At 55.0% G+C, this 42,552-nt stretch carries 38 protein-coding genes (1 of these 38 cut by a window edge); 25 read left to right on the top strand and 13 right to left on the bottom strand.

The genetic code is table 11. The annotated features are described in order from the left end of the window. Positions 1–127 precede the first annotated feature (127 nt). Positions 128–1,561 (bottom strand): capsule assembly Wzi family protein, encoded by a 1,434-nt coding sequence (locus ABIE29_RS21505; protein ID WP_429621140.1) that lies wholly within the window; start codon positions 1,559–1,561, stop codon positions 128–130. Between the two features lie 224 nt (positions 1,562–1,785). Here ABIE29_RS21505 and psiE point away from each other — a divergent pair, with 224 nt between their 5' ends. Continuing rightward, on the top strand, positions 1,786–2,193 hold the full coding sequence (gene psiE, locus ABIE29_RS21500) for a phosphate-starvation-inducible protein PsiE (RefSeq protein ID WP_429621137.1): 408 nt from the start codon (positions 1,786–1,788) through the stop codon (positions 2,191–2,193). A gap of 153 nt (positions 2,194–2,346) precedes the next feature. Here the strand turns inward: psiE and malG are convergent, their stop codons facing one another. From malG to malE, 3 genes are all read right to left on the bottom strand, one after another. Beyond that, positions 2,347–3,237 (bottom strand): maltose ABC transporter permease MalG, encoded by an 891-nt coding sequence (gene malG, locus ABIE29_RS21495; RefSeq protein ID WP_429621135.1) that lies wholly within the window; start codon positions 3,235–3,237, stop codon positions 2,347–2,349. A gap of 12 nt (positions 3,238–3,249) precedes the next feature. After that, on the bottom strand, positions 3,250–4,827 hold the full coding sequence (malF, locus tag ABIE29_RS21490) for a maltose ABC transporter permease MalF (RefSeq protein WP_429621133.1): 1,578 nt from the start codon (positions 4,825–4,827) through the stop codon (positions 3,250–3,252). Between the two features lie 92 nt (positions 4,828–4,919). Then, a complete protein-coding gene (gene malE / locus ABIE29_RS21485) occupies positions 4,920–6,116 on the bottom strand; it encodes a maltose/maltodextrin ABC transporter substrate-binding protein MalE (protein WP_429621131.1) in 1,197 nt (398 codons plus the stop codon). A 354-nt stretch (positions 6,117–6,470) separates the two neighbouring features. On the opposite strand from malE, the gene ABIE29_RS21480 reads away from it, so the two are divergent. The 6 genes from ABIE29_RS21480 to ubiA all read left to right on the top strand — a co-directional run bounded on the left by ABIE29_RS21480 (position 6,471) and on the right by ubiA (position 12,630). Beyond that, positions 6,471–7,445, top strand: coding sequence for an alpha-amylase family glycosyl hydrolase (locus ABIE29_RS21480; protein WP_429621129.1), 975 nt, complete (start codon positions 6,471–6,473; stop codon positions 7,443–7,445). Next, a complete protein-coding gene (malK, locus tag ABIE29_RS21475; protein WP_429621127.1) occupies positions 7,438–8,553 on the top strand; it encodes a maltose/maltodextrin ABC transporter ATP-binding protein MalK in 1,116 nt (371 codons plus the stop codon). The genes ABIE29_RS21480 and malK overlap by 8 nt, the downstream gene beginning before the upstream one ends. A gap of 29 nt (positions 8,554–8,582) precedes the next feature. Continuing rightward, positions 8,583–9,878, top strand: coding sequence for a maltoporin (locus ABIE29_RS21470; RefSeq protein ID WP_429621125.1), 1,296 nt, complete (start codon positions 8,583–8,585; stop codon positions 9,876–9,878). Positions 9,879–9,991: 113 nt separating this feature from the next. Next, positions 9,992–10,894 (top strand): maltose operon protein MalM, encoded by a 903-nt coding sequence (malM, locus tag ABIE29_RS21465; protein WP_429621123.1) that lies wholly within the window; start codon positions 9,992–9,994, stop codon positions 10,892–10,894. Positions 10,895–11,224: 330 nt separating this feature from the next. Beyond that, the gene (ubiC, locus tag ABIE29_RS21460) at positions 11,225–11,746 is read left to right on the top strand and encodes a chorismate lyase (RefSeq protein WP_429621121.1); all 522 of its coding nucleotides are present in this window, start codon (positions 11,225–11,227) and stop codon (positions 11,744–11,746) included. 17 nt (positions 11,747–11,763) lie between these two features. Further along, positions 11,764–12,630, top strand: coding sequence for a 4-hydroxybenzoate octaprenyltransferase (gene ubiA, locus ABIE29_RS21455; protein WP_429621119.1), 867 nt, complete (start codon positions 11,764–11,766; stop codon positions 12,628–12,630). 68 nt (positions 12,631–12,698) lie between these two features. On the opposite strand, the gene plsB is transcribed toward ubiA, so the two are convergent. Beyond that, entirely contained in the window at positions 12,699–15,164 is a 2,466-nt protein-coding gene (gene plsB / locus ABIE29_RS21450) for a glycerol-3-phosphate 1-O-acyltransferase PlsB (protein WP_429621117.1), read from the bottom strand. A gap of 325 nt (positions 15,165–15,489) precedes the next feature. Between plsB and ABIE29_RS21445 the strand changes: the two genes are divergently transcribed. The 4 genes from ABIE29_RS21445 to ABIE29_RS21430 all read left to right on the top strand — a co-directional run bounded on the left by ABIE29_RS21445 (position 15,490) and on the right by ABIE29_RS21430 (position 18,570). Continuing rightward, positions 15,490–15,858: a diacylglycerol kinase gene (locus ABIE29_RS21445; RefSeq protein WP_025119592.1), complete on the top strand. Its 369-nt coding sequence runs from the start codon at positions 15,490–15,492 to the stop codon at positions 15,856–15,858. 123 nt (positions 15,859–15,981) lie between these two features. Next, entirely contained in the window at positions 15,982–16,590 is a 609-nt protein-coding gene (lexA, locus tag ABIE29_RS21440; protein ID WP_021180815.1) for a transcriptional repressor LexA, read from the top strand. A gap of 111 nt (positions 16,591–16,701) precedes the next feature. Then, entirely contained in the window at positions 16,702–18,051 is a 1,350-nt protein-coding gene (gene dinF / locus ABIE29_RS21435; protein WP_429621114.1) for an MATE family efflux transporter DinF, read from the top strand. A gap of 309 nt (positions 18,052–18,360) precedes the next feature. After that, positions 18,361–18,570 (top strand): CsbD family protein, encoded by a 210-nt coding sequence (locus ABIE29_RS21430; RefSeq protein WP_024483982.1) that lies wholly within the window; start codon positions 18,361–18,363, stop codon positions 18,568–18,570. A 115-nt stretch (positions 18,571–18,685) separates the two neighbouring features. Here the strand turns inward: ABIE29_RS21430 and zur are convergent, their stop codons facing one another. Further along, complete coding sequence (zur, locus tag ABIE29_RS21425; protein ID WP_429621111.1) at positions 18,686–19,195, bottom strand: zinc uptake transcriptional repressor Zur; 510 nt, start codon at positions 19,193–19,195, stop codon at positions 18,686–18,688. A gap of 241 nt (positions 19,196–19,436) precedes the next feature. On the opposite strand from zur, the gene dusA reads away from it, so the two are divergent. Beyond that, entirely contained in the window at positions 19,437–20,447 is a 1,011-nt protein-coding gene (gene dusA / locus ABIE29_RS21420; protein ID WP_024528008.1) for a tRNA dihydrouridine(20/20a) synthase DusA, read from the top strand. A 158-nt stretch (positions 20,448–20,605) separates the two neighbouring features. Then, complete coding sequence (pspG, locus tag ABIE29_RS21415; protein ID WP_429621109.1) at positions 20,606–20,824, top strand: envelope stress response protein PspG; 219 nt, start codon at positions 20,606–20,608, stop codon at positions 20,822–20,824. Positions 20,825–21,120: 296 nt separating this feature from the next. On the opposite strand, the gene ABIE29_RS21410 is transcribed toward pspG, so the two are convergent. Continuing rightward, positions 21,121–22,110, bottom strand: coding sequence for a quinone oxidoreductase (locus ABIE29_RS21410; RefSeq protein ID WP_429621107.1), 990 nt, complete (start codon positions 22,108–22,110; stop codon positions 21,121–21,123). 167 nt (positions 22,111–22,277) lie between these two features. On the opposite strand from ABIE29_RS21410, the gene dnaB reads away from it, so the two are divergent. Together dnaB and alr are read left to right on the top strand one after the other, a co-directional pair. Further along, complete coding sequence (gene dnaB, locus ABIE29_RS21405) at positions 22,278–23,690, top strand: replicative DNA helicase (protein WP_024483977.1); 1,413 nt, start codon at positions 22,278–22,280, stop codon at positions 23,688–23,690. A 17-nt stretch (positions 23,691–23,707) separates the two neighbouring features. Beyond that, a complete protein-coding gene (gene alr / locus ABIE29_RS21400; protein WP_429621105.1) occupies positions 23,708–24,787 on the top strand; it encodes an alanine racemase in 1,080 nt (359 codons plus the stop codon). A 315-nt stretch (positions 24,788–25,102) separates the two neighbouring features. Here alr and ABIE29_RS21395 read toward each other — a convergent pair whose 3' ends face one another. After that, on the bottom strand, positions 25,103–25,870 hold the full coding sequence (locus ABIE29_RS21395; protein ID WP_065684851.1) for a transporter substrate-binding domain-containing protein: 768 nt from the start codon (positions 25,868–25,870) through the stop codon (positions 25,103–25,105). Between the two features lie 224 nt (positions 25,871–26,094). Between ABIE29_RS21395 and ABIE29_RS21390 the strand changes: the two genes are divergently transcribed. The 4 genes from ABIE29_RS21390 (at position 26,095) to ABIE29_RS21375 (ending at position 29,284) form a co-directional block, all read left to right on the top strand. Further along, the gene (locus ABIE29_RS21390; protein WP_429621103.1) at positions 26,095–26,562 is read left to right on the top strand and encodes an Lrp/AsnC family transcriptional regulator; all 468 of its coding nucleotides are present in this window, start codon (positions 26,095–26,097) and stop codon (positions 26,560–26,562) included. A gap of 132 nt (positions 26,563–26,694) precedes the next feature. Continuing rightward, positions 26,695–27,888, top strand: a complete 1,194-nt coding sequence (locus ABIE29_RS21385) for an amino acid aminotransferase (protein ID WP_429621101.1) — start codon at positions 26,695–26,697, stop codon at positions 27,886–27,888. 246 nt (positions 27,889–28,134) lie between these two features. After that, on the top strand, positions 28,135–28,488 hold the full coding sequence (locus tag ABIE29_RS21380) for an MmcQ/YjbR family DNA-binding protein (RefSeq protein ID WP_429621099.1): 354 nt from the start codon (positions 28,135–28,137) through the stop codon (positions 28,486–28,488). Positions 28,489–28,864: 376 nt separating this feature from the next. Beyond that, complete coding sequence (locus ABIE29_RS21375; RefSeq protein ID WP_429621097.1) at positions 28,865–29,284, top strand: DUF1090 domain-containing protein; 420 nt, start codon at positions 28,865–28,867, stop codon at positions 29,282–29,284. Between the two features lie 178 nt (positions 29,285–29,462). On the opposite strand, the gene uvrA is transcribed toward ABIE29_RS21375, so the two are convergent. Beyond that, complete coding sequence (gene uvrA, locus ABIE29_RS21370; protein WP_429621095.1) at positions 29,463–32,291, bottom strand: excinuclease ABC subunit UvrA; 2,829 nt, start codon at positions 32,289–32,291, stop codon at positions 29,463–29,465. Positions 32,292–32,578: 287 nt separating this feature from the next. On the opposite strand from uvrA, the gene ssb1 reads away from it, so the two are divergent. After that, the gene (gene ssb1 / locus ABIE29_RS21365) at positions 32,579–33,121 is read left to right on the top strand and encodes a single-stranded DNA-binding protein SSB1 (protein WP_024483970.1); all 543 of its coding nucleotides are present in this window, start codon (positions 32,579–32,581) and stop codon (positions 33,119–33,121) included. Between the two features lie 57 nt (positions 33,122–33,178). Here ssb1 and ABIE29_RS21360 read toward each other — a convergent pair whose 3' ends face one another. Both ABIE29_RS21360 and bhsA read right to left on the bottom strand, forming a co-directional pair. Then, positions 33,179–33,928, bottom strand: coding sequence for a 3-oxoacyl-ACP reductase family protein (locus ABIE29_RS21360; protein WP_429621092.1), 750 nt, complete (start codon positions 33,926–33,928; stop codon positions 33,179–33,181). A 196-nt stretch (positions 33,929–34,124) separates the two neighbouring features. Continuing rightward, on the bottom strand, positions 34,125–34,385 hold the full coding sequence (gene bhsA, locus ABIE29_RS21355) for a multiple stress resistance protein BhsA (RefSeq protein ID WP_429621090.1): 261 nt from the start codon (positions 34,383–34,385) through the stop codon (positions 34,125–34,127). 193 nt (positions 34,386–34,578) lie between these two features. Here bhsA and ABIE29_RS21350 point away from each other — a divergent pair, with 193 nt between their 5' ends. The 5 genes from ABIE29_RS21350 (at position 34,579) to ABIE29_RS21330 (ending at position 39,735) form a co-directional block, all read left to right on the top strand. After that, a complete protein-coding gene (locus ABIE29_RS21350) occupies positions 34,579–35,034 on the top strand; it encodes a lipocalin-like domain-containing protein (protein WP_429621088.1) in 456 nt (151 codons plus the stop codon). Beyond that, a complete protein-coding gene (locus ABIE29_RS21345; RefSeq protein ID WP_429621086.1) occupies positions 35,031–35,699 on the top strand; it encodes a glutathione S-transferase family protein in 669 nt (222 codons plus the stop codon). Before ABIE29_RS21350 ends, ABIE29_RS21345 begins: the two co-directional genes overlap by 4 nt. A gap of 46 nt (positions 35,700–35,745) precedes the next feature. After that, positions 35,746–36,153: a VOC family protein gene (locus ABIE29_RS21340; RefSeq protein WP_429621084.1), complete on the top strand. Its 408-nt coding sequence runs from the start codon at positions 35,746–35,748 to the stop codon at positions 36,151–36,153. Positions 36,154–36,541: 388 nt separating this feature from the next. After that, complete coding sequence (locus ABIE29_RS21335; protein WP_024527991.1) at positions 36,542–37,903, top strand: NCS2 family permease; 1,362 nt, start codon at positions 36,542–36,544, stop codon at positions 37,901–37,903. 182 nt (positions 37,904–38,085) lie between these two features. After that, the gene (locus tag ABIE29_RS21330; protein WP_429621081.1) at positions 38,086–39,735 is read left to right on the top strand and encodes a Na+/H+ antiporter; all 1,650 of its coding nucleotides are present in this window, start codon (positions 38,086–38,088) and stop codon (positions 39,733–39,735) included. A gap of 36 nt (positions 39,736–39,771) precedes the next feature. Here ABIE29_RS21330 and ABIE29_RS21325 read toward each other — a convergent pair whose 3' ends face one another. Both ABIE29_RS21325 and lpxP read right to left on the bottom strand, forming a co-directional pair. Further along, a complete protein-coding gene (locus tag ABIE29_RS21325; RefSeq protein WP_429621079.1) occupies positions 39,772–41,499 on the bottom strand; it encodes a SulP family inorganic anion transporter in 1,728 nt (575 codons plus the stop codon). 178 nt (positions 41,500–41,677) lie between these two features. After that, positions 41,678–42,552 carry the 3' portion of a kdo(2)-lipid IV(A) palmitoleoyltransferase gene (gene lpxP, locus ABIE29_RS21320; RefSeq protein ID WP_024483954.1) on the bottom strand. The gene runs 46 nt beyond the window's last position, so the window shows 875 of its 921 coding nt (coding positions 47–921); the start codon falls outside the window, past its right edge — the gene reads right to left on this strand; it ends in the stop codon at positions 41,678–41,680.

Here is a 42,552-nt window from a genome sequence, read left to right as displayed (position 1 = left end):
GTGAGAGTTCCATTTAAAAAGGGTCCATGATGAACATGAACCCTTTTTACACCAGCCACCGGATCGGTCAACCGATCCTTAAACGATCGGCATTACGCCGCGGCGGGTTTTTTGACATCAACAGGGATCACAGATTGATCGGTACTGCCATGCTGACACCGGCACCCACGTCATCGGCGGTGCTGTTGTTATTATCGGTGTACCACAGGCTGGTATCGAACTTCACTTGTGAAGCGAAGTTATAGCCCCAACCCAACTGAATGCCTTTCAGCGTGTCGGATTTTGGGAATGCCTGGTTGATGCTCTGGTTATTTGGGTTCACCTTGGCATATACCAGACGAGTGCTCCAGCGCTGGCCATCGTCCAGCACCAGCTCTACACGGCCGGACAGCATCTGACCGTCACCGCCCATCGCGTGGCCCAGAGGGTAGCCTTGCTGATAGTAACCGCCTCTGTAAACGTAATGGTTATACATAACGTTATTAGACTTACCATTAGCACGGGTATCTGCCCCTTCGATATGCCAGTTGATGGTAGTCGGGCCCCACTCAGGATGACCTTCTAATCCAACTAAATATGCGTTGTGAGACGGTAGCATCCCGGCCTCATCTTCACCAGTGATTTGGCCATACAGGCTGACAGGCATGCCAATTAGAGGTTGCAGTTTAAGTTTGAAATCGAAACCGCCTAATTGGTTACCTGGGTCATTATATTTGTCGCCAGTATTATCATTGCCTGATAAAGCGTCCCAGAATGAGCTCCAGGATTGTGGGCGGCCATCTCCCCCCCACATCATTACACGTGATGCACCTAATTCCAGGAAATTGGTTGGCATCATGGTAAAACGCCCACCAAACAGTTTGGTATCAGGAACTGCAGTATATTGTGACAACTGACCTGCGGTGATCTGATATTGCCAACGGCCAATCCAGGACAGCCAAGGTGTTTCGAACGGGGATTGGTCGGCACGTTGCAGCATAAAACCCGCCACTGGGCGCGCTGCGTCGGAACGGATCAGGCTGCCGTCATAGCCGGGACCCCACCATTGAGAGACTTCACCGAATGACAGCCACTGGTTCCACACTTTGATGGCACCGTATGAGCCGTTCAGGTTGAATTTGGAACCATCGGAGACGCGCTGATCGCCTTCCACGGCACCTTGCAGGCGCACGTCCCAGAACTCACCGTTGGCACCGGCGCCGATGGTCAGACTGCTGTCGGCATACTGATTTTGAGCGAAGCCCTGCGGCGTGCCAGGTTTGTCGGTAGAGGTATAACCGGTGACGGTAATATTGGCTTTTAAGTCACCCACCCGGCGCTGTACGCGGTCAATGACGGTTTTTTCTGTGTTGGTCACCGGCTTGGCTTGCGCCAGCACCGAGTTGATCTCTTCCTGGCTTAGCGGCCAGGTAGACAGGCTGACGTTAATCACACCGCGATCGGATAACCAGGCGAGGTCATTGCGCAGATCGTTATCAGGAGTCACCAGTCCGCCGGCGTAGCTGGCAAACGAACAGGTGAAAAGGCCTGCCGCGACCAGTGCGTGGAGTTTAGCTCGCATGAAAGTTCCTTTCTTAATTACGGGAATTTATAGGCATAATGCCTAAGGATGCGCCCATAATAGAGGACATTTCAATTTGCTACAAATATATACAGGCGCAATTAATTCATGCAACTAATTGAAACTAGGCTGATTCGCCTGAAGATAAACCATCAGGGCAACTTTAGGAAAAAGCCCATAAGGCAATTTCTGCACTCATAACTGACCGAACGACGGGAGAAGTCATGGCAAAAACATCACGCTCATTAATGATCGCCAAAGGGCTACAGCGGGTACTGAACGTGGGGTTGCTGCTATTGGCGGCGATTTTGGTGGTTTTTTTGGTCAAAGAAACCTTTCATTTAGCGAAAGTATTATTCGTCGGCAACGAAGAGTCTTCTTCGTATCAGCTGATTGAGGGGATCGTGATTTATTTCCTCTATTTCGAGTTTATCGCCTTGATTGTTAAATACTTTGAGTCGGGTTATCACTTCCCGCTACGCTACTTTATCTATATTGGTATTACCGCGATTATTCGTTTGATCATCGTTGATCATGAGAACCCTTTCGACACGTTGGTCTATTCCGGGGCCATATTATTACTGGTGGTGACCTTGTATCTGGCCAACACCGATCGGCTGAAGCGGGAGTAAGCATAAAAATGGCGGCCCAGCGAAGGCCGCCAAAGACACAGTTCATAATTACCCGTCGTCTTTCAAGCTACAGCTTGGTGCCTAGCTGTAACTTGAAATCCATAGGGTAATAGTTAGGGACAAAGTACATCAAACGTATTGCAGTGGCATAAATTAACCTTTCACCCCTCCCGCCGTCAGGCCACCGACCAACCAGCGCTGCGCCAGCAGGAATACGGTGGTGATCGGAATGGCGGACAGCACCGCCGCGGCGGCAAAGTCACCCCACAGGTAGTTCTGCGGATTCAGATATTGCTGCATGCCGACGGCCAGCGTGTAGCTGTCCACATCACGTAACAGCAGGGAAGCCACAGGCACCTCGGTGATCGCCGCGATAAACGACAGAATAAACACCACCGCCAGGATCGGGACCGAAAGGGGCAGCAGCACCAGGCGGAACGCTTGCCAAGGTGTGGCACCATCCAGGGCGGCGGCTTCTTCCAACGAGTTATCGATGGTTTCGAAATAGCCTTTAATGGTCCAGACATGCAGCGCAATACCGCCCATATAGGCAAATATCACGCCGCCATGGGTATTGAGGCCGATAAACGGAATGTACTGCCCCAGGCGATCGAACAGGGCGTACAGTGCGACCAAAGACAGCACAGCCGGGAACATCTGGAAGATCAGCATGCTTTTCAGCAGGGTACTTTTGCCACGAAAACGCATGCGGGCAAAGGCGTAGGCACAGGTGGTAGAGAGCGTCACGATCCCCACGGCGGTGATCGCCGCGACTTTAATCGAGTTCCACAGCCATAGCAGCACAGGGAAAGGCGGTGGAGTGACGCTGCCATCCGCCTGGGTGACGCTCATCCCCAGAGCCAACCGCCAGTGATCCCAGGAGATCTGATCCGGGATCAGACTGCCGGTGGCAAAGTTACCGGAGCGCAGCGAAATCGCCACGACCATCAGCAACGGGAACATGATCAGGGCAATAAAGCTCAGCATCAGAATATGGGTGATCCACAGGCGTACGCGCTGGGATTTGGGTTGCACCATGGCCATTGTCGTTCTCCCTTAGTCAAAGTTCATCTTGCTGGCTTTCAGATTCAGGATCGCCAGTGCGCCAACCAACAGGAAAATCAGCGTGGCAATGGCCGCCGCCAGCCCGAAGTCCTGACCCCCACCGCCTTCAAACGCGATGCGATAGGTGTAGCTCACCAACAGATCGGTATAGCCGGCCGGTGTGGTGGTGCCGATCATGTCTGGCCCGCCACGGGTCAGCAGTTGGATCAGCACGAAGTTGTTAAAGTTGAAGGCAAAGCTGGCGATCATCAGCGGCGTCAACGGCTTGATCAGCAGCGGCAGGGTGATGCGGAAGAAGTTCTGCATCGGGCTGGCTCCGTCCATTGCCGAGGCTTCATACAAATCGTCGGGAATGGCTTTCAGCAGGCCCATGCACAAGATCATCATGTAGGGATAACCCAGCCAGGTATTGACGACCAGGATCATGCTTTTGGCGGTGAGCGGATCGGTGAACCAGGCCGGTTTAATGCCGAACAGCGCGTTGAGCATCAGGTTGATTTCACCGAAGCTCTGGTTAAATAACCCTTTGAAAATCAGAATGGAAATAAACGAAGGCACCGCGTAGGGCAGGATCAGCAATACCCGATACACCGCTTTGCCTTTCAGCGCTTCCCACTGCACCACGCAGGCCAGCACCATGCCTACGGCGACGGTGAGGATCACGGTCATCACCGAGAAAATAATGGTCCAGACAAAGATGGAGATAAACGGCTTCTGGATGCCTTCGTCGTTGAGCACCCGTAAGAAGTTTTTCCAGCCGATGGTGACGGTATAACCTGGGCTGAGGGTGTCGGTGGCCCAATTACCCTCGGCGTTGAGGGCCTGATAGAAACCGATATCCGGGTTAGGGCGATACTGTACCTGGGTCTGGTTATCGGTCAGCGTGCTGCCGTCTGCGGCTAGCGTATATAGTGGGCTGGTACCGGAGAACTGGCGCAGGGAACTCATGCGCAGCTCGCCACCTTCTGGCAGGATGGCAATAATCTGGCTCAGCGTCTGGCGATTCTGGGTGATCACGCGCAGCGTTGCGCGCTCACCTGCTGGCTCAGCGCTTTCTACCGCCAATTTCAACGTTTGTGGCTCACTGGCGTTGAGGCTAAACGGCGCAGAAATCAGCAGTTGGCCGCTATCAGGATGAGTTAACTGCAAACGCCACTGTTGGTTCTCTGCCGGATACAGCCCGAAAGTGAAGGTTTTACCGGTCTGGAACTGGCGTTGCATCAGCACCGACTGAGCGCGTTCGAAGGTCAGCTGGTTGGTGCTACTGTAGTTGGTAAAGGCGATGGCGATGGTGCAAATCAGCGGGAACAGGACGAACAGCCCCATTCCGGCGACGCCAGGATAGACGTAGCGCCAGGCATAGGCACGGCGGTTGGCGAACACGTAGAGTCCTGCACTGACCAACACCAGCGTCAGGATGGCGAACAGATATTCTCCCTGTGCATACATCACCACAATCAGATAGCAGGTCACCAGGCTGAACAGGCCGACAATCAGCCATTTCAGTATGTCACTTTGCCACCACTTCGATTTTTTTCGCGCAGGTGTTCCGGCGTGAGCTAGTTGCATAGGGCTTTCCTTTCAGGTGTTACCGCGAGAGGCCAACGGTCTCTCACACAGCGGGGCAAAGGCGGGCATCACAGCCCGCCAATGGCCAGGTATTACTTGGTGATACGGGTATGTGCATCTTCCAGCGCGGCTTTCACCGTCTGGCGGCCAGTGATGGCGTTGATCACGGCACTACGCATCGCATACCAGAAGGTACTCATCTGCGGGATGTTTGGCATGATTTCGCCGTTTTGCGAGTTCTGCATGGTGGCGGCAATCTTCGGATCTTTTGCCAGCTGTTCCTGGAACGATTTCAGCGCCACGGCACCCAACGGTTTGTCTTTGTTAACGTCAGCCAGGCCCTGATCGGTGATCAGGTAGTTCTCCAGGAACTCGGTCGCCAGTTCCTTGTTCGGGCTGGCGGCGTTGATGCCTGCGGTCAGCACGCCAACAAACGGCTTGGATGGTTTGCCCTGGAAGGTTGGCAGCAGCGTGACGCCATAGTTGATTTTGCTTTGCTCGATGTTGGTCCAGGCCCAAGGCCCGTTGATGGTCATCGCCGTCTGGCCCTTGTTGAAGGCGGCTTCGGCAATCGAGTAGTCGGTATCGGCGTTGATATGCTTGTTCTTCACCAGATCGACGATGAACTGCAGGCCAGCCTGTGAACCGGCGTTGGCTACGCCCACGTCTTTGATGTTGTATTTGCCATCTGCAAACTTGAAGGCATAACCGCCATTGGCGGCAATGACTGGCCAGGTGAAGTAGGGTTCTTGCAGGTTCCACATGATGGCGCTTTTGCCTTTGGCGCGCAGCTCTTTATCCAGCGCCGGGATCTCTTCCCAGGTTTTTGGCGCTTCTTTGATCAGGTCTTTGTTATAAATCAGCGACAGGGCTTCCACCGCGATCGGGTAACCGATCAGCTTGCCGTCAAAGCGTACCGCATCCCAGGTGAACGGATAGATTTTTTCCTGGAAGGTTTTGGAAGGGTGGATTTCTGCCAACAGGCCCGATTGCGCGTAGCCCCCGAAACGGTCATGAGCCCAGAAGATGATGTCCGGACCGTCACCGGTAGCGGCAACCTGCGGGAACTTCTCTTCCAGCTTGTCCGGGTGTTCGATGGTCACTTTGATGCCGGTGTCTTTCTCAAACTTTTTACCCACCTCGGCCAGGCCGTTATAGCCTTTATCGCCGTTGATCCAGATAACCAGTTTGCCTTCTTCTATTTTGGCGAAAGCGGAGGAGGAGAGCACCAGCGTCGTCAATGCTGAAAGCGCCAGCGTGCGTACGGTTGTTGTCATTGTGCGATTCATAAATCCAATCCTTCTGTGGGGACTGCGGTAAGGAGAGCGGTTACGCGCTAATAGTGGGTCACAACCCGCTGTGTTCTCATCCTCCCCCCGTCTACGCCCCATGCCTGAGTAGTGTGATCCAGCTAGCAAACCGTCCTATTCTGTGGTGTCGGACACCAAAAGGGAGGACTATTTTTGCAGGGAAGATCACAGATTTGCCTTATGCCGGGAACTTATGTCGCGCATCGTCGTTCTCTCATCCTCCCATCTCCTCCCCCATGAAAAATCCTGTTACGGATGATTACCCCTTCTTGCCATTACCTCACTATTTGCAACATTGATTTTTATCGCCCAACGCTACAGGAATCCAGACCTATGTCACCAGTGCGTACCGCAACTCACCCTACGTTGTACCGGATCCATCCGGTCAGTTTCCGCGATGGAAACGGCGATGGCGTGGGCGACGTGCACGGCATGATGGCGGCGCTGCCCTATCTGAAAGCACTGGCGGTGGACGGACTGTTATTGCCGCAGTCGCTATCGCCAGAGGCTGGAATGAAATTGGCCGGGCATGGACTGGCACTTTGGCATAGTGAAGGCACTCAGCGTATCTGCCGCAGTGCCGCTCCCGAACAGCACTATGCTCGCAGCGCGCTGGCGCTGGAAGTGGTGCCGTTCAGCTGCGAAAAGCTGGTGGAGGTATTGCATACCCATCGCCACCGGCTGGGCGAAAAAGTCTGGAGCACCGGCGAAATCGATCAGCCGCGGGTGGTCAGCCATTGGGGGCAAGGCGATCTGCGTTCTGCGCAGGCTTTCCTGACCCTGCTGGCCTTGCTGCCCGCCCCTATCTGTTTGTATCAGGGGGAAGAGCTGGGCTTGCCACACGCGGCGGATCTGCAAGAACCGCGGGGGGCACAAACCCCGATGCCCTGGCATGAAGCGCCGGAGCAGGTCACCGCAGGAGAGATCCACTGGTACCAACAGGTGGCGATAGAACATCGTGCACTGGCTATCAGCCGCCAGCAACACGACAACCATTCAACCTTACGATACTGCCAGGCCCTGTTGGCCCTGCGTCAGCACCCGGTGATCCAGTGCGGGGTTCTGAATCAGGTCAGCCAGGAAAATGGCGTCATTCGCTTACTTATTACCCATCAGGATCAATGCCTTGAAGCGCTGATTAACCTACAGCCTTATACTCAGCCGGTCGCACCGACTGAGGCGACCAAGCCTATGGCATGGCAGTACGGTGCGCAGCAAGAGGGTCATCAATGGGTGTTGGCGGGTTTCGGTTCCGCCATCTTCACACGAAATGTTAACTGCGAAAGCAGGGGAGTAACGCATGGCTAGCGTCACACTGCGCAGCGTTTATAAGGCCTTCGGCGAGGCCGTGATTTCCAAAGACGTTAATCTGACCATCGATGACGGCGAGTTTGTGGTGTTTGTCGGGCCATCCGGCTGTGGTAAATCGACGTTGCTGCGCATGATCGCCGGGCTGGAGGATATTACCTCTGGCGATCTGTTCATCGGCGAAAAACGGATGAATGAGGTGCCGCCTTCCGAGCGCGGTATCGGCATGGTGTTCCAGTCTTACGCGCTGTATCCGCATCTGTCCGTGGCCGACAACATGTCGTTTGGCCTGAAGCTGGCCGGGGCTAAAAAAGCGGAAATCAATCAGCGGGTTAACCAGGTATCCGAAGTGCTGCAATTAGCGCATTTGCTGGACCGACGTCCAAAAGCCCTGTCCGGCGGGCAGCGCCAGCGTGTGGCGATTGGCCGTACGCTGGTGGCTGAACCTGATGTGTTCCTGCTGGACGAACCGCTTTCCAACCTGGATGCCGCACTGCGGGTGCAGATGCGCATTGAGATTTCACGTCTGCACAAGCGGCTGCAGCGCACCATGATTTACGTCACTCACGACCAGGTCGAAGCGATGACGCTGGCCGACAAAATCGTGGTGCTGGATGCCGGGTGCGTGGCCCAGATCGGCAAGCCGCTGGAACTCTATCACTACCCGGCCAACCGCTTTGTCGCGGGCTTTATCGGCTCGCCAAAAATGAATTTCCTGCCGGTGAAAGTGACCGGTGTGGAAGCGCTGCGGGTACAGATCGAACTGCCGATGCCCAATAGCCAATTGGTGTGGCTGCCGGTTGAAGGGCAGGGCATCGAGGTGGGGACCAACCTGTCGTTGGGCATCCGCCCGGAACATCTGTTACCGAGCTCTGAATCTGAAGTGACATTGATCGGTGAAGTCCAGGTGGTGGAGCAGCTCGGCAACGAGACGCAAATCCATATCCAAATTCCGGCAATTCGTCAAAACCTGGTTTACCGCCAGAACGACGTGGTGCTGGTAGAAGAAGGTGCAACATTCGCCATCGGCCTGCCGCCACACCGCTGCCACCTGTTCCGCGAGGACGGTACGGCGTGTAAACGGCTGCATCAGGAACCGGGTGTTTAAAGCATCAAGGTCTGTATAACAGGAGAATAATGATGACTACTCTGCGCAAACTTCCTCTGACTCTGGCTGTCGCCGCCGGTGTCTTATCCTCATCAGCGATGGCGGTGGATTTCCATGGCTATGCACGTTCCGGTATCGGTTGGACCGGGAGCGGTGGTGAGCAACAGTGTTTCCAGTCCACCGGCGCCAGCAGTAAGTACCGTCTTGGTAACGAATGTGAAACCTATGCGGAACTGAAACTGGGGCAGGAAGTGTGGAAAGAGGGCGACAAGAGCTTCTACTTCGACACCAACGTGGCCTATTCCGTGTCACAACAGTCTGACTGGGAATCCACCAGCCCGGCTTTCCGCGAAGTGAACGTGCAGGGTAAAAACCTGATCGACGCGTTGCCAGGTGCCAACATGTGGGCCGGTAAGCGCTTCTATCAACGTCATGACGTCCATATGATCGACTTCTACTACTGGGATATCTCAGGTCCTGGTGCCGGTCTGGAAAATATCGACCTGGGCTTCGGCAAGCTGTCTGCTGCCGTGACCCGTAACACCGAATCCGGTGGTTCCCTGGGTTACATCGACAACCAGCGTGACGAGCGTCCAACCGTCAACGACACCTTCGACCTGCGTTTGGCTGGCTTAGAACTGAACCCTGGCGGTACGTTGGAACTGGGTGTGGATTATGGCCGTGCCAACGAGCAAGACGGTTACCACCTGGCCGACGGGGCAAGCAAAGACGGTTGGATGTTTACTGCGGAACATACCCAGAGCATCCTGAGTGGCTACAACAAATTCGTGGTGCAGTACGCTACCGACTCCATGACCGCGCAAAACAATGGCCGCAGCCAAGGCGCTTCCATTGACAACAACGGCAGCATGATCCGCGTGCTGGATCACGGTGCCATCGACTTCAACGATGATTGGGCAATGATGTACGTTGCCATGTATCAGGACGTTAACCGCGACAATGACAACGGCACCACCTGGTACACCGTGGGCGTGCGCCCAATGTACAAATGGACGCCAATCATGAGCACCTTGATGGAAGTCGGCTACGACAACGTGAAGTCTCAACGTACTGGCGATCGTAACGGCCAATACAAAGTGACCCTGGCACAACAGTGGCAAGCGGGTAACAGCATCTGGTCACGTCCGGCGATCCGTGTCTTCGCGACCTACGCCAACTGGGATGAGAAGTGGGGCTACGCAAACAACGATTCTGGCGCGGGTTACAACGCAGGTACTGCCTATAACGATACCAGCATGCATACCTTCAGCCGTGGTAAAGACAGCGAAGTCACCTTCGGTGCCCAGATGGAAATCTGGTGGTAATACTGGCTTGACGGGAGGGTGCCTACGCGCCCTCCCTCTTATCGTTTAACCGGCAGTAGTGCGCTTGCCTGCCCGCTGCCGGGATATACGCTCAAAGCGAGAGGGTAATAACAATGAAAAAAAATCTACTGTCACTCTGCCTGTCTCTGGCGCTGACCGTCGGCGCACCGCTGGCGGCCTATGCCGATACCCCGGCCAACGTTGCCGTCGCACCGGCCATCAGTGCCGCCACCCTGCAAAGTTTGCCTTGGCAGCCGTTGGTGCCGCCGGTTAGCCAGGATGTCCAACTCAATAACGTCAGCCCACAGATCAACCAGGGCCAGATCCAGGGGGCCGTTGCTGCATTTACGCTGCCGGCCGATCGGGGATCGCTGGAAATCCAACTGAGCAGTCTGGCCAATAAAACCTCAATCTATGCCCCTAGCGTATTGGTGCTCGATGAACATATGCGCCCGGCGGCCTATTATCCGAGCAGCTATTTCGCTTACCAGCCACCGGGCGTGATGTCTGCCGATCGGCTGGAAGGTACGTTGAAATTGACCCCTGCGCTGGGGCAAAAACAGATTTATCTGTTGGTGTACACCACCCAGCAGGATCTGACTAAAACCACCACGCTGACCAATCCGGCGAAAGCCTACGCCCAGGGGGTGGGTAACGCGGTACCGGATATTCCGGATCCGATCGCCAGCCACAGTACCAGCGGCACGTTGAAGCTGAAGGTGACGGCAGAGCAAGGGGCCAGCAACATCATGATTGGCATGCTGCAATCGGCTCCGGCAACGCCACCGGTGGTGGTGGGTGCCACCGCTCCGGCAGTTGCGGCTCCAGCACCGGTTGCCACCGCACCGGCAGAGCCGATGCTCAATGACACCGAGGCTTACTTCAATAACGGTATCAAACAGGCGGTCAAGGCAGGGGATATCGATAAGGCGCTGAAACTGATGAATGAGGCCGAAAAACTGGGTTCGACCACCGCTCGTGAAACGTTTATTGGCAGCGTGAAAGGCAAGGGGTAATCCCCCACGCTACCGATGCTGGCTTGATGATTGGTGCGCTTCGGCGCACCTTTTTTCCTCTGCCCGACCGCGTTTCCCCACAGGTAGCCAGCAGACGGGCGCTATCCCTTTGCCACGTTGCCTGGGCCTGATGCCAACAGCGTGAACTCCCTCGAGTTATGACATCTTCCATTACGACAGCCTGCCGTTTTACCCCCTGAGCATGGGGGACGCGTTACGTCACGAATCTGCCTGCCGCTTTTGCATTTCTGCGTTACAATGGACTTCTGTTAACAGTTTGTATGGCTTGGCGCGGCACGCAGGGCGCAGCCTCCGGCCTGGAGTAGCATCATGTCTGGCAATAGGGATCCCATCCTGCCGCCTATTGAGTGGCTGTCTGAACCTTCCTCAATACCTGCCGCCGTTAGCGATTGGCTGATGGAGTTAGGTTCCATGACCCGCCGTTTTGAGCGCCATTGTGGCCGCGTGCAGGTAGAACCACAGCGTGAATGCTTCATCACTCGCGACCAGCTTGCCGAAGAGGCGCCTCATCTGCCACACAGTGAGCGCTATTGGCTGCGTGAAATCGTGTTACTGGGTGACGGCCAGCCTTGGCTGCTGGGGCGTACGGTGATCCCACAGGAAACGCTGACCGGGCCGGATCTGGCTCTGGTCGATCTGGGGACGTTGCCACTGGGCCGTTATCTGTTCAGCAGTGAAAGCCTGACGCGCGATTATATCCATGTTGGTCAGCGGAAGGATCTTTGGGCTCGGCGTTCTCGCCTCCGTCTGGCGGGAAAACCATTATTACTGACGGAACTGTTTCTACCGGCCTGTCCACTGTATACGGTGGAAAAGGGTACTCCGGCATAATTAGGGGAGAAAGAACTTTGGAAGGGAGCGTGATTCAAAGCAAATGGCAAGCCTATTGCCATCTGATGCGTATCGATAAGCCGATTGGCACGCTATTGTTGCTGTGGCCTACCCTGTGGGCATTGTGGTTGGCAGGGGGGGGAGTTCCTTCACCATCGATATTGCTGGTGTTTGTGCTTGGCGTTTTCCTGATGCGTGCTGCGGGTTGCGTGGTGAATGACTATGCCGATCGCGCTTTCGATGGGCATGTGAAACGCACCGCAGGCCGCCCGATGCCGAGCGGTCGCGTCAGCGATAAAGAGGCCAAGATCCTGTTTGTCTCGCTGGTACTGGTTTCCTTTGCGCTGGTGCTGACGTTGAACGCCATGACCATCTGGCTGTCGCTGGCGGCGCTGGCGCTGGCCTGGGTTTACCCGTTTATGAAGCGGGTGACCAATCTGCCGCAGGTGGTGTTGGGGGCGGCGTTTGGCTGGTCGATCCCGATGGCCTATGCCGCTGTCAGCGAGTCGCTGCCACTGAGCTGCTGGTTGCTGTTTCTGGCCAACATCTGCTGGACTGTGGCTTACGATACCTTGTATGCCATGGTCGATCGTGATGACGATTTGAAGATTGGTATCAAATCCACCGCGGTGCTGTTTGGCCGCCATGACAAGCTAATCGTCGGGTTGTTGCAGTTTGCTACGCTGTTGCTGATGCTGTGGGTGGGTTATCTGATGCAACTGGGGGGCGCTTTCTACTGGTCGCTGTTGCTGGCTGGAGCGTTGTTTATCCATCAGCAAAAACAGGTGGCTGGCCGCGATCGCGATGCCTGCTTCCGGGCCTTCCTCAATAACAACTACGTTGGCTTGGTGCTGTTCATCGGAATTGCGCTTAGCTACGTGTGATTTACCCAAGGCAAAAGTAAAAAGGCATCCATTATCGGATGCCTTTTTCGTGGTAACTGACCTGCAAGTTACTCGTCTTCTTTTGCCACTTCAGCCGTTAGCGCTGGGGTATTGGTTTCTTCCGGCATGCTGACGCTTTCGATGGTCAGCTTGATTTCCGGGGTGATCAGATCGCTCAACATGGTGTAAACCTCCATGGTGTGCTCGCGGATCGCATCGCCAATATCATTGATAAAGCCTTCTTCACGCAGCGTCGCCACCAGGGTGGAGAACACCGCCTTATCGAAGAATTCCGGCGCGTTGATGCCATGCAGCACCGACAAACGCTGGGCCATAATGCGGCTCTCTTTCTCCAGGGCACCCCGGTTGATACTTGGGTTGGCGCTGAGGATTGACATGGTGATGGCGTAGCGTTGCAGGGTTTCACGCACCCCGGCCGCCAACAGCTGCAACGGACGGATGCGCGCAGGGTTCAGCACCAGCTCATCGCCTTTGCTGCAAATCAGCTGCTGACGTATCAACTCTTCGATCAGCGGTTGCAGCACTTCGGCTAGCTGTTCTTTGTCGTAACGCAGGAACAGCTCGGCCTTCAGCATCGGATAGATCAGGCTGACCTGACGCAACAGCTCAACGCGCGATACGCGGCGGTGATGCATCACGATAGAGGCGATCAGCGAAGGCAGTACCAGCATATGATGGATATTGTTGCGATAGTACGTCATCAGCACCGCCTGCTCGCGAGGCAGAATGATGATGTCGCCGATGTTGTCCTTCTCCACTTCAAACTTGTTCATGTTTAAAGCGTGATCCAGCAACTGGTCTGGCGTTTGTGTTGGTACGGTGGCGTCCGGTGCATAAGGCACGTTACGCATCAGCTGTAAGTAGCATTCCAACTGTTCAAGCAACTGCTCACGGGTCAGCGAACGTTGGCGTGAGGCCAGCAGTGCGGTGGAACACAGGTTCATGGCGTTGGCAGCAGCAGCGTTGTTGATACGCACCATGATCTGAGCCGCCAGATCGTTGACCGCAGGCGTCAGCCAGCTTGGGCGCTGTGCTTCTATCGGGTCGATAGACTCACGCCAATGCGGGACGTTTTGGTTCAGGTAGGTAGTCAACGGCAGCGGTTCGCCAAAGTTCACGTAGCCCTGGCCGAGGTTGCGTAGCTTGCGCAAGCCGCGCACCATTTGCAGCAGGCTCTCTTTCTCTTTGGTCGCGCCACGCAACTCTTTGGCGTAGGTACCTACTTCCATCACGTGCTCGTAACCGATATAAATCGGCACCAGGGTGATCGGACGGGTACCGCCGCGCAGCATGGCCTGAATGGTCATCGACAGGGTGCCGGTTTTCGGTTCCAGCAGGCGGCCAGTACGGGAACGCCCGCCTTCAACAAAGTACTCGACCGAGTAACCACGGGTGAACAGCTCACCGAGGTATTCACGAAATACGGTTGAATAGAGTTTGTTGCCCTTGAAGGTGCGGCGGATAAAGAACGCGCCCAGGCGGCGGAAGATCGGCCCGGCAGGCCAGAAGTTCAGGTTGATGCCTGCCGCGATATGCGGTGGCACCAGCCCTTGATGGTAGAGCACATAGGACAGCAGCAGATAGTCCATATGGCTGCGGTGACACGGCACATAGACGATCTCGTGGCCATCCTGCGCCAGCTGACGCACGCGCTCGGCGTTGGTGACGTTGATGCCCTGATACAGCCGGTTCCAGGTCCAGCTCAACACGCGGTCGGACAGGCGCACCGTTTCATAGGAGAAATCGGCGGCAATTTCTTCCATCAGCGCAATCGCGTTCTGCTGGGCCTTCTCGTGGGAGATCTTTTTGCTGCGTGCTTCGTCTTCGACCGCTTTTTCAATCGCCTTGGAGGCCAGCAGCTTGTTGAACAGATCCTGACGGGCAGGCAGGCTTGGCCCAACGGCAGCCAGGCGCTGGCGTGCGAAGTGCATGCGTGCGACACGGGCCAGTTTTTGTGCGATGGTCTTATCGGTGCCGTGCTCGGTCGCCATTCGGCGTAGGGACACGGTGTTGGAGAAGCGGACAAAGCTGTCGCGCCCCAGCCACAGTACGGCGAAGAACTTCTGTACGCCGTTCAGCAGGCGTAAATGCGGTGTGCCGTGGCCTTCGCGCCCAGGGGAGCGGCCAAACATCACCGATACCGGCAACATCTGAATATCGAGATCCGGGTTGCTGCGGTGCAGATCCAGATAATCGTGGAACAGTTTTACCGACTCTTCTTTTGGCGTGTAATAACGGAACAGGCGTGGGCCATCGTGGATAAACACGTAGCTTGGCAGCACGGTGCCATCGATTTCCAACGGGTTAAGAGGATCGGGCAGATCTTGCGCCAGACACTGGGTGCGCAAGGTGAGTAAATCCGCCTTGGAATTATAAGGTAAAACATACAAAATCGGTCGTGAGGGATCCAACCCTAACTCCGTGACCGGATCTGAAGGGATAACCTTACTTCTTACCAACATTTTTAGCGGTAAGTTCAATATCTTATAATAGATTTTACGCCAACCTGACATGACAACGTGAAGCCTCTTGTTAGCAATTCGCCGCAAGCATACCAGAAACCGGGTAGCAGATCTGTGGCGTTAAGAAATCCACCGCCGTTCACGGCAATGGAGGTGCATAGTTGAATTATTATACCCGAGTTGACCGCTTTAGCGCATTTATGCGCTCGCGGCATGGGGACATCCCTGTACGGCATAGCCAGGTGATTAAGGTATGCCAACCTTGCTGTATACTGCGCTGCGATAAAAATGTGATTGGGCCGGCAAATCTGTCTGGAACGTTGCGGTTGGCAACATGCGGGTACATGATCCATCTTGGAGAAAGGCGTTCTTAACTATGGCAAATCAAGCAACTGGCCTGACGCGTATCATTAAAGCGGCAGGCTATTCCTATAAAGGTTTAATCGCCGCCTGGCAGAACGAAGCCGCATTCCGCCAGGAACTGGTGGCGACGGTGGTGGCTATCATCGTGGCGGTTTGGCTGGATGTGGGGGCGATAGCGCGCATCTTGTTGATCGGCTCGGTGCTGCTGGTGATGATTGTCGAAATCCTCAACAGCGCGATTGAGGCCATCGTCGATCGAGTAGGCACGGAATATCACGAGCTTTCCGGGCGGGCCAAAGATATGGGGTCGGCGGCGGTATCGCTGGCAATTATTCTGGCGCTGTTCGTTTGGGCTTCGGTACTTTGGCAGCATTTGGCGTGAAAACCGGCAGGCATCGTTGCGATCCCGCTCGCTACCTGCTGATTTTTATTTATTCTTCGGTTCCCAATCCAGACTTAGCTGTATATACTCACAGCAAGACTGTATAAACAAACAGGGGGCGGAATGAAAGCACTAACTACCAGACAGCAAGAGGTCTACGACCTGATTCGCGATCATATTTCGCAAACGGGCATGCCACCGACGCGTGCCGAGATCGCAATGCGCCTGGGGTTCCGCTCACCAAATGCCGCAGAAGAGCACTTGAAGGCGCTGGCTCGCAAAGGCGTTATCGAGATCATCTCCGGAGCTTCACGCGGCATCCGCCTGTTGATGGAAGATGAAGAGGGGTTACCTCTGGTGGGCCGTGTGGCTGCCGGTGAACCTCTGTTGGCTCAGCAGCACATTGAAGGGCACTATAAGGTGGATCCTTCTCTGTTCAAGCCTAATGCCGATTTCCTGCTGCGCGTTAGCGGCATGTCGATGCGCGATATCGGCATTCTGGATGGCGATCTGCTGGCAGTGCATAAGACTCAAGACGTACGCAACGGCCAGGTAGTCGTCGCCCGCATTGAAGACGAAGTCACGGTCAAGCGCCTGAAGAAACACGGCAACGTCGTCGAACTGCTGCCGGAAAACAGCGAATTCCAACCGATTGTGGTCGATCTGCGCCAGCAGAACTTCACCATCGAAGGCCTGGCGGTGGGTGTGATCCGCAACGGCGACTGGATCTAACCGCTTTACCTCGTATTACAGCCCTTTAAAACGGCAAACTTCGCCCCATCTCTGGGGCGATGTCAATTCTAAGCTACGCTAAAATCCATGCTTTTACGGGAACATATCGCCATGCGCCTGCTTTCTGCCTTCACCAGTGACACCGACAAAGCTCTGTGGCGTCTGGCGTTGCCGATGATCTTCTCCAATATTACCGTCCCCTTGCTTGGCCTGGTGGATACCGCCGTTATCGGCCATCTCGATAGCCCTAGCTACCTTGGCGGGGTCGCGGTGGGGTCAATGGCCACCAGCTTCCTGTTTATGTTGTTGCTGTTCCTGCGTATGAGCACCACCGGGCTGACTGCGCAGGCGCTGGGGGCGCAAGATCCCTACCGGCTGGCTCGTGCCTTTATGCAGCCATTATTGTTGGCGCTGGTCGCTGGCTTGGCGATTGTGCTGTTGCGAGCTCCGCTGATCGCCCTGGCGCTGAACATCGTGGGTGGCGATCGGGAAGTATTGGTACAGGCCAGGCTGTTTCTGGAGATCCGCTGGCTGAGCGCCCCGGCAGCGTTGGCCAATATGGTGTTGCTCGGCTGGTTGCTGGGTGTGCAGTACGTGCGGGCACCGGTGATCCTGTTGATTGTCGGTAACCTGCTGAACATCGTGCTGGATATCTGGTTGGTGATGGGGCTGGGTTGGAACGTGCAGGGGGCTGCGACCGCCACGGTGATTGCGGAGTATGCCACGCTGTTGCTGGGGGTGTGGTTAGCATGGCGGGTACTACGCATGCGGGGTATTTCGCTGGCGATGCTGCGCACCGCCTGGCGTGGAGATCTACGTCGCCTGCTGGCACTTAACCGCGACATCATGCTGCGCTCGTTATTACTGCAACTGTGTTTCGCCTCGTTGACCATTCTGGGAGCCCGCATGGGCGGAGAAGTGGTGGCGGTGAATGCGGTGCTGATGAATCTACTGACCTTTACCGCCTACGCTCTGGATGGTTTTGCCTATGCGGTGGAAGCCCATTCCGGCCATGCCTATGGTGCGAGGGACGGGCGGCAACTGCGTAAAGTATGGCTTGCGGCCTGTCGACAGGCTTGCCTGGTTGCCTGTGGTTTTGCCGTTATTTATCTGTTCGCCGGGCAACGGATTGTGGCGGGCTTAACCTCGCTGCCGGAGTTGCGTGCGCTGGCAAATCATTATCTGCCTTGGCAGGTGGTGCTGCCTCTGGTGGGGGTTTGGTGCTACCTGCTGGACGGCATGTTTATCGGTGCCACCCGTGGCGCAGAGATGCGTAACAGCATGGCGGTAGCCGCCGCGGGCTACGGGCTGACGTTGTTCACTCTGCCGATATTGGGCAACCACGGTTTATGGTTGGCTCTCGCGGTATTCCTGGCCCTGCGCGGGGCTGCTTTGGGCTGGGTATGGCATCGCCATAGCATACGCGGCACCTGGTTTTCATCCTCCATCCGCGGTGGCTAACGATCGGCGAAAAGTGCAGAATTATTGATGAAATTTAACGGATGTTTATATTTTGTTACATCTGACGCAGCGGTTTTGGTTCGCTTGCTTACTGTTTTAATAGCGTTTTTTACTATTAAGATTTTTCTCATCAAGATTTAATGCTGCTTTGTAGGTATTTTGCGTGATGGGTGACTATAGTTAATCACGTGGCTGGCGAATTAAGCCCGCGCTTAATTGGCAACGGATACATTAGATAACCTTAAATTTGACTCAGTTAAGTCCAGCCAGATTTATCTAAAACTGACAACCAAGAGTAACGGAGAGATTATGAACAAAGATCAAGCCGACGGTAACTGGAAGCAGTTTAAAGGTAAAGTGAAGGAAAAATGGGGCAAGCTGACCGATGACGATATCACCGTGATCGAAGGGAAACGCGAACAGCTGGTCGGTAAAATCCAGGAACGCTATGGCTACCAGAAAGAGGCAGCCGAAAAAGAAGTCAAAGCCTGGGAAGAGCACAGCAAGTATCGTTGGTAGCGCGATGAGCCGCTGAGTATTGCGGCGCTACGACACCATCCGGCCTGGCAGATTTCCCCCCTGCCACGGTCACGGGAACAAGGATGTACCCGCTCCCTCCTGCAATCCAAACCGCTTATTTTTTCTTTACCACAATGCTGTGGTCATGATCGCAATCGTGTTGGTTTTCACAATTTTCTACCACCACGCAGGCAGAACACAGACCGTGGGCTTCCACTACGCTATGGCGCAGCACAAATCCTGATTCTTGAGCCATTTTCTGCAAGGTTTCTTCCACCCCTTCGGTAGTGCGCTCCGTGACCTGTGCGCAGCGATCGCAGATAAACAGGGCAGAAGTGTGCATCGGTTGTTCGAAGTGATGGCACAGCACATAGCTGTTTGCCGATTCAACGCGGTGGATGAACCCCTGTTCCAGCAAGAAATCCAGTGCACGATAGACCGTAGGTGGCTTGGCCTGCGGCTCCGCCACGCGCAGTAAATCCAGCAAATCGTAAGCGCTGATGGCACCGGGTTGCTCAGCCATCAGGCGTAACACTTCCAGCCGTTGCGGGGTCAGTCGCACGTTGCGTTGCTGACAGAGTTGTTCAGCCTGCGCGAGCAGCTTTTCCTGGTTGGTTGAGTTCATGGCAATTATCCGGCTATGCAAAGAAGTCGATTTTATCATGTTTCAGTGTAATCGCCGAGGGTTGCCCCGCTTTCGCTAAATTGCTGCGTGGCGAGGTGTATAACAGCCGTGGTGTTTCTCTGCCCAGGATGAACGACGATTTTCCCAAGAGCGTCGATTGTCGTTATAATAGCCGTTTGCGGCATCGGCACAGCGCGTCGGTTGTCGAGTCCCGGACTTATCAGGTAGCCAGTAACTCAGCATGACGAAAGATATTAACAACACTCAATACGCCGCCAATCGTTTCTCCATTGCCCCTATGCTGGACTGGACCGATCGCCATTGCCGTTACTTCCACCGCCTGTTGAGCAAGGAAACGCTGCTGTACACCGAAATGGTGACCACCGGTGCGATCATCCACGGTAAAGGTGACTACCTGGCATACAGCGAGGAAGAGCACCCTGTTGCTTTGCAGCTAGGAGGCAGCGATCCGGCTGCTCTGGCGCACTGTGCCAAACTGGCGGAACAGCGTGGCTATGACGAGATTAACCTTAATGTTGGTTGCCCGTCGGATCGGGTACAGAATGGCATGTTCGGCGCTTGTCTGATGGGGCAGGCGACGTTGGTGGCCGACTGTATCAAGGCGATGCGCGATGTGGTGTCGATCCCGGTGACGGTAAAAACCCGTATTGGTATCGATGACCAGGACAGCTACGAGTTCCTGTGCGACTTTATCTCTACCGTTGCTGGGCGTGGGGAATGCGATATGTTCACCATTCATGCCCGTAAAGCCTGGCTTTCCGGCCTGAGCCCGAAAGAAAACCGCGAAGTCCCTCCGTTGGACTATCCGCGTGTTTATCAGTTGAAACGTGACTTTCCGGCGTTGACCATTGCGATCAACGGTGGCGTAAAAACGCTGGAAGAAGCTCAACAGCATCTGCAACATCTGGACGGTGTGATGATGGGGCGCGAGGCGTACCAAAACCCAGGCATTCTGGCGCGAGTGGACAGCGAGATTTTCGGCCGCCAGAGCGAGGTGATGGACAGCGTGGCGATTATCGAGTCCCTGTATCCGTATATCGAGCGCGAGCTGGCGAACGGCACCTATCTGGGCCACATCACTCGCCATATTCTTGGCCTGTTCCAGGGCATTCCTGGCGCGCGCCAGTGGCGTCGCCATCTGAGTGAAAATGCCCATAAGCCAGGAGCCGATGTGCGCACCGTCGAGCAGGCTTTGGCTTTGGTGCGTTCACCGCGTACCGAAATGGCATAATCTGCAAAAAACTTGACTAAAAGTTGGTTTTTTTGACCAGTAGCGTCATCGGCTGTGGCGCTATTTTTATATAAATTCAATAAGTTATCATTTTCTTCAAGTTGGCACGTTTCTTGTAAAGAACAAGACAGACCTATTGTTTTGCCAAGGAGCAACCCATGTTAGAACTGTTCTTTCTGATCGGCTTTGTCGCCATGCTGCTGGTAACGGGTATCTCACTGCTGGGCGTGATGGCTGCATTATTTGTAGCTGCGGCTTTTATGCTGTTGGGGGGGCTATTTGCCATGGTGTTTAAACTGCTGCCGTGGCTGATCCTGGCGGTGGTTGGCGTGTGGATATACCGCTCGATGCAGAAACCGCAGATGCGGCGCTATTAATGTTTTTTGCCTAAATATCAGTCAGTCACGCTGAAACTCACCAGGCAGATTGCTTGCCAGTGTGGCGGGGATCACAGCTTGGTGTTTTAAATGCGAATGCGGCACATTAAACATATTTTTTACTTATCGAGGCTGCTAGGATGACTCCCGCAGCAGTGATGCTAACCATTTTCATCACCGTGAGAGCTGACAAGAGTGTTGCTCTAAAGCAACCCCCATCTCTGGCGGACTCTGCTCTACCCCTACAAAGCGCAGTAAACTGGAAAGGGCTCCTTATGGAGCCCTTTCTTTTTGTGCTACAGGCCAGGGATCAACAGGCTGGAACCGCTGGTCTGGCCGCTTTCCAGGATCTGGTGTGCCCGCTGGGCATCTGCCAAGGCAAACTTCTGTGTTGCTTTCACATCAACTTTAATTGCACCGCTGCCAATCAGCGAAAACAGCTCGTTACTGGCAAACTGTAACTCCTGACGGTTGGTGATGTAACCATTGAGCGAAGGGCGGGTGACGTACAGCGAGCCTTTCTGATTGAGCAACGCCAGATCGACGCCGGTAACCGGGCCGGAGGCATTACCAAAGCTCACCATCAGCCCGCGGCGCTTCAGGCTGTTCAAGGAATCCTGCCAGGTACTTTGCCCTACGGAGTCATAGACCACGTTAACTTTCTCGCCGTTGGTCAGTTCAGCTACGCGCTGGACGATATTTTCCTGGCGATAATTGATGGTGGCCCAGGCCCCGGCACGCAAGGCTTGCTCGGCTTTTTCGTCAGAACTCACGCTGCCGATCAGTTTGGCTCCCAATGCTTTGGCCCACTGGCAGGCGATCAGCCCAACGCCTCCTGCGGCGGCATGGAACAGGAAAACCTCACCCGGCTTGACCTCATAGGTTTGGCGCAGCAGATAATGTACGGTCAACCCTTTGAGGAACGAGGCTGCCCCCTGTTCGAAAGTGAGGTTATCCGGCAGGATGGCCACCTTTTCCAATGGAACGTTGTGAACTTCACTGTAGGCACCCAGTGCGGACTGGGCATAAACCACGCGATCGCCCGGTTTGACCGCGCTGACACCTGCCCCGACCTTGATGACCACCCCAGCCGCTTCGGTACCTAACCCGCTTGGAAAGTTTGCCGGTGGGTACAGGCCGCTACGTACGTAAGTATCGATATAGTTGATACCGATCGCCTTGTTCTCGACCTGAACCTCCCCCGCAGCGGGATCGACAGGAGTAAAATCAACATACTGCAGCACTTCCGGGCCGCCGGTGGCGGAGAATTGGATGCGTTTTGACATGTCGCTACCTCGTTTAAATGGCTGTTTTCACCCTACGCTTATCAGCCCAGACTATCTAGCCCGTTGCACTGTGATTAATCCTTTTTTGCGCAGGGAATCATGGCTGAAAATCACGTATACTCTTGCGTCAGCTACCCCCATTCGCAACTGAATAAAGAATAGGCTTCATGGCAGGCAAAAAACCAACCAACAAGACAAACACGTACGAACCCAGAGACCGCCAGATGGAAGGGCTGAAGATGCCGCCACATTCGCTGGAGGCGGAGCAGTCCGTGTTGGGCGGTTTGATGCTGGATAACGAACGCTGGGATAACGTGGCGGAGCGTGTGGTCGCCAACGACTTCTTCAGCCGTCCACACCGCCTGATCTTTACCGAAATGCAGCGTCTGCTGGAAATGAGCCGGCCCATCGACCTGATCACGCTGTCCGAGTCGTTGGAACAGAGGGGCGATCTGGAAACGGTGGGCGGTTTTGCCTATCTGGCCGAATTATCGAAAAACACCCCCAGTGCGGCCAACATTGGCGCGTATGCCGATATCGTGCGTGAACGTGCGGTAGTCCGTGAAATGATCTCCGTCGCCAACGAAATCGCCGATGCGGGTTACGATCCGCAAGGGCGCAGTAGCGAAGATCTGCTCGATCTGGCCGAATCCCGGGTATTCCAGATCGCGGAAAACCGTGCCAGCAAAGATGAAGGCCCCAAAGGCATCGAACGTATTCTGGAAGATACCGTCGCCCGCATTGAGCAGCTCTATCAGCAGCCGCACGACGGCGTCACCGGCGTAGACACCGGCTATCACGATCTCAACAAGAAAACCGCCGGTCTGCAAAAGTCTGACCTGATCATCGTCGCTGCCCGTCCGGCAATGGGTAAAACCACCTTTGCGATGAACCTGTGCGAACACGCTGCGATGACGCAGGATAAACCGGTGCTGATCTTCAGCCTGGAGATGCCCTGCAACCAGATCATGATGCGTATGTTGGCCTCGCTATCGCGCGTGGATCAGACCCGTATCCGTACCGGCCAACTGGATGATGAGGATTGGGCGCGGATCTCGAGCACCATGGGGATCCTGCTGGAGAAGCGCAATATGTATATTGACGATTCCTCTGGCCTGACGCCTACCGAAGTGCGCTCACGCGCGCGGCGTATTTTCCGTGAACATGACGGGATCAGCCTGATCATGATCGACTACCTGCAGTTGATGCGTGTGCCGTCACTCTCCGACAACCGTACCTTGGAGATTGCCGAAATTTCCCGCTCGCTAAAAGCCTTGGCGAAAGAGCTGCAGGTGCCGGTGGTGGCGCTGTCGCAGTTGAACCGTAGCCTGGAGCAGCGTGCCGACAAGCGTCCGGTTAACTCTGACCTGCGTGAATCCGGCTCCATCGAGCAGGATGCCGACCTGATTATGTTCATCTACCGTGATGAGGTTTATCACGAGAACAGCGATCTGAAAGGGATTGCCGAAATTATTCTGGGTAAGCAGCGTAACGGCCCGATTGGTACCGTACGCCTGACCTTTAACGGCCAGTGGTCGCGCTTCGATAACTACGCGGGGCCACAATATGATGATGAATAATCAGCTAAGGAATTGAAATGAAAGCGGCAACTGCTGTCATCGATCGCCGCGCCCTGCGACATAACCTGCAACAGATCCGTCGCCTGGCGCCGCAAAGCCGCCTGATTGCCGTGGTGAAAGCCAACGCCTATGGACATGGCCTGTTGGAAACGGCTCACACTTTACAAGATGCCGACTGTTACGGCGTAGCGCGTATCGGCGAAGCGTTGATGCTGCGTGCCGGTGGCATCGTCAAACCGATCCTGCTGCTGGAAGGGTTCTTCTGTGCCGACGATCTGCCCGCGCTGGTAGCGAATAATATCGAAACCGCCGTTCACAGCATCGAACAGCTCGAGGCGCTGGAGCAGATTGAACTGACGCACCCGGTGTCGGTATGGATGAAGCTGGATAGCGGTATGCATCGTCTGGGCGTGCGTCCGGAACAGGCAGAAGCGTTCTACCAACGTTTGAGTGCCTGTCGCAACGTGGTGCAACCGGTCAATATCATGAGCCACTTCAGCCGTGCCGACGAGCCGCTGGTGGATGCGACCGAAAGGCAAATCAGCTGCTTTGAGCGCTTCGCCAACGATAAGCCGGGCCTGAAGTCGATCGCGGCTTCCGGCGGGATCTTGCTGTGGCCACAGGCTCATCGTGACTGGGTACGCCCAGGGATTATCCTGTATGGCGTATCTCCGTTGGAGACGCCTTACGCCGATCACTTTGGGCTGCAACCTGCCATGACGCTTAAATCCAGTCTGATTGCGGTGCGGGAGCATCGAGCCGGGGAACCTGTAGGCTACGGCGGACTGTGGGTGAGCGAGCGAGACACCCGCCTGGGTGTAGTGGCGATGGGCTATGGCGACGGTTATCCACGCAGTGCGCCTTCTGGCACGCCGGTATGGCTGAACGGGCGTGAAGTGCCGATTGTCGGTCGTATCTCCATGGATATGATTTCCGTCGATCTGGGGCCGGATGCCAGTGATAAAGTGGGTGATGAAGTGGTGCTGTGGGGCAATGAGCTGCCGGTTGAACGGGTGGCTGCCTTTAGCGGCATCAGCGCCTATGAGCTGATCACCAAGCTGACCCAGCGCGTCACGATGGAATATATCGGCGAGTAACTTTCCCTCACCCCAGCCCTCTCCCACAGGGAGAGGGCGCTGAAAGCCCCTGCTCTGTTGTAAGAAAGTCGTAAATCTCAGCAAAACCTGAGCGCCCCTGACCCAAAGTGAGTCAACGAATACACATGATGGATCGCTGTACTTTCAGACCATCTCGATCGGTCCCCAAAGGTCGAGGGGCGGGGCCGGTGTCGTAGTCAAAGCCAGAGGTTAACCTGTCACCGAGTTTATAGAACAAATTCTGTAGTCAGGTTGTGGCACGATCGGTTCCCTCTCCCTGTGGGAGAGGGTTAGGGTGAGGGGTAATACGTCAGCTTACTTCTTCACCGCCAGCCACTGGCCGATAATCTTCTGATACTCCCCGCTGGCCTTGCTCAAGTGCAGCCACTGATCGACATACAGCTTCCAACTCATATCATCACGCGGCAGCATATAGGCCTTCTCACCGTATTGCATCGGCTTATCCGGGTTCACCGCACACAGCTTGGGATAGCGTTTCTGCTGGTACAGGGCTTCGGAGGCATCGGTGATCATCACGTCGGCCTTGCGGTCTACCAACTGCTGGAAAATGCCCATATTATCGTGGGACAGCGTCAGGTTGGCCTTGGGCAGATGAGCACGGACAAAGGCTTCGTTGGTGCCACCGGCAGGCTCGATCAGCCGCACCGCAGGTTTGTTAATCTGCTCAACGGTGCGGTATTTTTTCACGTCGGTACAACGCACCAGCGGGATTTTACCGTCGGTATCAAGCCGCTCGGCAAAAAACACCTGCTTTTGGCGCTCCAACGTCACTGAGATCCCCCCCATGGCGATATCACATTTCCCGGCTACGAAGTCAGGCGTCAGGGTTTTCCAGGTCGTTTTCACCCATTTCACTTTGGCGCCCAGACTGTTGGCCAACGACTCGGCCATCGCGATGTCAATGCCTTCGTAGCTGCCATCCTCTTTCAGGAAGGTGTAGGGCTTGTAATCGCCGGTGGTACAGACCGTCAGCGTTTTTTGCTGCAATACCTTGTCCAGATTGGATTGTGCGCTGGCGCTCCCGGTGGCGACCAGCAAGGCGAGAGGCAGTAGTTTTTTCATCAAATTTCCTTTTTATGTCGACAAATACATTTGTGGTTTTATGCGTAGTTTTGCCGTTAATTGTTGTTGGTTTGCGTAATTTAGCCGTTTTTTATGCCATTTCTGAGCAGGGAAGCTGGCTTTGCTGCTGCATCTCTCACAACCCGCAAGCTGCGATGGTTGCAAGGCAGAAAAAGCTGGTAGGCTGTAACGTCAACATTTATTAACACATTTTACAGGTGGCTATGTACAACATTGACGATTTTGATATGAAAATCCTGACGCTGTTACAGGCCAATGGTCGTCTGACCAATCAGGAACTGAGCGAACTGGTCGGGCTTTCGGCCTCGCAATGCTCGCGCCGCCGTATCAGCCTGGAGCAGGCCCAGTTGATCAAAGGGTATCATGCCCGGCTGGCACCGGAGGCGGTAGGATTGGGGCTGGTGGGGCTGATAGAGGTAAGCCTGCTGACCCATACCCAAGAGCAGATCGACAGTTTCCATCAGATGCTGGCAGAAGTGGACGCAATTGTTGACGTTTATAAAACAACCGGCGATGCCGACTACCTGATGAAAGTGGCGGTGGCAGACCTGCCTGCGTTAAGTGAGTTTATCAGCCAGACGCTTTCCCGCCATAAAAGCGTCGGGCATATCAAAACGGCGGTGGTGCTGGAACGGATCAAAGAAAACGGTTTGCTTCCGGTGGCGAGATAAAGCTAAAACCCAACGCCAATTTGTGGCTATAGTAGGCTGTGTCCCTCAATTGACCGTGGTGCCGTCGCAGACCCAAAAGCCGGTGCAGGGCCTAGACAGTGTCCGAACAACCAAAATCAGGAGAACCAACCCGTGTTCCAGAATGTTGAAGCCTATGCAGGTGATCCGATCCTGTCGCTGATGGAAAAATTCAAAAAAGATCCCCGTGCGCACAAGGTGAACCTGAGTATTGGCCTTTACTACAACGAGCAAGGCATCATCCCACAGATGAAGGCCGTTGCCGCTGCGGAAGCCCAACTTAACAGCGTTGAACAGGGGGCTTCGGTCTACCTGCCGATGGAAGGGCTGCAGCCTTACCGTAGCGCAATCCAACAGCTGTTGTTTGGTGCCGAACACCCCATGCTGCAGCAGGGGCGCATCGCCACCATTCAAACCGTGGGCGGCTCTGGTGCGTTGAAAGTGGGGGCCGACTTCCTGAAAAGCTATTTCCCGGATTCTCAGGTTTGGGTCAGCGATCCGACTTGGGAAAACCACGTAGCCATCTTTGGTGGTGCTGGTTTCAAAGTTAATACTTACCCCTATTTCGACGGTGAAAAGCTGGGGGTGAAATTTGATGCCATGTTGAGCACGCTGCAACAGTTGCCGGCCAAGAGCATTGCGCTGCTGCATCCTTGCTGCCATAACCCGACCGGCTCCGATCTTACCCATGCCCAGTGGGATCAAGTGGTTAAAGTGATCGCCGAACGTGAACTGATCCCGTTCCTTGACATCGCCTATCAAGGTTTTGGCGGCGGAATGGATCAGGATGCCTACGCCATTCGCGCCATCGCGGCTGCCGGTTTGCCGTGCCTGGTGAGCAACTCATTCTCGAAAATCTTCTCGCTGTACGGTGAGCGCGTGGGTGGGCTTTCTGTGGTGTGTGAAAGCAGCGAAGCCGCCGAGCGCGTGTTGGGGCAGTTGAAAGCGACCGTGCGCCGTAACTACTCCAGCCCACCGAACTTCGGTGCGCAGGTGGTGGCCAAAGTGCTGAACGATGCGCAGTTGAAAGCGCAATGGCTGGCCGAAGTGGAGTCCATGCGCAGTCGTATTCTGGAGATGCGTAAAGCGTTGGTCGAAACGCTCAAGGGCGCGTTGCCACAGCGTAACTTCGATTACCTGCTCGAGCAGCGCGGCATGTTCAGCTACACCGGCTTCAGTGCGGCTCAGGTTGACCGGCTGCGTGAAGAGTTCGGTGTCTATCTGATCCACAGCGGTCGTATGTGTGTGGCTGGTCTGAACCACAATAACGTTCGTCAAGTGGCAGAGGCCTTTGCTGCGGTGCAGTAACGGCCTGAATGCAGTGATCTTAGGGGCGATAGCGATATCGCCCCTTGTTGTTTTTGCGCGCTGGCGGTTGCCGCCAACTGGATAAAGAATATACTGACTGAGAACGCCAAGACTTTTCTTGTGCGCCATAAAGCCTTGCTTTCAGCGACCAGGCGCGGTTCTCTACCTGACTGGCAGGGTATCTGGCTGGCAACGGCATACTCACAGTGGTTCGCGCCGCATTGTGTCTTTCAGGGAAATTACCCAATGAATAACTCGGCACTGCTGGAATACTGCATGGCGAAACCTGGCGCACACCAAAGCGATCAAAACCAATGGCAGGCCAGCCAGATCAAGGTGGGTGATGTCATGTTCGCTATGGTGTGTGAAGTGCAGGGGCGCCCTGCGTTGGCGATCAAAAGCAGCCCGGAGCTGGCGGAAAGTCTGCGTGAGCAGCATCCGGAAATCGTCCCCTGCGAACATCTGAATAAAGCCCATTGGAATGCGGTATTTCTGGATGGCAACCTGCCCAACTCGCAGTTTTATCATTTGATCGACAGCTCATATCGGTTGGTGTTGGAAGGGTTGCCCGATCAGGTGCGCCAAGAGCTGCGCGTTTGAATTTATAGGTGGCCAGGCCTGTTGGCTCAAGAGTGGCGACAGGCCAAGAGGACGACGTCCCCCCCCGATATCTATCGGGAAATTTTATTTTGTAGGTCAATATTGTTTACTACGTTATTTAGTTCTAAGAAACAGGATTGGCAAGGTTTTTTGGGGTTAATTCCACTAATTGGATTATTTTCCGATTAATTGGTGATGATTTAAAAGTTGATAAAAAAGGTGATAATTTATTTGCAATAGTACGGGCTCGGTAATTAAGAGAGTTCTTATTGGAATTTAAATTATGACTGTGTTATTAATGCGTCTATATTAATCTGCTTAAGGGCAAATAAGGATAAGGGATCCGTGGGGGAACCCACTAAAAGGAAATTTAATTATGAAACCGCATCATTCAATACTTTTGGTACTGCCGCTGCTCGTTTATTCCTCATTATCATTAGCTGCGCCAAATTGTGCAATAAAAGAACAAAAACTGCGAGAGCAGCTCGAGTACGCCACACGTTATGGCAATGTCCATCGTATTGAAGGGCTGAATCGGGCCTTGGCCAATGTACGGACCTATTGTTACAGTGGCTACGAAAATGGCTATAATAGATACGATTATGTGCCAGCCGCTCGACCGTTTGAATTTGATCGCCAACATCAAATTGCCAAGAAGCAACGAAAGGTAGAAAAAAGAAAACAAGAGTTGCATGAAGCACAGCTCAAAGGCAAACCGAGCAAAATTGCTAAACGACAGAGAAAATTAGCCGAAGCCGAATTTGAATTGAAGCAGGTGCAGGCATGGGGAGGGTAACCTGGCTAATATGAGCAGATGTTAGTCTCAGATAAATAATGCCGAGTTTTGCGGGTGATAGTTAAAACCCCAAATCCGCTCCTGCCTTTCTAAGGTGGAAACTTATTGCTGTCCCCTGGTTGCGCCGTGATAACGGCCAACATGCCGAGCTTAGGTGTTCGGCATGTTGGCCACGGTTTTATCTCTGCAACATCGGTTTCAGGAACCGCGCGGTATGGGATTCTTTACAGTTCGCCACGGTTTCCGGCGTGCCGGACACCAGGATCTCACCGCCACCGCTGCCGCCTTCCGGCCCCAGATCAACGATCCAGTCCGCCGTCTTGATGACGTCCAGGTTGTGTTCAATCACCACGATGGTGTTGCCCTGATCGCGTAACTGATGCAGCACCGCCAGCAACTGCTGGATATCGGCGAAGTGCAGACCGGTGGTGGGTTCATCAAGAATATACAGCGTCTGGCCAGTACCCCGTTTCGACAACTCACGCGCCAGTTTCACACGCTGCGCTTCACCACCGGAAAGGGTGGTGGCCGACTGCCCGAGACGGATATAGGAAAGCCCTACCTCCATCAACGTTTGCAGCTTACGTGCCAAGGCTGGTACCGCATCGAAGAAGTCACGGGCTTCCTCAATGGTCATTTCCAGCACTTCGTGGATGCTTTTGCCCTTGTACTTCACTTCCAGCGTTTCGCGGTTATAGCGTTTGCCTTTGCATTGATCGCAAGGCACATAGATATCCGGCAGGAAGTGCATCTCTACCTTGATCACGCCGTCGCCCTGGCAGGCTTCGCAGCGGCCGCCCTTGACGTTAAAGCTGAAGCGGCCCGGCGTATAGCCACGGGTACGGGATTCAGGTACCCCGGCAAACAGTTCACGCACCGGGGTGAAGATCCCGGTATAGGTGGCCGGGTTAGAGCGTGGCGTACGGCCAATTGGGCTCTGATCGATATCGATCACCTTGTCGAAATGTTCCAGACCGGTCACTTCGCGGTAAGGGGCAGCTTCGGCAATGGTTGCACCGTTGAGCTGGCGTTGGGCGATCGGGAACAGCGTATCGTTGATCAGCGTTGACTTGCCGGAGCCGGAAACGCCGGTAATGCAGGTAAACAGCCCGACAGGCAGCGTGAGCGTCACGTCTTTCAGGTTGTTGCCGCGTGCGCCGCTGAGTTTCAGCACCTTGCTCGGATCCGCAGGCACGCGTTCGGCCGGAATGGCGATTGAGCGCTTGCCGCTAAGGAACTGGCCGGTCAGTGAATCCGGTTGGGCCATGATGTCATCGACGGTGCCTTCCGCTACCACCTGGCCGCCGTGAACACCGGCACCAGGGCCGATATCGATCACGTGGTCGGCCGCGCGGATCGCGTCTTCATCGTGTTCTACCACGATCACCGTATTACCCAGGTTACGCAGGTGGATCAGGGTTTCCAGCAGGCGTTCGTTATCGCGCTGGTGCAGGCCAATGGAAGGTTCATCCAGCACGTACATCACGCCTACCAGGCCAGCACCGATCTGGCTTGCCAGACGAATACGCTGGGCTTCACCGCCGGACAGCGTTTCCGCAGAACGTGACAGTGAAAGGTAGTTCAGCCCGACGTTAACCAGGAATTTCAGACGATCGCCGATCTCTTTCAACACCTTCTCGGCAATCTGGGCACGTTGGCCGCTCAGCTTCATATTCTGGAAGAAGGTCATGGCATGGCCGATGCTGAGCTCGGAGATCTCCGGCAGCGTAGTATCTTCCACGAACACGTTACGGGCTTCTTCACGCAGGCGGGTACCACGGCACGAGGCGCAAGGACGGTTGCTGATAAATTTGGCCAGCTCTTCACGCACCGCGCTGGATTCGGTTTCTTTGTAGCGGCGCTCCATATTATGCAGCACGCCTTCAAACGGATGGCGGCGCACGGTGGTGTCACCGCGATCGTTGATGTATTTGAATTCGATCGACTCTTTGCCCGAACCGCTCAGTACCGCTTTCTGCACGTTGGCATCCAGGCTGCTGAACGGGGCTTCCACATCAAAGCTATAGTGTTCGGCCAACGAACGCAGCATCTGGAAATAATAGAAGTTACGGCGGTCCCAACCGCGGATAGCACCACCGGCCAGGGAAAGCTCGGGGTTCTGCACTACACGTTCAGGATCGAAGAACTGCTGCACGCCTAATCCATCACAGGTTGGACAGGCACCGGCCGGGTTGTTGAACGAGAACAGCCGGGGTTCCAGCTCGCGCATGCTGTAGCCGCAGATGGGGCAGGCAAAGTTGGCGGAGAACAGCAGCTCATCGGCCTTTTCGTCATCCATATCGGCGACGACGGCGGTACCACCAGACAGTTCCAAGGCGGTTTCAAACGACTCGGCCAGACGCTGTGCCAGATCGTCACGCACTTTGAAACGATCCACCACCACTTCAATGGTGTGTTTCTTTTGCAGTTCCAGCTTTGGCGGATCGGAGAGATCGCACACCTCACCGTCGATACGCGCGCGGATATAGCCCTGGGTTGCCAGGTTTTCCAGCGTTTTGGTGTGTTCACCCTTACGATCTTTCACCACCGGTGCCAACAGCATCAGGCGTTTGCCTTCCGGTTGGTTGAGCACGTTATCCACCATCTGGCTGACGGTTTGTGCCGCCAGCGGAACGTGGTGATCCGGGCAACGCGGCTCGCCGACGCGGGCAAACAGCAGGCGCAGGTAATCGTGGATCTCGGTGATGGTCCCGACCGTGGAGCGCGGGTTATGCGAGGTCGATTTCTGCTCAATGGAGATCGCCGGGGAAAGACCTTCAATATGGTCGACATCCGGTTTTTCCATCAGCGAAAGAAACTGGCGAGCGTAGGCAGAGAGCGACTCAACGTAGCGCCGCTGCCCCTCGGCATACAGTGTATCAAAAGCCAGTGAGGACTTGCCTGACCCCGACAGACCGGTGACGACGATCAGCTTGTCGCGCGGGATAATCAGGTTGATGTTTTTGAGATTGTGGGTTCGAGCACCACGAACTTCGATATTGTCCATTTACACTTCCCGTCTTGATGATACACCGCGCCTGTCTGCGTTCTTTTGTGGGCGATTATGTGATCTATTGCGCAAAAAAACGGCTCGGCCAGTACGAAACGCATAATTATGGCACAAAAAAACCTGAATGAATATCCAGTATACGAATGCAACAAGGTCGATTGGTGGGACATTTTTGGAAGGCACTTCGCAGGTATAATCTAAGCAGGTGGCATGCTACAATTTGTGGTTTAGACTATCCAAAATGTGGTCTGAATCCACTTAAATGACTCATCGGGAGATCGAACATGGCCAGCAGAGGCGTAAACAAAGTAATTTTGGTCGGGAATCTGGGTCAAGACCCTGAGGTCCGTTACATGCCTAATGGCGGCGCAGTTGCCAACATTACCCTGGCGACCTCCGAAAGCTGGCGTGACAAGGCTACTGGCGAGCAGAAAGAAAAAACGGAATGGCACCGCGTGGTGTTGTTCGGCAAGCTGGCAGAAGTGGCGGGTGAATACCTGCGTAAAGGTTCCCAGGTTTATATCGAGGGTGCATTGCAGACCCGTAAATGGACCGATCAGGCGGGCGTAGAGAAATACACCACCGAAATCGTGGTCAACGTGGGTGGCACCATGCAGATGTTGGGTGGCCGCCAAGGTGGTGGTGCTCCAGCAGGCGGCGGCGCTCCGGCGGGTGGCCAGCAGGGCGGTTGGGGTCAACCTCAGCAGCCACAGGGTGGCAACCAGTTCAGCGGTGGTCAACAGCAGCAGGCTCGCCCAGCGCAAAACAGCGCGCCTGCGGCCAGCAACGAACCACCAATGGATTTTGACGACGACATTCCGTTCTGATTGCCCTCAGATTCAAAACGAAAAGCCCCTTTTGGGGCTTTTTTGCTTTAGAAGGCATTACGCCGAGAAGCCACCGTCAATCGTCAGGCTGGCACCGGTGATATAGCCCGCCTCTGGTCCCGCCAGATAAGCGACAAAGCTGGCGATCTCCTCATCCTTGCCATAGCGGCCAACGGCCATCATCGGTTTGAGCTGTTCGGAAAAATCGCTGTCAGCGGGGTTCATATCGGTATCCACCGGGCCGGGCTGTACGTTATTGACCGTAATACCACGTGAGCCCAAATCGCGAGCCATGCCCTTGGTTAAACCGACCAACGCCGACTTGCTCATGGCGTAGATCGCCCCACCGGCAAACGGCATGCGTTCGGCGTTGGTGCTGCCGATATTGATAATGCGACCGTTGTCGTTCATATGGCGCGCGGCCTCCTGGCTGGCGACAAATACGCTGCGGACGTTAACGGCCAGCGTGCGATCCAGATCTGCTAACGACAACTCCTCCAGACTACCCATTGCCAGCACGCCCGCGTTGTTCACCAGAATATCCAGCTTGCCGAAGCTGTTTACCGTCTGGCGTATCGCCAGTTGCAAAGCCTCAGCGTCGGCACTGTCTGCACGGATGGCAATGGCTTGACCGCCAGCGGTCGTAATAGCTTCAACCACCTCATCGGCTTTATCGGGGGAGGAAACGTAGGTGAAAGCGACGGTTGCGCCTTCACGTGCCAAGCGCTTAACGATGGCTGCACCGATACCGCGTGAACCACCCTGGACAAAAGCCACTCGGCCTGACAGAAGTTGGGTTACCGACATGATATCTCTCCAAAAGTTGTGATGGTGATAAATAGCAACTGCAGTATCTGGGAAAACGCAGGCAGGGGATTGCCAAAATGGGCCATGTGCCGGTTGGCTGGCGGGGATGGGTTACATTATAGAGTAGTCTGGTTGTTCCGGTTTTTACTACCGGTTAAAGCGCGAAAAGCCCCTTGCGGGGCTCGTAATCTGACGATTAGTTGAAGATTTCTGCGGTGCCGTACAGTTTGTTCTGGCCACCGGCGGAAACGATGCGGTAAGAGTTGGCACCGGATGCGGCGGCTTTGCTTGCCAGTTCGGCTTCCAGGGCGCTCAGGTTGCTGGCACCGCTTACCGAAACCACACCGATTTTTTGTGCGTCGGCGGCTGGCTGGTTGGTGACCTGGTCAGCGGCAATGCTGGTGAAAGATACGGAAGTTAACAATACAGCGGTAGCAAAAATTTTGATGCTTTTCATGATTCAATCCTCAGGGGCTTTGTTAGGTGAGAGGCCGTTGTCTCTCGATGTGTTGAATGATAGGCCACTCAGAGGGAATGGAAAATCGGAGAGTTTTGAGTATCTACATCAAATAAACTGAACTAATGAGTGGGGTGGCGATAGTTGAAATCACAACTACCTTTAAACTTGGGCGTTTTAGGGAGTGAGTGTGATGACAATGAATCGGTTTATTGGCAGTTGGGCGCTGGTTTCTTCCGTATTCAAAGGGGAGGATGGGGCAATACATCACCCTTTGGGCGAGCAGGTGCTGGGACGGCTCAACTATGAGGTCAATGGCACCATGGCGACGCAGCTCTATAGCGCAATGCGGCCAAGGTTTGCCTCGGAGGATTTGGCCCAGGGCAACGATCGAGAGATCCGCTCCGCCTTTGTGAATATGCTTTGTTACTTTGGCCGCTACCGGATTGATGAAGATAAACAGTGCGTCATTCATCAGGTCGAGGGCAGTTCATTCCCCAATTGGTTGGGTAGCCAGCAGATCCGCTTCTACAGTTTCATTGACGATAAACTCACATTACGCACCGTGCCGTTGCAGCTGGGTAACAGCGTGCAGATTGGCGAGTTGGTGTGGCAACGGGTCGGGGCTGTCGAGGGAGAGAATCCATGATTATCGTGCATCACCTGAACAACTCGCGGTCACAGCGCATCTTGTGGTTTCTGGAGGAGCTCGGTGTTCCCTATCAGGTTCTGCGTTATCAACGCGATAAAATCACCATGTTGGCACCGCCCGAATTGAAAAAAATCCACCCATTGGGCAAATCGCCGGTAGTGGTAGACGGCGATCTGACGCTGGCGGAGTCGGGCGCCATTATCGAATACCTGCAGGAAGCCTATGACGCACAAGGGTTATTCATTCCCACGGATTTCCACGCCCGCCAAGAGTATCGCTATTGGTTGCACTATGCCGAAGGATCGTTGATGCCGCTGCTGGTAATGAAACTGGTGTTTAGCCGTTTAGGACACCCGCCGATCCCATGGGTGATACGCCCGGTTGCCGGGGCGATAGGTAAAGGGGTACAGAAAGAGTATCTGGATAAGCAGATTGCGACGCATCGCGATTATCTGGAGCAACACCTGAATAAAAACACCTGGTTTGTGGGTAATGAATTCAGTGCAGCGGATATCCAGATGAGTTTCCCGGTGGAGGCGCTAGCTGGGCGAGGCGGGCTGGAGGGGTGTCCGAAACTGCAAGACTATCTGCAACGTATTCACGCGCGTCCTGCGTATCAGCGGGCTCTGGAACAGGGTGGGCCGTTTAGCGTGCTGGGATGAAGGCTTGAACTATACTCGATAGGGTCACTTTCATAGGAGGTAGCCCATGGCTACGCAAATTTTTGTTAACCTGCCCGTCAGCAATTTGCCCGCTTCTATCGAGTTCTTCCGCAAACTGGGGTTTATCTTCAACCCGCAGTTTACCGATGACACTGCCGCCTGCATGGTCGTGAGTGAGAGTATTTACGTGATGTTGCTGACTCACGAGAAATTCCAACTGTTTACCCCCAATCCCGTCAGCGATGCCAATAAAGCGACGGAAGTGCTGATTTGCCTGTCGCAACCCAGCCGTGTTGCGGTAGATGCGTTGGTACGCAAAGCCATTGCCGCCGGAGGCAATACTTATAATCAACCACAGGATTACGGCACTATGTATGGTCATGGCTTCCAGGATTTGGATGGTCATATCTGGGAGTTGATGTACATGGATGAGCAGGCGATGCAGTCGCAATAATCTTGTCCGCCCCAAGCTGTTGGGGCGAACTCTCCCCTTCAGACCGTAATGTGATAAACCTCACATCTTCAACAATGCGCGTTGCCAATGCGTTTTCGCATAAATTGTCGCGATCTTTAGTTGATCAGACGGCATAGAAGGCTAGATAATCGTTTGCCTTGAAAATCCCTCCCAGTAGCGTTTGGGTTTTTTGGGGACAAGACCACCATAAATCACCCGCTGCATGCGATGAGAGTTAAACGTTTGCCTTTTACACGGCGTCTGTTGCCGCGTTCCTGAAGGGTAAGGAAGCGAACGTGACGGAAACGGTTTCGTAATGACCATGCATCAGTGGGATAACAAGCCATTTCATCCAGGCTGGCAGCAATGAAAAACAGGGGACAGCAACATGTCGAATTCTCAAGCAAATAACGCCGTGACACCCAAAGGCGGGCTTGATGCGTATTTTAAACTTACAGCACGGGGTACCAATGTGCGTCAGGAAGTGGTGGCAGGATTAACCACCTTCCTGGCGATGGTCTACTCGGTGATCGTGGTTCCCAGCATGCTGGGTAAAGCCGGTTTTCCACCGACTGCGGTATTCGTTGCCACCTGCCTGGTTGCCGGTTTGGGATCGTTGCTGATGGGATTGTGGGCCAACCTGCCGATGGCGATTGGCTGCGCCATTTCACTGACGGCGTTCACCGCCTTTAGTCTGGTGCTGGGCCAGCACATCAGCATTCCCGTGGCGCTGGGCGCCGTATTCCTGATGGGGATCCTGTTTACCATCATCTCGATTACGGGTATCCGCTCCTGGATCCTGCGTAATCTGCCAATGGGAGTGGCACACGGCACCGGTATAGGTATCGGTCTGTTCCTGCTGCTGATCGCGGCTAACGGTGTCGGCCTGGTGGTGAAAAATCCGTTGGATGGCTTGCCGGTAGCGCTGGGGGCCTTTACCTCGTTTCCGGTGGTGATGACGTTAATCGGGTTGGCGGTGATCTTCGGCCTGGAAAAGCTGCGCGTACCTGGTGGCATCTTGCTGGTGATTATCGCCATTTCGGTTATCGGCCTGATTTTTGATCCGGCGGTGAAATATCAAGGGCTGTTCGCCATGCCTAGTTTGGCGGGGCCAGATGGTAAATCGCTGATCTTCAGCCTGGATATCATGGGGGCCTTACAACCGGTGGTGTTGCCAAGCGTGTTGGCATTGGTAATGACTGCGGTATTCGACGCCACGGGCACCATCCGTGCGGTGGCCGGGCAGGCCAATCTGCTGGATAAAGATGGCCAGATTATTAACGGTGGCAAAGCGCTGACCTCTGATTCCCTGAGCAGCATCTTCTCCGGGCTGGTTGGGGCTGCTCCTGCCGCAGTTTATATCGAATCTGCCGCGGGTACGGCGGCGGGCGGTAAAACCGGCCTGACGGCTACCGTGGTAGGGCTGTTGTTCCTGCTGATCCTGTTCCTGTCGCCGCTGTCCTATCTGGTACCGGTGTACGCTACCGCTCCAGCTCTGATGTATGTTGGCCTGCTGATGCTGAGCAACGTCACCAAGCTGGATTTCGACGACTTTGTTGACGCTATGGCCGGTTTGCTGTGCGCGGTGTTTATCGTGCTGACCTGTAACATCGTGACCGGCATCATGCTGGGCTTCAGCTCGCTGGTGATTGGCCGCGTGTTCTCTGGCGAATGGCGCAGGCTGAACATCGGTACCGTGTTAATTGCGGTGGCGCTGGTGGCGTTCTATGCTGGCGGTTGGGCAATTTAAGCCTCTCCTCAACGGGGTCGTCCTCCGGCCCCGTTGTTCAACTCCTTAAGACTATTCTCTTTATTTTTTGCGATGCGCTTTGAAAGGCACAACAAGCTTTATCCGTACCCAAAAAAGTGATCTACTATCCGGATACTTTTACCCGCGCTTTGGTGATACGAACTCAAGAGTCTAAGGAAAGCATGGAAATCTTTTTTACAATCCTCATTTTGATCCTGGTGGTCTCCCTGTCTGGGGTGGTAACACGTATGTTGCCGTTCCAGATCCCGTTACCCTTGATGCAGATCGCCATTGGGGCCTTGCTGGCCTGGCCGCACTTCGGACTGCATGTTGATTTTGACCCCGAACTGTTTTTAGTGCTGTTTATTCCGCCGTTGCTGTTTGCCGACGGATGGAAAACGCCTACGCGTGAATTCTTGCACCACGGGCGTGAAATTCTGGGGTTGGCCTTGGTGCTGGTGTTGATCACCGTTGTCGGTGTGGGTTATCTCATTTATCTGATGGTGCCAGGGATCCCGCTGGTCGCCGCGTTTGCGCTGGCGGCAGTATTGTCACCAACCGATGCCGTGGCACTGGGCGGTATCGTCGGTAAAGGACGCATCCCAAGAAGCATCATGGGTGTGCTGGAAGGCGAGGCGTTGATGAATGACGCTTCCGGCCTGGTATCGCTGAAGTTTGCCATCGCGGTGGCGATGGGGACCATGGTGTTTACCGTCGGTGGTGCCACTATGGAGTTCCTGAAGGTGGCGATTGGTGGGCTGCTGGCCGGTGTGGCGGTGACCTGGACCTACAGTAAATCGCTGCGCGTGATGAGCCGTTGGAGCGGAGACGATCCGGCCACGCAGATTGTGTTGCTGCTGCTGTTACCTTTCGCCTCCTATCTGATCGCCGAACATATCGGCGTGTCCGGCATTCTGGCTGCCGTCGCGGCGGGGATGACCATCAGCCAGTCTGGCGTGATCCGTAACGCACCATTGGCCATGCGTTTGCGCGCTAACAGCGTCTGGGCGATGCTGGAGTTTGTGTTCAACGGCATGGTGTTCATCATGCTGGGGCTGCAGTTGCCGGGGATCCTGGAAACCTCGATTGTGCAGGCGGAACTGGATCCGACTATCGAGACCTGGTATCTGTTCACCGACGTGGCGATTATCTATGCCGCGCTGTTGGTGCTGCGCTTCAGCTGGCTGTGGGTGATGAAAAAGGCCAGTAATCGCTTTATGAAAAAGCGCCCTCTACAGTTTGGCGATTACAGCATGCGTGAGCTGTGGGTCGCTTCTTTCGCCGGCGTGCGTGGGGCGATTACGCTGGCCGGTGTGCTCTCTATCCCGCTGTTACTTAGCGATGGCACCGCCTTCCCGGCGCGCTATCAGCTGGTGTTTATCGCCGCCGGGGTGATCCTGCTGTCACTGATCGTTGGCGTACTGGCGTTGCCGTTATTGCTGCGCGGGGTGCATGTTGCAGACAAGAGCGTCAGCAAGATCGAAGAACGCATGGCGATTGCCATGGCTGCCGAGGTGGCGATTGAGAGCATCAATAAGATGGAAGAACGGCTGGCAGCAGACACCGAGGAAAACCTCGATCCGCAGCTGCTGAAAGAGGTCAGTTCCAGGGTGACCGGGATGTTGCGGCGGCGTATTGCCAGTAAAGACGATATCGAAAATGCGCTGGCGTTGGAAAACCTCGAGCGGCGTTTCCGATTGACCGCTTTGCGGGCGGAGCGTGGTGAGCTTTATCACCTGCGCGCCACGCAAAAAATCAGCAATGAGACGCTGCAAAAACTGCTGCACGATCTCGATCTGCTGGAAGCCTTGCTGGTTGAGCGAGAAGGTTAACCACATCTTTACGGGGGCCGCTATGCGGCCCTCATCTTACTCAGCCAAGGCTTCGGCATCTTGAGCCCCTTGCGTTTTACTCTCCTTGCTTTGGATCAGCTTCAACGCCAGATACAGGTCGGGAACCAGGATCAATTTATGCTCATTGCTGCCGGAGCGATCCAGACGAAACCAGCGAGTCAGCTCGGTACGTCGGCCTGCGAGTACCAGGCCGATACCCCGCAGTTGCAGATCCCGCTTCAACTCCTCGATAGCGGCCAACACGCTAATATCCGCATGGGTGAAGCTGGCTACCGCGTCAATCACCACCCAACGTGGCTGGCCGGGTGAGGAATCCACCAGAGTGGCGATCCGCCGCTTGAAATAGGCGACGTTAAAATAGGTCAACGGCGAATTAAAGCGGTACATAATGACGCCATCGACCGGCTGGACCCCGTTGCTCTTGCCCATCGAATGGATCATACCTTCTGCATTGACCCCCAGTAGCTGCTCGGTAGGCCGGAAAACCGTCTGTAGAAACTGCAGCAGGCCCAGCAGCACCGCCAACCCAATACCGGGAATGATCCCCACCAGCAGCACGCTCAAGAAAGTAAACAGCGCCAGATAGAATGCGGCGCGATTGCGCTTGCGCAGCCGGAAAATGCTGCGCATATCCAGCAGTGACCAAGAGGCGTAAATCAGCACCACGCCGAGCACCGGGATGGGGATAAACTGCAGCGGCTCGCTAAAAAACGCTACCACCAAAGCGATCGCCAGCGCGGCAATCACCGAGACCAGCTGGCTTTTGCCGCCGTTGGCATCGTTAACGGCGGTACGGGAGTTGGCACCGCTGATGGCGAATCCCTGCGAAAGTCCGGAGACGATATTCACCAGCCCCAGCGCACGAAACTCACTGTCGGCGTCAACTTCGTAGCCATTTTTTGCCGCAAAGCTCCTGGTGGTCAGCATCATGCTGACAAAGCTGACTACGGCCAGGTTGAGCGCCGGGATCACCAGATCGCGCAGCAGCCCGGGTTTAAAATCTGGCCATGACACCATGGGCAAACCGCCACCGGTATAGCCCCCAACCGTTTCAATGCCAAAATGCGGCAAATTCACTGCCCAGGTCAACGCCGTCGTCAGCACCACGGCGAACAGCGGGGCGGGCCAGTTAGGCCGGGCATAGTGGACGCCAAGCAGGATCAGCAGCGTCAGCAGCGACATAAGCACCGTGGGCCAATGGCTGTTGAGCAAGTTAGCCGGCAGTGCGTAAATGCGTTCAATCAGCTCGCTGGAGGGCGAGGCAAACCCGAATATCTTGCTGATCTGATTGACGATAATCGTAAGCGCCACGCCGTTGAGCAACCCATTGAGGATCGGGCGTGACAGCAGGTCTGCAATGGCTCCCAGTTTGAAGCGGCTGGCAATCAGGCACCAGCTTCCCATCATCAGGGTCATCACGATGGTCAATTGCCAGTGCAGCTCGGTACGGCCAGCCGCTAGCGGGGTGACTACCGCGGCGATGACGGCGCAGGTGGCGGCATCAGGCCCGACGATAAGCTGACGCGATGAGCCAAAAATGGCGTAGGCGATCATTGGTAGAATACAGGAGTAAAGCCCGACGATGGCGCTCACGCCAGCCAACTCGGCGTAGGCAATTGCCACCGGTAATGCTACTGCCGCCACCGAGAGGCCAGCACGGATATCAGGTTTCAACCAGCTGCGCTCGTAAGCGAGCAGGTTCATCAGGCCGGGAACCATACTCTGGAAGGATTTCCGCTGCATATTTTTTCCATCCGGCTTAATAAGGGGCATGCTGTCTCTTGCGTTGGCCGGAAGAGTAAATCAGCGGTTGTTTAGGGATTTTTAGTGAGTATTAGCCGAAGTATAGCAGGCGATTGTGACCTGAATTTTTCTGCGTGTTCGAGAGGGGGGACCAGAAGTGGCCCCCCTGAAAGCGAATTTAATACAGTGAAGGCGAACCCGTAGGGCGCGTTTTGAAGCGGCGATGCAGCCACAGATATTGCTCTGGAGCGCGCATGATCTCTTTTTCTACCACTTTATTCATGTAGGCGGCAGCGGCCACTTCATCGTCGATTGGGTAGTCTTCTAACGCCGGTTGGATCAGCAGATCGTAGCCACAGCCTTTCGGGCGGCGGATCAGCACCACCGGCACCAGCGCCGGTTTGGCCATGCGGGCCAGCATAAAGGTACCGCTGGTGGTGGCGGCCTGATCGACGGCAAACAGCGGGGCAAATACGCTACCCCGTGGGCCGTAATCCTGGTCGGGAGCGAACCATACGGCTTCGCCGCGCTTCAGGGCTTGCACCATGCCGCGCAGATCTTTGCGATCGAGCATGGCTTTGTTGGAGCGCATGCGGCCTTTGGTTTGTGCCCACTCCATCGCCTTGTTGTTGTGTGGACGATACATGGCCATCATCGGCTGACATAGGCCCATTGCCCGGCCACCCAACTCCAGCGACATGAAATGCACCCCAATCACCAGCACGCCACGGCCATTTTGCTGGGCCTGTTTCAGGTGGTTGATGCCGCTCACGTTGAACCAGCGTTTCACGCGTTTATCTGACCAGAACCAGGCCATGCCGGTTTCCAGCAGGCCCATGCCGAGAGATTCGAAGTTACCGATAATTTGACGTTCGCGCTGTGCTTCATCCATCTCCGGGAAGCACAGTTCAAGGTTGCGGCGGGTGATCGACACGCGGCGTTTGAGGAAGCGCATAGAGGTGCGGCCCATCCACCCACCGAGCTTGTGCAGCACGGGATAGGGCAGCTGAACCAGCAGGAACAGGACAGCCAGGCCAAACCAGGTCAGCCAGT

It is taken from the genome of Serratia sp. 2723 (assembly GCF_050434425.1).
Lineage (GTDB): Bacteria > Pseudomonadota > Gammaproteobacteria > Enterobacterales > Enterobacteriaceae > Chania.
The sequence above is the reverse complement of the archived record's forward strand: the minus strand, read 5'-3'. Positions and strand labels throughout refer to the sequence as shown.

Coding starts and splice junctions, on each gene's coding strand:
- ABIE29_RS21505 (WP_429621140.1), bottom strand. CDS start 1,561: ATGCGAGCTAAACTCCACGCACTGGTCGCGGCAGGCCTTTTCACCTGT.
- psiE (WP_429621137.1), top strand. CDS start 1,786: ATGGCAAAAACATCACGCTCATTAATGATCGCCAAAGGGCTACAGCGG.
- malG (WP_429621135.1), bottom strand. CDS start 3,237: ATGGCCATGGTGCAACCCAAATCCCAGCGCGTACGCCTGTGGATCACC.
- malF (WP_429621133.1), bottom strand. CDS start 4,827: ATGCAACTAGCTCACGCCGGAACACCTGCGCGAAAAAAATCGAAGTGG.
- malE (WP_429621131.1), bottom strand. CDS start 6,116: ATGAATCGCACAATGACAACAACCGTACGCACGCTGGCGCTTTCAGCA.
- ABIE29_RS21480 (WP_429621129.1), top strand. CDS start 6,471: ATGTCACCAGTGCGTACCGCAACTCACCCTACGTTGTACCGGATCCAT.
- malK (WP_429621127.1), top strand. CDS start 7,438: ATGGCTAGCGTCACACTGCGCAGCGTTTATAAGGCCTTCGGCGAGGCC.
- ABIE29_RS21470 (WP_429621125.1), top strand. CDS start 8,583: ATGATGACTACTCTGCGCAAACTTCCTCTGACTCTGGCTGTCGCCGCC.
- malM (WP_429621123.1), top strand. CDS start 9,992: ATGAAAAAAAATCTACTGTCACTCTGCCTGTCTCTGGCGCTGACCGTC.
- ubiC (WP_429621121.1), top strand. CDS start 11,225: ATGTCTGGCAATAGGGATCCCATCCTGCCGCCTATTGAGTGGCTGTCT.
- plsB (WP_429621117.1), bottom strand. CDS start 15,164: ATGTCAGGTTGGCGTAAAATCTATTATAAGATATTGAACTTACCGCTA.
- ABIE29_RS21445 (WP_025119592.1), top strand. CDS start 15,490: ATGGCAAATCAAGCAACTGGCCTGACGCGTATCATTAAAGCGGCAGGC.
- lexA (WP_021180815.1), top strand. CDS start 15,982: ATGAAAGCACTAACTACCAGACAGCAAGAGGTCTACGACCTGATTCGC.
- dinF (WP_429621114.1), top strand. CDS start 16,702: ATGCGCCTGCTTTCTGCCTTCACCAGTGACACCGACAAAGCTCTGTGG.
- ABIE29_RS21430 (WP_024483982.1), top strand. CDS start 18,361: ATGAACAAAGATCAAGCCGACGGTAACTGGAAGCAGTTTAAAGGTAAA.
- zur (WP_429621111.1), bottom strand. CDS start 19,195: ATGAACTCAACCAACCAGGAAAAGCTGCTCGCGCAGGCTGAACAACTC.
- dusA (WP_024528008.1), top strand. CDS start 19,437: ATGACGAAAGATATTAACAACACTCAATACGCCGCCAATCGTTTCTCC.
- pspG (WP_429621109.1), top strand. CDS start 20,606: ATGTTAGAACTGTTCTTTCTGATCGGCTTTGTCGCCATGCTGCTGGTA.
- ABIE29_RS21410 (WP_429621107.1), bottom strand. CDS start 22,110: ATGTCAAAACGCATCCAATTCTCCGCCACCGGCGGCCCGGAAGTGCTG.
- dnaB (WP_024483977.1), top strand. CDS start 22,278: ATGGCAGGCAAAAAACCAACCAACAAGACAAACACGTACGAACCCAGA.
- alr (WP_429621105.1), top strand. CDS start 23,708: ATGAAAGCGGCAACTGCTGTCATCGATCGCCGCGCCCTGCGACATAAC.
- ABIE29_RS21395 (WP_065684851.1), bottom strand. CDS start 25,870: ATGAAAAAACTACTGCCTCTCGCCTTGCTGGTCGCCACCGGGAGCGCC.
- ABIE29_RS21390 (WP_429621103.1), top strand. CDS start 26,095: ATGTACAACATTGACGATTTTGATATGAAAATCCTGACGCTGTTACAG.
- ABIE29_RS21380 (WP_429621099.1), top strand. CDS start 28,135: ATGAATAACTCGGCACTGCTGGAATACTGCATGGCGAAACCTGGCGCA.
- ABIE29_RS21375 (WP_429621097.1), top strand. CDS start 28,865: ATGAAACCGCATCATTCAATACTTTTGGTACTGCCGCTGCTCGTTTAT.
- uvrA (WP_429621095.1), bottom strand. CDS start 32,291: ATGGACAATATCGAAGTTCGTGGTGCTCGAACCCACAATCTCAAAAAC.
- ssb1 (WP_024483970.1), top strand. CDS start 32,579: ATGGCCAGCAGAGGCGTAAACAAAGTAATTTTGGTCGGGAATCTGGGT.
- ABIE29_RS21360 (WP_429621092.1), bottom strand. CDS start 33,928: ATGTCGGTAACCCAACTTCTGTCAGGCCGAGTGGCTTTTGTCCAGGGT.
- bhsA (WP_429621090.1), bottom strand. CDS start 34,385: ATGAAAAGCATCAAAATTTTTGCTACCGCTGTATTGTTAACTTCCGTA.
- ABIE29_RS21350 (WP_429621088.1), top strand. CDS start 34,579: ATGACAATGAATCGGTTTATTGGCAGTTGGGCGCTGGTTTCTTCCGTA.
- ABIE29_RS21345 (WP_429621086.1), top strand. CDS start 35,031: ATGATTATCGTGCATCACCTGAACAACTCGCGGTCACAGCGCATCTTG.
- ABIE29_RS21340 (WP_429621084.1), top strand. CDS start 35,746: ATGGCTACGCAAATTTTTGTTAACCTGCCCGTCAGCAATTTGCCCGCT.
- ABIE29_RS21335 (WP_024527991.1), top strand. CDS start 36,542: ATGTCGAATTCTCAAGCAAATAACGCCGTGACACCCAAAGGCGGGCTT.
- ABIE29_RS21330 (WP_429621081.1), top strand. CDS start 38,086: ATGGAAATCTTTTTTACAATCCTCATTTTGATCCTGGTGGTCTCCCTG.
- ABIE29_RS21325 (WP_429621079.1), bottom strand. CDS start 41,499: ATGCAGCGGAAATCCTTCCAGAGTATGGTTCCCGGCCTGATGAACCTG.